This is a genomic window from Paenirhizobium daejeonense, from assembly GCF_014280875.1.
Taxonomy (GTDB): domain Bacteria; phylum Pseudomonadota; class Alphaproteobacteria; order Rhizobiales; family Rhizobiaceae; genus Allorhizobium; species Allorhizobium daejeonense.
On sequence record NZ_JACLAL010000004.1, the window covers coordinates 278,048 to 332,826 of the forward strand.

Annotated in this window: 58 protein-coding genes and 1 riboswitch (2 of these 59 running past the window's edge); of the genes, 34 read left to right on the top strand and 24 right to left on the bottom strand. The window is 61.2% G+C overall.

What is annotated here, in order from left to right; all coding sequences use genetic code 11:
• Both H4I99_RS11180 and dut read right to left on the bottom strand, forming a co-directional pair.
• On the bottom strand, positions 1-315 hold the 5' end (the start) of the coding sequence (locus H4I99_RS11180) for a GNAT family N-acetyltransferase (protein ID WP_244625033.1). Its footprint begins 570 nt before the window's first position; 315 of the gene's 885 nt are visible here — the first part of the coding sequence; the start codon lies at positions 313-315; the stop codon falls past the left edge of the window.
• Positions 316-347: 32 nt separating this feature from the next.
• Complete coding sequence (gene dut / locus H4I99_RS11185) at positions 348-821, bottom strand: dUTP diphosphatase (RefSeq protein ID WP_163903021.1); 474 nt, start codon at positions 819-821, stop codon at positions 348-350.
• Between the two features lie 92 nt (positions 822-913).
• On the opposite strand from dut, the gene H4I99_RS11190 reads away from it, so the two are divergent.
• Entirely contained in the window at positions 914-2,497 is a 1,584-nt protein-coding gene (locus H4I99_RS11190) for a peptide chain release factor 3 (protein WP_163903023.1), read from the top strand.
• 30 nt (positions 2,498-2,527) lie between these two features.
• On the opposite strand, the gene H4I99_RS11195 is transcribed toward H4I99_RS11190, so the two are convergent.
• Positions 2,528-3,202, bottom strand: a complete 675-nt coding sequence (locus H4I99_RS11195; protein WP_244625035.1) for an HAD-IA family hydrolase — start codon at positions 3,200-3,202, stop codon at positions 2,528-2,530.
• Positions 3,203-3,410: 208 nt separating this feature from the next.
• A riboswitch (TPP riboswitch) is annotated at positions 3,411-3,507 on the top strand.
• A 55-nt stretch (positions 3,508-3,562) separates the two neighbouring features.
• Here H4I99_RS11195 and thiM point away from each other — a divergent pair.
• Genes thiM through thiD form a run of 3 tightly spaced genes read left to right on the top strand, consistent with a single transcriptional unit; the run spans position 3,563 to position 5,825 of the window.
• The gene (thiM, locus tag H4I99_RS11200) at positions 3,563-4,366 is read left to right on the top strand and encodes a hydroxyethylthiazole kinase (RefSeq protein WP_163903025.1); all 804 of its coding nucleotides are present in this window, start codon (positions 3,563-3,565) and stop codon (positions 4,364-4,366) included.
• Positions 4,363-4,998: a thiamine phosphate synthase gene (gene thiE / locus H4I99_RS11205; RefSeq protein ID WP_163903027.1), complete on the top strand. Its 636-nt coding sequence runs from the start codon at positions 4,363-4,365 to the stop codon at positions 4,996-4,998. The genes thiM and thiE overlap by 4 nt, the downstream gene beginning before the upstream one ends.
• Positions 4,995-5,825: a bifunctional hydroxymethylpyrimidine kinase/phosphomethylpyrimidine kinase gene (thiD, locus tag H4I99_RS11210; protein WP_163903029.1), complete on the top strand. Its 831-nt coding sequence runs from the start codon at positions 4,995-4,997 to the stop codon at positions 5,823-5,825. Before thiE ends, thiD begins: the two co-directional genes overlap by 4 nt.
• Here thiD and H4I99_RS11215 read toward each other — a convergent pair.
• The 3 genes from H4I99_RS11215 to H4I99_RS11225 all read right to left on the bottom strand — a co-directional run bounded on the left by H4I99_RS11215 (position 5,800) and on the right by H4I99_RS11225 (position 7,991).
• Positions 5,800-6,330 (bottom strand): flavin reductase family protein, encoded by a 531-nt coding sequence (locus H4I99_RS11215; protein WP_163903031.1) that lies wholly within the window; start codon positions 6,328-6,330, stop codon positions 5,800-5,802. The two genes, thiD and H4I99_RS11215, sit on opposite strands and share 26 nt — an antisense overlap.
• The gene (locus H4I99_RS11220; RefSeq protein ID WP_163903032.1) at positions 6,327-6,938 is read right to left on the bottom strand and encodes a hypothetical protein; all 612 of its coding nucleotides are present in this window, start codon (positions 6,936-6,938) and stop codon (positions 6,327-6,329) included. The genes H4I99_RS11215 and H4I99_RS11220 overlap by 4 nt, the downstream gene beginning before the upstream one ends.
• 141 nt (positions 6,939-7,079) lie before the next feature.
• On the bottom strand, positions 7,080-7,991 hold the full coding sequence (locus tag H4I99_RS11225; RefSeq protein ID WP_163903034.1) for a pirin family protein: 912 nt from the start codon (positions 7,989-7,991) through the stop codon (positions 7,080-7,082).
• Positions 7,992-8,259: 268 nt separating this feature from the next.
• Here H4I99_RS11225 and H4I99_RS11230 point away from each other — a divergent pair, with 268 nt between their 5' ends.
• Positions 8,260-9,072: a class II glutamine amidotransferase gene (locus H4I99_RS11230; RefSeq protein WP_163903036.1), complete on the top strand. Its 813-nt coding sequence runs from the start codon at positions 8,260-8,262 to the stop codon at positions 9,070-9,072.
• Positions 9,073-9,085: 13 nt separating this feature from the next.
• Here H4I99_RS11230 and H4I99_RS11235 read toward each other — a convergent pair whose 3' ends face one another.
• The 4 genes from H4I99_RS11235 to ubiE all read right to left on the bottom strand — a co-directional run bounded on the left by H4I99_RS11235 (position 9,086) and on the right by ubiE (position 13,106).
• A complete protein-coding gene (locus H4I99_RS11235) occupies positions 9,086-9,460 on the bottom strand; it encodes an MmcQ/YjbR family DNA-binding protein (protein ID WP_163903038.1) in 375 nt (124 codons plus the stop codon).
• Positions 9,457-10,668, bottom strand: a complete 1,212-nt coding sequence (coaBC, locus tag H4I99_RS11240) for a bifunctional phosphopantothenoylcysteine decarboxylase/phosphopantothenate--cysteine ligase CoaBC (RefSeq protein ID WP_163903040.1) — start codon at positions 10,666-10,668, stop codon at positions 9,457-9,459. The genes H4I99_RS11235 and coaBC overlap by 4 nt, the downstream gene beginning before the upstream one ends.
• A gap of 81 nt (positions 10,669-10,749) precedes the next feature.
• Positions 10,750-12,324 (bottom strand): 2-polyprenylphenol 6-hydroxylase, encoded by a 1,575-nt coding sequence (gene ubiB, locus H4I99_RS11245; RefSeq protein ID WP_163903042.1) that lies wholly within the window; start codon positions 12,322-12,324, stop codon positions 10,750-10,752.
• A 5-nt stretch (positions 12,325-12,329) separates the two neighbouring features.
• The gene (ubiE, locus tag H4I99_RS11250; protein WP_163903044.1) at positions 12,330-13,106 is read right to left on the bottom strand and encodes a bifunctional demethylmenaquinone methyltransferase/2-methoxy-6-polyprenyl-1,4-benzoquinol methylase UbiE; all 777 of its coding nucleotides are present in this window, start codon (positions 13,104-13,106) and stop codon (positions 12,330-12,332) included.
• Between the two features lie 146 nt (positions 13,107-13,252).
• On the opposite strand from ubiE, the gene mutM reads away from it, so the two are divergent.
• The 5 genes from mutM to H4I99_RS11275 all read left to right on the top strand — a co-directional run bounded on the left by mutM (position 13,253) and on the right by H4I99_RS11275 (position 18,427).
• Entirely contained in the window at positions 13,253-14,143 is an 891-nt protein-coding gene (mutM, locus tag H4I99_RS11255) for a bifunctional DNA-formamidopyrimidine glycosylase/DNA-(apurinic or apyrimidinic site) lyase (protein WP_163903046.1), read from the top strand.
• Between the two features lie 22 nt (positions 14,144-14,165).
• On the top strand, positions 14,166-14,939 hold the full coding sequence (locus H4I99_RS11260; protein ID WP_163903048.1) for an enoyl-CoA hydratase: 774 nt from the start codon (positions 14,166-14,168) through the stop codon (positions 14,937-14,939).
• Positions 14,940-15,130: 191 nt separating this feature from the next.
• On the top strand, positions 15,131-15,397 hold the full coding sequence (rpsT, locus tag H4I99_RS11265) for a 30S ribosomal protein S20 (protein WP_099056353.1): 267 nt from the start codon (positions 15,131-15,133) through the stop codon (positions 15,395-15,397).
• 817 nt (positions 15,398-16,214) lie between these two features.
• The gene (gene dnaA / locus H4I99_RS11270; protein WP_163903050.1) at positions 16,215-17,777 is read left to right on the top strand and encodes a chromosomal replication initiator protein DnaA; all 1,563 of its coding nucleotides are present in this window, start codon (positions 16,215-16,217) and stop codon (positions 17,775-17,777) included.
• Between the two features lie 68 nt (positions 17,778-17,845).
• A complete protein-coding gene (locus H4I99_RS11275; RefSeq protein WP_163903053.1) occupies positions 17,846-18,427 on the top strand; it encodes a class I SAM-dependent methyltransferase in 582 nt (193 codons plus the stop codon).
• On the opposite strand, the gene gcvA is transcribed toward H4I99_RS11275, so the two are convergent.
• Positions 18,406-19,341: a transcriptional regulator GcvA gene (gene gcvA, locus H4I99_RS11280; protein ID WP_163903055.1), complete on the bottom strand. Its 936-nt coding sequence runs from the start codon at positions 19,339-19,341 to the stop codon at positions 18,406-18,408. The two genes, H4I99_RS11275 and gcvA, sit on opposite strands and share 22 nt — an antisense overlap.
• A 193-nt stretch (positions 19,342-19,534) precedes the next feature.
• On the opposite strand from gcvA, the gene H4I99_RS11285 reads away from it, so the two are divergent.
• Positions 19,535-20,452, top strand: coding sequence for a DMT family transporter (locus H4I99_RS11285; protein WP_163903057.1), 918 nt, complete (start codon positions 19,535-19,537; stop codon positions 20,450-20,452).
• A 42-nt stretch (positions 20,453-20,494) separates the two neighbouring features.
• Here H4I99_RS11285 and hemW read toward each other — a convergent pair whose 3' ends face one another.
• The 4 genes from hemW to rph are packed head-to-tail and all read right to left on the bottom strand — an operon-like array spanning position 20,495 to position 23,497.
• Positions 20,495-21,676, bottom strand: a complete 1,182-nt coding sequence (hemW, locus tag H4I99_RS11290; protein WP_163903059.1) for a radical SAM family heme chaperone HemW — start codon at positions 21,674-21,676, stop codon at positions 20,495-20,497.
• An 8-nt stretch (positions 21,677-21,684) separates the two neighbouring features.
• Complete coding sequence (gene rdgB / locus H4I99_RS11295) at positions 21,685-22,329, bottom strand: RdgB/HAM1 family non-canonical purine NTP pyrophosphatase (RefSeq protein ID WP_163903061.1); 645 nt, start codon at positions 22,327-22,329, stop codon at positions 21,685-21,687.
• Between the two features lie 11 nt (positions 22,330-22,340).
• Positions 22,341-22,760 (bottom strand): VOC family protein, encoded by a 420-nt coding sequence (locus tag H4I99_RS11300; RefSeq protein ID WP_186663292.1) that lies wholly within the window; start codon positions 22,758-22,760, stop codon positions 22,341-22,343.
• Positions 22,761-22,780: 20 nt separating this feature from the next.
• A complete protein-coding gene (gene rph / locus H4I99_RS11305) occupies positions 22,781-23,497 on the bottom strand; it encodes a ribonuclease PH (RefSeq protein WP_163903063.1) in 717 nt (238 codons plus the stop codon).
• 171 nt (positions 23,498-23,668) lie between these two features.
• On the opposite strand from rph, the gene hrcA reads away from it, so the two are divergent.
• Together hrcA and grpE are read left to right on the top strand one after the other, a co-directional pair.
• Positions 23,669-24,757 carry a heat-inducible transcriptional repressor HrcA gene (gene hrcA / locus H4I99_RS11310; RefSeq protein WP_163903065.1) on the top strand — a complete coding sequence of 363 codons (1,089 nt, stop codon included), beginning with the start codon at positions 23,669-23,671 and terminating at the stop codon, positions 24,755-24,757.
• A gap of 72 nt (positions 24,758-24,829) precedes the next feature.
• Positions 24,830-25,489, top strand: coding sequence for a nucleotide exchange factor GrpE (gene grpE, locus H4I99_RS11315; protein ID WP_425314381.1), 660 nt, complete (start codon positions 24,830-24,832; stop codon positions 25,487-25,489).
• Positions 25,490-25,556: 67 nt separating this feature from the next.
• Here the strand turns inward: grpE and ptsN are convergent, their stop codons facing one another.
• The 6 genes from ptsN to lptC form a co-directional block, all read right to left on the bottom strand.
• A complete protein-coding gene (gene ptsN / locus H4I99_RS11320; RefSeq protein WP_099056363.1) occupies positions 25,557-26,021 on the bottom strand; it encodes a PTS IIA-like nitrogen regulatory protein PtsN in 465 nt (154 codons plus the stop codon).
• Positions 26,022-26,094: 73 nt separating this feature from the next.
• A complete protein-coding gene (gene hpf / locus H4I99_RS11325; protein ID WP_099056364.1) occupies positions 26,095-26,679 on the bottom strand; it encodes a ribosome hibernation-promoting factor, HPF/YfiA family in 585 nt (194 codons plus the stop codon).
• Between the two features lie 238 nt (positions 26,680-26,917).
• A complete protein-coding gene (gene rpoN, locus H4I99_RS11330; RefSeq protein WP_163903068.1) occupies positions 26,918-28,471 on the bottom strand; it encodes an RNA polymerase factor sigma-54 in 1,554 nt (517 codons plus the stop codon).
• Between the two features lie 155 nt (positions 28,472-28,626).
• Positions 28,627-29,373: an LPS export ABC transporter ATP-binding protein gene (gene lptB / locus H4I99_RS11335; RefSeq protein ID WP_163906044.1), complete on the bottom strand. Its 747-nt coding sequence runs from the start codon at positions 29,371-29,373 to the stop codon at positions 28,627-28,629.
• Positions 29,374-29,461: 88 nt separating this feature from the next.
• A complete protein-coding gene (locus tag H4I99_RS11340) occupies positions 29,462-30,025 on the bottom strand; it encodes an LptA/OstA family protein (RefSeq protein ID WP_163906046.1) in 564 nt (187 codons plus the stop codon).
• Between the two features lie 14 nt (positions 30,026-30,039).
• Entirely contained in the window at positions 30,040-30,705 is a 666-nt protein-coding gene (gene lptC, locus H4I99_RS11345; RefSeq protein ID WP_163903070.1) for an LPS export ABC transporter periplasmic protein LptC, read from the bottom strand.
• Here lptC and H4I99_RS11350 point away from each other — a divergent pair.
• The 7 genes from H4I99_RS11350 to olsB all read left to right on the top strand — a co-directional run bounded on the left by H4I99_RS11350 (position 30,704) and on the right by olsB (position 35,409).
• The gene (locus H4I99_RS11350) at positions 30,704-30,952 is read left to right on the top strand and encodes a hypothetical protein (RefSeq protein ID WP_163903072.1); all 249 of its coding nucleotides are present in this window, start codon (positions 30,704-30,706) and stop codon (positions 30,950-30,952) included. The genes lptC and H4I99_RS11350 overlap by 2 nt on opposite strands.
• A gap of 80 nt (positions 30,953-31,032) precedes the next feature.
• Positions 31,033-31,335 carry an integration host factor subunit beta gene (locus H4I99_RS11355; RefSeq protein ID WP_099056368.1) on the top strand — a complete coding sequence of 101 codons (303 nt, stop codon included), beginning with the start codon at positions 31,033-31,035 and terminating at the stop codon, positions 31,333-31,335.
• Positions 31,336-31,429: 94 nt separating this feature from the next.
• On the top strand, positions 31,430-31,774 hold the full coding sequence (locus tag H4I99_RS11360; RefSeq protein WP_163903074.1) for a DUF1049 domain-containing protein: 345 nt from the start codon (positions 31,430-31,432) through the stop codon (positions 31,772-31,774).
• Positions 31,775-31,888: 114 nt separating this feature from the next.
• Entirely contained in the window at positions 31,889-33,037 is a 1,149-nt protein-coding gene (locus H4I99_RS11365) for a class I SAM-dependent methyltransferase (protein WP_163903075.1), read from the top strand.
• Positions 33,034-33,894 carry a TrmH family RNA methyltransferase gene (locus H4I99_RS11370; RefSeq protein ID WP_163903077.1) on the top strand — a complete coding sequence of 287 codons (861 nt, stop codon included), beginning with the start codon at positions 33,034-33,036 and terminating at the stop codon, positions 33,892-33,894. The genes H4I99_RS11365 and H4I99_RS11370 overlap by 4 nt, the downstream gene beginning before the upstream one ends.
• Positions 33,891-34,382, top strand: a complete 492-nt coding sequence (lspA, locus tag H4I99_RS11375; protein ID WP_163903079.1) for a signal peptidase II — start codon at positions 33,891-33,893, stop codon at positions 34,380-34,382. Before H4I99_RS11370 ends, lspA begins: the two co-directional genes overlap by 4 nt.
• Positions 34,383-34,530: 148 nt before the next feature.
• Positions 34,531-35,409: a l-ornithine N(alpha)-acyltransferase gene (gene olsB, locus H4I99_RS11380; protein WP_163903080.1), complete on the top strand. Its 879-nt coding sequence runs from the start codon at positions 34,531-34,533 to the stop codon at positions 35,407-35,409.
• 61 nt (positions 35,410-35,470) lie between these two features.
• Here olsB and H4I99_RS11385 read toward each other — a convergent pair whose 3' ends face one another.
• Positions 35,471-35,641 (bottom strand): hypothetical protein, encoded by a 171-nt coding sequence (locus H4I99_RS11385; protein WP_164490813.1) that lies wholly within the window; start codon positions 35,639-35,641, stop codon positions 35,471-35,473.
• A gap of 113 nt (positions 35,642-35,754) precedes the next feature.
• Between H4I99_RS11385 and H4I99_RS11390 the strand changes: the two genes are divergently transcribed.
• Entirely contained in the window at positions 35,755-36,699 is a 945-nt protein-coding gene (locus H4I99_RS11390; protein WP_163903082.1) for a LysR substrate-binding domain-containing protein, read from the top strand.
• On the opposite strand, the gene H4I99_RS11395 is transcribed toward H4I99_RS11390, so the two are convergent.
• Positions 36,696-38,978, bottom strand: a complete 2,283-nt coding sequence (locus H4I99_RS11395) for an NADP-dependent malic enzyme (RefSeq protein WP_163903084.1) — start codon at positions 38,976-38,978, stop codon at positions 36,696-36,698. The genes H4I99_RS11390 and H4I99_RS11395 overlap by 4 nt on opposite strands.
• Positions 38,979-39,092: 114 nt before the next feature.
• Here H4I99_RS11395 and mutS point away from each other — a divergent pair, with 114 nt between their 5' ends.
• From mutS to murJ, 3 genes are all read left to right on the top strand, one after another.
• Positions 39,093-41,828, top strand: coding sequence for a DNA mismatch repair protein MutS (mutS, locus tag H4I99_RS11400; protein WP_246225559.1), 2,736 nt, complete (start codon positions 39,093-39,095; stop codon positions 41,826-41,828).
• Between the two features lie 96 nt (positions 41,829-41,924).
• Positions 41,925-44,747: a [protein-PII] uridylyltransferase gene (locus H4I99_RS11405; protein ID WP_163903086.1), complete on the top strand. Its 2,823-nt coding sequence runs from the start codon at positions 41,925-41,927 to the stop codon at positions 44,745-44,747.
• A 1-nt stretch (position 44,748) separates the two neighbouring features.
• Complete coding sequence (gene murJ, locus H4I99_RS11410; RefSeq protein WP_163903088.1) at positions 44,749-46,338, top strand: murein biosynthesis integral membrane protein MurJ; 1,590 nt, start codon at positions 44,749-44,751, stop codon at positions 46,336-46,338.
• Position 46,339: 1 nt separating this feature from the next.
• On the opposite strand, the gene H4I99_RS11415 is transcribed toward murJ, so the two are convergent.
• The gene (locus H4I99_RS11415; protein ID WP_163903090.1) at positions 46,340-46,819 is read right to left on the bottom strand and encodes a peptidoglycan L,D-endopeptidase MepK; all 480 of its coding nucleotides are present in this window, start codon (positions 46,817-46,819) and stop codon (positions 46,340-46,342) included.
• Positions 46,820-47,034: 215 nt separating this feature from the next.
• Here H4I99_RS11415 and H4I99_RS11420 point away from each other — a divergent pair, with 215 nt between their 5' ends.
• From H4I99_RS11420 to H4I99_RS11465, 10 genes are all read left to right on the top strand, one after another.
• Positions 47,035-47,430 (top strand): VOC family protein, encoded by a 396-nt coding sequence (locus tag H4I99_RS11420; protein ID WP_163903091.1) that lies wholly within the window; start codon positions 47,035-47,037, stop codon positions 47,428-47,430.
• 102 nt (positions 47,431-47,532) lie between these two features.
• Positions 47,533-48,597, top strand: coding sequence for a tryptophan--tRNA ligase (gene trpS, locus H4I99_RS11425; RefSeq protein WP_163903093.1), 1,065 nt, complete (start codon positions 47,533-47,535; stop codon positions 48,595-48,597).
• Between the two features lie 84 nt (positions 48,598-48,681).
• The gene (locus H4I99_RS11430; protein ID WP_163903095.1) at positions 48,682-49,173 is read left to right on the top strand and encodes a universal stress protein; all 492 of its coding nucleotides are present in this window, start codon (positions 48,682-48,684) and stop codon (positions 49,171-49,173) included.
• 215 nt (positions 49,174-49,388) lie between these two features.
• Positions 49,389-49,952, top strand: coding sequence for a NifU family protein (locus tag H4I99_RS11435; protein ID WP_163903097.1), 564 nt, complete (start codon positions 49,389-49,391; stop codon positions 49,950-49,952).
• Positions 49,953-49,974: 22 nt separating this feature from the next.
• The gene (tsaB, locus tag H4I99_RS11440; protein WP_163903099.1) at positions 49,975-50,625 is read left to right on the top strand and encodes a tRNA (adenosine(37)-N6)-threonylcarbamoyltransferase complex dimerization subunit type 1 TsaB; all 651 of its coding nucleotides are present in this window, start codon (positions 49,975-49,977) and stop codon (positions 50,623-50,625) included.
• A gap of 19 nt (positions 50,626-50,644) precedes the next feature.
• Positions 50,645-51,142, top strand: coding sequence for a GNAT family N-acetyltransferase (locus tag H4I99_RS11445; RefSeq protein WP_163903101.1), 498 nt, complete (start codon positions 50,645-50,647; stop codon positions 51,140-51,142).
• 146 nt (positions 51,143-51,288) lie between these two features.
• Entirely contained in the window at positions 51,289-51,717 is a 429-nt protein-coding gene (locus tag H4I99_RS11450) for a Fur family transcriptional regulator (protein WP_099056385.1), read from the top strand.
• Between the two features lie 29 nt (positions 51,718-51,746).
• A complete protein-coding gene (gene olsA / locus H4I99_RS11455; RefSeq protein ID WP_163903103.1) occupies positions 51,747-52,550 on the top strand; it encodes a lyso-ornithine lipid O-acyltransferase in 804 nt (267 codons plus the stop codon).
• A 44-nt stretch (positions 52,551-52,594) separates the two neighbouring features.
• Complete coding sequence (gene miaB / locus H4I99_RS11460) at positions 52,595-54,001, top strand: tRNA (N6-isopentenyl adenosine(37)-C2)-methylthiotransferase MiaB (protein ID WP_163903105.1); 1,407 nt, start codon at positions 52,595-52,597, stop codon at positions 53,999-54,001.
• A 40-nt stretch (positions 54,002-54,041) separates the two neighbouring features.
• Positions 54,042-54,779: the 5' portion of a PhoH family protein gene (locus H4I99_RS11465; RefSeq protein ID WP_163903107.1), read on the top strand. The gene runs 318 nt beyond the window's last position; 738 of the gene's 1,056 nt are visible here — the first part of the coding sequence; its start codon is at positions 54,042-54,044; the stop codon falls past the right edge of the window.

A 54,779-nucleotide genomic window follows, 5' to 3' on the forward strand; every position in this document is an offset into this window, starting at 1 on the left:
CGTGATGCGAATAAGGTCCTGATAGAGGCCGCGGCCGCGATATTCGGGCCGCACTGCGCCGGATTGCCAGCCGGCGGCCTTGATGACGCGTCCGTCGATCATCAACGGCATGGAAAAGGCGCTGAGATTAGCGATGCAGCGTCCGTCGCCGTCGAAATAGGCCGAAGGAAAGCTGGTGCGGTCATGGCCACCCAAACCGTCGAGCGCACTTATATCGACATTGAAGATATCGATGAGCAGCGTCTTGATCGCCAACCATCCCGCCGGATCGTCGAAATAATCCTGACGAAAGAAGAGGCCCGACCGGTCAGACAATTTCCGGTCAGCAGGGCGCTTTTCAGACGGGTTCATGCCACGCCGGTGGAGCCGAAGCCGCCTGCGCCGCGATCGGTGGTGGAAGCCTCGGTCGTTTCCTGAACCCGCACCTGCGTCACCGGGGCGATGATCGTCTGGGCGATGCGCATGCCGCGGGTGATCTCGAAAGGCTCGTCGCCGAGGTTGATGAGCAGCACCTTCACCTCGCCGCGATAATCGCTGTCGATGGTGCCGGGCGTGTTGAGGCAGGTGATGCCGTTTTTGAAGGCAAGGCCGGAACGTGGCCGGATTTGCGCCTCGAACCCTTCCGGGATTTCCATGACGAAGCCGGTCGGAACTAGCGCGCGCTGTCCGGGCGCAAGCGTCATCGGCTGGTCGTCGGCAACGGCGGCTCTAAGGTCCATGCCGGCGGCGCCAGCGGTCTCGTAGGCGGGCAGCGGCAGATCCTGTCCATGCGGCAGGCGGACGAGCTTGAGGGTGGGGCGAATGTCGTTATGGATGTTCATGCGTCCATTAGTTTGCGCGCGAAAGCCTCAGGTCAATTGCATTGCCGGGCTTTAGTCGCTAGATACGCGGCAATTCCACAGGATTCACACTCATGGCTGAAACGCTCGCAGAGGCGGTATCCCGCCGCCGCACTTTCGCGATCATCGCGCATCCGGACGCCGGCAAGACCACGCTTACCGAAAAGCTGCTGCTGTTCGGCGGCGCGATCCAGCTCGCCGGTGAGGTCAAGGCCAAAAAGGATCGCATCCAGACCCGTTCGGACTGGATGAAGATCGAGCGCGAGCGCGGCATCTCGGTCGTCACCTCGGTGATGACCTTCGAATATGAAGGCAATGTCTTCAACATTCTCGATACGCCAGGTCACGAGGACTTCGCCGACGATACCTATCGCACGCTGACGGCCGTCGACGCGGCCGTCATGGTCATCGATGCCGCCAAGGGTATCGAGCCGCGGACGCTGAAGCTCTTCGAAGTCTGCCGCATGCGCGACATCCCGATTATCACCTTCATCAATAAGATGGACCGCGAAAGCCGCGATCCATTCGAGATTCTGGACGAGGTCGAGGAAAAGCTGGCGCTCGATACTGCGCCCATCACATGGCCGGTCGGCCGTTCCAAGACCTTCTGCGGCTCCTACAATCTTGCGGACAACACCTATCGCGGCTCCGACACGCAGGTCGAGCCGACGCCGGTCAATGGCCCGCAGGCGGTGGCGGATCATCTGCCGGAAAACGAGCGCCAGGTCTTCATCGACGAGCTGGAACTTGCCCGCGAGGCCTGCCGTCCCTTCGACCGCGAGGCTTTCCTCGAGGGGCACATGACCCCGGTCTTCTTTGGCTCGGCCCTGAAGAATTTCGGTGTTCGCGACCTCATCAACGCTCTCGGTGCATACGCGCCGCCGCCGCGCGACCAGGTGGCCGATATCCGCACCGTCCATGCGGCGGAAGACAAGATGACGGCCTTCGTCTTCAAGATCCAGGCCAACATGGACCCGAACCATCGCGACCGCATCGCCTTTGCCCGTATCTGCTCGGGCAAGCTGGAGCGCGGCATGAAAGCAAGGCTCGCACGCACCGGCAAGCAGCTCGGTCTCACCGCGCCGCAGTTCTTCTTCGCCTCCCAGCGCCAGCTTGCCGATACGGCCTATGCCGGCGACGTGGTCGGCATTCCCAACCACGGCACGCTGCGTATCGGTGACACGCTGACCGAGGGTGAACCGCTGGTATTCCAGGGTGTGCCGAACTTCTCGCCTGAAATCCTGCGCCGCGTGCGCCTGGAAGATGCGATGAAGGCGAAGAAGCTCAAGGAAGCCCTGCAGCAGATGGCGGAAGAGGGCGTTGTCCAGCTCTTCCAGCCGGAAGACGGTTCGCCCGCCATCGTCGGCGTCGTCGGCGCTCTGCAGCTCGACGTTCTGAAGGAACGTCTGTCTGCGGAATATGGCCTGCCTGTTTCCTTCGAAATGTCGCGCTTTTCGGTCTGCCGCTGGATTTCGGCCGAGCAGGTGGCCGATCTGGACAAGTTCATGTCGTCCCACCGCGGCGATATCTGCCGCGATCTCGACGGCGACCCGGTCTTCATGGCGCAGGACGGCTTCTCGCTGCGTTACGAATCCGAACGCTCTCCGGCCATCAAGATGGTCGCAATCAAGGAATATCACGTCGCCAAGGCGGCGTGATATCGGCTTCATCCGTTCTAACGGGGTTGGTCAGACTTCCCTGACGATCCGCATCTCGCCGGCCTTGTCGAGATGCACCGTCATGCCTTCATAGGATGAGATCGTCGGGTGGGACGTGTCCATCCTGTGGCTGTGGGTTGCGGTGACGACCATTACATCAGCCCCTGCGGCTTCAGCGGCCTTCACGCCTGCCGTCACATCCTCGAACACGAGGCAGCGAGACGACTGAACGTCGAGATTTCGCGCTGCGAGCAGATAGCCGGCTGGGTCCGGCTTGCCGATCTTCACATCCTCTGCGGTGATGATTCTTGGCGGCTGCGGCAGGCCGGCGGCCTCGATCCGCGCCCTTGCGAGCGCGACGGGCGCTGATGTCACGATGGCCCAGCGCGACGACGGCAGCGCGTTGAGAAAATCGACTGCGCCGGGAATTGGCAGAACACCCTCGACATCCTCGATCTCGCCGCGCTCGATTTCCAGCGCTTCCGCTTCGACATCGATGCCCGGCAGGCCAAGGCCTCGGATGGTGTCGATGCCGCGCTTGCCGTGCATCGTCGGCAGGAAGGCCTCGACATCGAGCCCCTGTCGTTCGGCCCACCGGCTCCAGACCCGCTCGGCCGCGGCAATGGAGTTGAGCAGCGTGCCGTCCATGTCGAAGAGGAAGCCGGCATAGCGCTTGTCGAAGATTGTCGTTCCGCTGGTGGTCAATTTCGGCTCCTCGAGGCAGGTGATCGCGATTGGCAAGGAGATAGCCGGTTTTGACTGAGGCGGCAAACGCCTGAGGTTCAAAACCGCGTGGGGGAGCGGGGCGTTCGTTTCCGTTCGACTTTCCAAAGCATGTCGCGCTGAACGCCTGTCCTGATTGAGTTTCATCCCCCGGGGTGACAGCCGGCGTTGCGCGGTCTATAACGGCATCGTTGAGAGACAGGGGCGCTCGTCGCAAGACGGGCTGAGACGTACCCTTCGAACCTGAACCAGATAATGCTGGCGGAGGGAGTCGCTCGGGACCGCTCACCCGTCTTCGTGACTCTCGCGTTCCCGCCGATTTGCCCCGCCTGAAAGGGGCAAATGAACGAGATCCAGTTTCCCGGAAACCTGCTGCGCGAAATGCGCGAGGCCGCACCACTGGTGCAATGCATCACCAATTACGTCGCGATGAACATTGCCGCCAATGTGCTTCTGGCCGCAGGCGCATCGCCTGCCATGGTCCATGCGGAAGAGGAGGCCGGCGAATTCGCGGGCTTTGCCGGCGCGCTCACCGTCAATATCGGCACAGCCTCGCCGCAATGGATTGCCGGCATGAAAGCCGCGATCGGCGGGGCGACGGCTGCCCGCCGGCCATGGGTGCTCGACCCGGTCGCCCATTTCGCAACCGCCTATCGCCGCAGGGCGACAGCCGAGCTTCTGGCGCTCGCCCCGACGGTGATCCGCGGCAACGCATCCGAAATCATCTCCCTTGCAGGCGGCACGAGCAGCGCGAAAGGCGTCGATAGCCGCGATCCGGTGGAGCTTGCCGAGGAAGCGGCGAATGAACTGGCGGAGCGTCAGGTATGCGTCGTCGCGGTTACCGGCGCAACCGACTTCGTCACCGATGGCCGCCATGCGGTCAGGCTCTCCGGCGGCTCAGTGCTGATGCCGAAGGTAACGGCGCTCGGTTGCTCGCTCACATGCCTTGTCGGCGCCTATGCCGCCATCCGTCCGGAAGATCCGCTTTCGGCAACCGTCGCAGCTCTCGCGCATTTTGCCGTGTCCGGCGAAAGGGCGGCTTCGGGATCGGATGGTCCGGGTTCCTTCGGCTGGCGTTTCCTTGACGCGCTTGCTGCTCTCACTCCCGAGGCTCTGGACGGTGAAGCGAGGATCGAACGGCTATGAAAAACGTCGATCTCTCCCTCTATCTTGTCCTCGACCCGGTTCTCTGCGAGCCGATCGGCATGGTGGAAACGGCACGGCTCGCCGTTGCCGGCGGCGCGACGCTGGTGCAACTGCGCGACAAGAAGGCAACGACGCACAAGATGATCGAGACCGGTCGAGCGCTGAAAGCCGCTCTCGCCGGCTCGGGCGTGCCGCTCATCGTCAACGACGATGTCGAGGCCGCGATTGCCATCGGCGCTGACGGTGTGCATGTCGGCCAGAACGACATGCCGGTCGCCGAGGTCCGCAGGCTGATCGGGCCGAACATGATCCTCGGCCTCTCCATCGGCAGCGTCGAACTTGCCAATGCGCTCGATCCGTCGGTCGTGGATCATGTCGGTGTCGGGCCGGTTTTCCCCACCTCGACCAAGCCCGGCCATCCCCCGGCGATCGGTTTCGAAGGACTTGCGGCAGTCACCGCGGCAAGCCCGGTGCCGGTCGTCGGTATCGGCGGGCTGAAACTTCAGCATGTCGTTGATACGCTTGCGACGGGTGCTGCCGGCCTTGCCGTCGTCTCTGCCATCTGCGGCCAGCCGGACCCGGCATCGGCGACCATGGAGCTCGCAGGGGCGATCCGGAGGGCGCGCCGATGATCCCCAACGTGCTGTCCATCGCCGGCTCCGATCCTTCGGGCGGAGCCGGCATTCAGGCCGATCTCAAGACCTTCTCGGCCCTCGGTGTCTACGGCATGGCCGCGCTGACGGCGCTGACGGCCCAGAACACCACGGGCGTCTCCGGCGTGCATGCCGTGCCGGCCGAATTCGTGGCCGACCAGATCCGCATGGTCTTTGCCGATGTGCGGGTCGATGCGGTGAAGATCGGCATGATTGCCAATGCCGGCATTGCCCGCGCGGTTGCCGGTGTGCTGGAGGATCATCCTGATGTGCCAGTGGTGCTCGATCCGGTGATGATCGCAAAGGGTGGGACGGCCCTTCTCGACGCATCGGCGGTCACCGCATTGACCGAATGCCTGCTGCCGCTGGCGACACTGCTGACGCCGAACCTGCCGGAGGCCGCGGCCTTGCTCGGCGTGGAAGAGGCTCTCGACCGGGCGACCATGGCGGAACAGGGCGCGGCTCTGGTCGCGCTCGGTCCCGCCGCCGTTCTGGTCAAGGGCGGGCATCTCGAAGGGCCTGAAAGCCCGGATGTTCTCGTCGCGAAAGAGGGGACGCACTGGTTCGAGGCGCCGCGTTTCTTGACGAAGAACACCCATGGCACCGGCTGCTCGCTGTCGAGCGCAGTCGCCGCCGGTCTTGCCAAAGGGCTGCCCCCGACAGACGCCATTGCCGCCGCGAAATCCTGGCTTGCTGGAGCAGTCGCGGCCTCGGGCGATCTTTCCGTCGGTTCCGGCCATGGGCCGGTACATCATTTTCATAGTCTCTGGCCGTCGAGCCCTACGGCATCTTCGAATCGAGCGTGATGTCCTCGCCATCGACGGCGAAGGTGCCGTAGCCCTTGTGGTGAATTGTTTTCGGTGAAGGTCTGGCTGGATCGTGCCAGGCCTTCACCACTTCCAAAACGAAGAGGTTGTAGCGTTCGACGAAATCCTGATCGACGACCTTGCATTCAAGATTGGCAAAGCACTCTGCGATCAATGGCGCGGAAACCTTCGCCGCCGGCAGCGGTGTCAATCCGATCTCGGCAAATTTGTCGATATCACGACCGGAGCAGTTGCCGGCCGCGACCACCTTTTCGGCGATCTCGACGGAGGGAATGGCGATCACGCATTCCTCCGTCTTCGCCAGCGCGATGAAGCTGTAATCGGCCCCGCTAACGATGCAGGCGATCCGCGGCGGGGTGAATTCCATCATCATGTGCCATGACATGGTCATGACATTGGCCTTGCCGTCATGGCGCGTTGTAAGCAGCACGACGGGGCCAGGTTCGATGAGCTGATAGGCTTTGGAAAGAGGAAAGTCCTTCATGATCTCACCTCGAAGTTTCCCTTGCCCCGCCGGTAACTTTCCATCCAGGCACGATAGGCTTCCGCATCGCCATATTCCAGGAAACTCTCGAACAGCGGGTGCGGATCTGCTGATCGGCGGGCATGCTTGATCGGACACCAGAAGCGTTCGGTGCGTCCGGCGATCTCACGTGCATAGGCGATCACGCCATTGGCATAACCGCAATAGATACAGTTCAGCTTTTCGATAGCGTTGAGATAGGCGAGATGCTGGCGGTCGATGATGACGTGATCGCGGCGTCGCACGAGATCGATGCCATAGACCCGGAAGCAGATGTGTTGGTAGATCGTGACGGATAGGTCAAGGAAGACGAGCGGCACGATCAGGGCATAGATGACGGGCGCAGTCAGCAGGTAGGCGATGCGCGCACCCGTAAGGTAGCGCCAGATGCCGGTGCGATAACGGGCCTGCCAATCGCGCATGTCCTCTTCAAATCTGACCTTGCCCTGTTCGAGCCGGTAGCGGAATTGCTGTCGTTGTACTTCGATGCGGCGGTCGAGCTCCGCCTCGAATTCCTCCTGCGCGCCCTTTAGTCTCTCCCGCAACTCGTTCAGAATGGAATCGGCCATGTCTGCCCCTGTCATACTTAGCTACGGCTTAGATGCTGTTGCTGGTAGACTAGGCTTTGTCCCTGGCGCTGTCGACAGTCGAAGATGCAGCAACGCCGGGCCTTGCCCGACGTTGGAGGTTGTCGTCTTGGAAGGCAGCCGTCAGTGGTCGGCCTTGATGAAGGTACCGTTTTGCAGCTCGCGCATGGCCTGCATCAGCTCTTCGCGCGTGTTCATCACGATCGGCCCATGCCACGCGACCGGCTCCTTGATCGGCTTGCCGGTCACGAGCAGGAAGCGGATGCCCTCATCGCCGGCCTGCACGGTCACTTCGTCGCCGGTGTCGAACACCACGAGCGTCCGGTTGCCCGAGAGATCGCGGATATTCAGCTCCTCTCCCTGATACTCCTTTTCGACCTTGACGCCGAAGGGCTTCGAAGCGTCGCGGAAGGTGCCGGACCCCGCGAAGATATAAGCGAAAGCCGAGCGATAGGTGTCGACAGGAATGCTCTTGCGCTTGCCCGGCGGCACGGAAATATCGAGATAGACCGGCTCCGCCGCGATCCCGTCGACCGGGCCGCTCTTGCCCCAGAAGTTGCCGGAGATCACCCGGACCGACGTGCCGTCGTCATCGACCACGACGGGGATATCCGCCGACTTGATGTCCTGATAGCGCGGCGCTGTCATCTTCAGCGACGAGGGCAGGTTGGCCCAGAGCTGGAAGCCGTGCATCTTGCCGGCGAAATCGCCCTTCGGCATTTCCTGGTGCATGATGCCGCTGCCGGCGGTCATCCATTGCAGGTCGCCTGCGCCGAGCAGGCCCTGATTGCCGAGGCTGTCGCCATGCTCGACGGTGCCGGCGAGCACATAGGTGATCGTCTCGATGCCGCGATGCGGATGCCAGGGGAAGCCGCGGATATAATCCGACGGGTTGTCGTTCCTGAAATCGTCCATCATCAGGAAGGGGTCGGTCATCGACGGATCGCCGAAACCGAAGACGCGGTGCAGCTTCACGCCGGCGCCTTCCATGGTGGGCATTGCGCGGCTCTCATGCTTGACGGGGCGAATGGACATTGTTCCTGCTCCTTTGGGGCGCGTTTCTCACTTGGCGACCAATATAGTCGAACCTTGGCCCCGCCGAAGGGGTGCGGCGGGAACGCAGTGTTCACAAAACGAAATGCCGCAGTGCAAAAAGTGATTGCCGGCACTGTTAGAATTCTGTCATCAATAATGCAGGTGTTTATACTTCGCTAACTATTCAGGCGAAAACTGGCGGGATCGATATGCCCGCCTTTTCGCAACGGCAACCGCTCTGGCCGGCGGTCCATGGAGTACAGGAAGAATGTGTCGCTGGGCAGCCTACCGCGGAGAAGCCATCTATCTCGAAGAGCTGGTCACCTCTCCCGCCCATTCCCTGATCGAACAGTCTCATTGCGCCACGCGCGCCAAGACGGCAACCAATGCCGATGGCTTCGGCCTTGCCTGGTATGGCGACCGGCCCGAGCCCGGCCGCTTTCGCGACGTGTTGCCTGCCTGGTCCGACTGCAACCTTAAGAGCCTCGCCCGCCAGATCCGTTCGCCGCTGTTCCTCGCCCATGTGCGGGCGGCGACCCATGGCGCCACTCGCCGAGACAACTGCCATCCCTTCGTCAACGGCAGCTGGACCTTCATGCATAACGGCCAGATCGATCATTTCGACCGGCTGCGGCGTCCGATGGAAACCATGCTCGACGACGAGCATTTCCATGCCCGTTCGGGGACCACCGATTCCGAGCTCCTGTTCCTGCTCGCCCTGCAATTTGGCCTGCGCGAGCGTCCGCTGGCGGCGGTGGCCGAAGCGGTGGGTTTCGTAGAGCAGATGAGCCTGCAACTTACAGACACGGCGAGGGTGCGCTTTACCGCGGCCTTCTCCGATGGCCGCACCCTTTATGCGGTGCGCTACGCCACCGACGCCCAGGCGCCTACACTCTATGCAGCGCCGATGGGCGGCAAGGGCGGTTACTGCCTCGTGTCCGAACCGCTGAACGACGAGACCGACACGTGGGTGGAAATCCCTGACGGCAGCGCCGTAATCCTGAGCGAGGACGGGTTGGATGCCGTGGCCTTCGAGCCCAGCCTGACGGCCGTCCCGGCCAGCGCACAGGCTGCCGAGTAAGGCCTGCTTCGCGTCAGGTGAGTGGAACAATGCCGAGTTCGGTACGCGCCTTTTTGGTCAGACCTGCCGCCACGAGGTCGTAGGATCGCTTCACATAGTGCTCGATTTCCTCGGGCTTCAGGGGCGATCCATCCGTGATTGAAACCCATTTCCGTTTGGCGAAATACGGCGCCTGATCGATCCCGTCGAGTGCGGTCAGGATTTCGAAGCTTTCTTCCGAACACTTGACCGTTATGCGGTTGTCGCCTTGGTTCAGTGCGATAAGGGCAAAAACCTTGTCACCCACTTTGGCAACGCGCGATTCCCATTGGTCGAGAAGGGTCACGCCCGGAAAACCGGAGACGAAAGCATCAAAGCCCGCAGATCCGAAAAGTTTCGTGGTCGTCATGCTCCGCCAAGCCTTTCCGCAATCAGGGCGGCCAGACGCTCGGCCACTTCCTCCTTGGCCAGATCCGGCCAGACATCGATGCCGGCCGCGGAAATGATCTTCACACTGTTGCGGGTGCCCCCCATGATACCCGTCTCAGTGGAAACGTCATTGGCGACGATCAGGTCGGCGCCTTTCTTCTCAAGCTTGATGCGGCCGTTTTGCTCGACATCCTGGGTCTCAGCCGCGAAGCCGACGACGACCTTCGGGCGTTTCTCGTGATGCCCGACGGTCTTCAGGATATCGGGGTTTTCGGTCAGTTGGAGAGGAGCAGGGCCTTCGCCCGGCTTCTTCTTGATCTTCTGGTCGGCCGATGTCGCTACACGCCAGTCCGCGACGGCGGCGACCATGACCGCGATATCGGCCGGCAAATGAGAAATCACCGCATCCCGCATCTCTTCCGCACGCTCGACATGAAGCGTGGTGACGCCGGCCGGATCGGGGATCGTGACGGGACCGGAAACCAGCGTGACCTCGGCGCCGAGCTTCGCCAAGGCGGCCGCGATCGCATGGCCCTGCCGTCCCGAGGAGCGGTTGGCAATGTAGCGCACCGGGTCGATAGGTTCATGCGTCGGACCCGAGGTCACGATGGCCTTCCGGCCGGCAAGAGGTTTGGGGCGTTCATCGAACTGGGTTTCGACAGCCGCGACGATGTCGAGCGGTTCGGCCATGCGACCAAGGCCGCTTTCGCCGCTTTCCGCCATTTCGCCAGCCATCGGGCCGATGAAGCCGATGCCATCGCCGCGAAGGGTCGCGACGTTGCGGCGCGTCGCGGCATTCGCCCACATCTTCGGGTTCATGGCCGGCGCCAGCAGGACCGGCCGGTCGGTTGCGAGCAGAACCGCGGAAGCAAGATCGTTGGCAAGCCCGTTCGCCATCTTCGCCATCAGGTCGGCGCTGGCGGGGGCGACGACGATCAGGTCGCAATCACGCGCCAGCCGGATGTGGCCGACATCCTGTTCATCTTCGCGGGAGAATAGATCGGTATAGACATGGCTTGCCGAAAGCGCGCCGACGGCGAGCGGCGTCACGAACTGTTGGGCCGCCTCCGTCATCACGGGCCGCACCGATGCTCCCCGCTCCCCAAGACGGCGGATCAGGTCGAGGCTTTTGTAGGCGGCAATGCCGCCGGAGATGACGAGAAGGATGCGTTTCCCGGTTAAGCTCATGAAATGCCTCGACTGCCGGCCGTGTTTCCGGCGAACCTAGATCATCGCCCGACGTTTTGGAAGCAGCGACGGCAGGCGTCGTCAACCGATCTGGATGGCGATGGCGACGAGCGCGATGGCGATGACCCAGAGCGCCAGCCGGCCGAGACGACTGTGGCGTGCTTCGGCCTTGCCGATGGCTTCGGCGGTTGCCGCATCGAAGCGCAGGCCGTTTTCGCTCATCTGCATGACTTCGCTGTGGAATTTCTCCGTCTTTGCGGCAATTTCCGGAAGAGCCTCGGCCAGCCGGAAGGCGGCCTTCATGCCGTCCTTGAGATCGGTCGCGATCCGCTTCGGGCCGAGATTGTCGCGGATCCAGCCCGAGACGACCGGATCGGAAGCCTTCCACATGTTGAACTGCGGATTGAGAATGCGCGATACGCCCTCGACCACCACCATGGTCTTTTGCAGCATGACGAGTTCGGGACGGGTCTCCATGTCGAAGAGCTCAGTCACCTCAAAGAGCAGCGTCAAAAGCTTGCCCATGGAAATGGTTTCGGCCGGCTGGCCGTGGATCGGCTCGCCGATGGCGCGGATCGCCTGCGCGAAGCTCGCCATGTCGTGATGGGAAGGTACGTAGCCGGCTTCGAAATGCACTTCCGCCACACGCATATAGTCGCGGGTGATGAAGCCGTAGAGGATTTCGGCGAGGAAGCGCCGTTCCTTCTTGCCCAGCCGGCCGGCGATGCCCATGTCGACCGCGACAATGGTGCCATCGGGCGCGACGAAGAGGTTGCCGGGATGCATGTCGGCATGGAAGAAGCCGTCCCTGAGCGTATGGCGCAGGAAGGACTGGATCAGCGTATCGGCCAGATGGTTGAGATCGTGCCCGGCGGCCTTCAGCGCCTCGACATCCGACATCTTGATGCCGTCGATCCATTCCATCGTCACGACGTCGCGGCCGGTGCGTTCCCAGTCGACTTCTGGTACGCGGAAGCCGGGATCGTTGCGGGTGTTTTCCGCAATCTCGGAAAGGGCCGCGGCTTCAAGCCTCAGGTCCATCTCGACCTTGGTCGTCTGCTCCAGCGTCTTCGTGACCTCGACGGGCCTCAGACGGCGCGTATGCGGCAGGAAGCGCTCCTGCAGATGGGCAACGAGGTACATGGCCTCGAGATCGGCGGCGAAACGCTTGCGTACGCCGGGTCGGATCACCTTGACTGCAACCTTCTTGCGGCCGTTCGGCGTCTCGATTTCGGCGGGATGCACCTGGGCGATGGATGCCGCCGCGATCGGTTCGTTAAAGGTGACGTAAAGATCGTCGACCGTCCGTCCGAGCGATTCCCGGATAGAGGTCCTGGCCTCTTGCGTTGGGAAGAAGGCCATGCGGTCCTGCAGGCCGGAAAGGTCTTCTGCGAAGTCCGCGCCGACCACGTCCGGTCTGGTCGCGAGGAACTGGCCGATCTTCACATAGGAGGGCCCAAGCCGCTCGACAGCGCGGGCCAGCCGGTCGGAGCGCTCTTCCTGCCTCGCCCGCTTGCGTGTGAGGAGGCCAGCCGCCGATTTGGCAACGCCCACCATCGCCGGAAGCCCGTCTGACGGAAGGGCGGATACCACGCCTTCCCTGACCAGCACCCAGCCCACCCGCGCGAGGCGGAAATATGCTCCGATGGTGCTCATGAAGATCAGATTTTCCAGCCGGAATGCAGCGCGGCGATGCCGCCGGTATAGTTGGTGAAGGTGACGCGCGAGAAGCCGGCCTTCGAAATCATCGCTGCGAAATCGCGCTGGTTGGGAAACTTGCGGATCGATTCCACCAGGTACTGGTAGGGCTCGGCATCGCCGGTGATCATCTGGCCGAAGCGCGGGATCGCCTTGAACGACCACTCTTCATAGACGCGGTCGAGAAGCGGCATGTCGACTTCGGAAAATTCCAGAACCAGCAGCCGGCCGCCGCGCTTGAGCACGCGATAGGCTTCCTTCAGCGCCACGTCGATATGGGGAACGTTGCGGATGCCGAAGGCGATCGTATAGGCGTCGAAGCTGTTGTCCTCGAAAGGCAGGCTTTCGGCATTCGCCTCGACGAAGGTCAGGTTCTCGGAGAGCCCCTTCTTGGCCGCCCGTTCGGCACCCACGCCGAGCATGGAGCCATTGATATCGAGCACCGTGACATGGGCAAGCCGGCCGGAGGCCTCGACGATGCGGAAGGCGATGTCGCCGGTGCCGCCGGCAACGTCCAGAGACCGGTAGGTCGGGTCTTTGCGCGGATTGACGGCAGCAACCATCGCATCTTTCCAGACCCGATGCAGGCCGGCGGACATCACGTCGTTCATGATGTCGTAGCGCTTGGCGACCTTGTGAAAGACTTCGTTGACCAGACCCTGCTTCTCGCCATCCGCGACCTCGCGGAAGCCGTAGGAGGTTTCCATGCCGCCTTCGGCGGACGTCCGGCTCTCGGCCATCAATTCACTCCATCTCGTTCTTGGTCGAAAAGACCATAGCGAAAACGCCCCGGGCGCGCTATCTCCGGGCCTGATATCGGCGGCGGAGCCATTGCGCTGGTCTATAGACCGTTAAGGCCGCCGTTCAAACAGAAAGATGGGTCTCAATGCCGGAATTGCCAGAGGTCGAAACGGTCAGGCGGGGATTGTCACCAACCATGGAAGGCGCCGTCATCCGCCAGCTGGAGCTGCGCCGTCCCGACCTGCGCTTTCCCCTGCCGCGGGAATTTGCCGCACGCCTTCAAGGTCGGCGGATCATTGCGCTGTCGCGCCGCGCCAAGTACCTCCTGATCGACCTCGACGACGGTGCGACCGTGATTGCCCACCTCGGCATGTCGGGTTCGTTCCGTATAGAGGCTGGAGAGGCAGGCGTTATGCCTGGAGATTTCCATCATCCGCGCTCCAAGAATGAGAAACACGATCACGTGATCTTTCATCTGGACGGGGCCGATGGAGGCTCCCGCGTCATATACAACGACCCACGCCGTTTCGGCTTCATGGACCTGACCACGCGCAACGAACTGGATATCTATCCGGCCTTTCGTGATCTCGGGCCGGAGCCGGTCGGAAACGAGCTTTCGGCCGATTATCTGGCCAGCCGTTTTGCCGGCAAGCAGCAGCCGTTGAAGAGCGCGCTCCTCGACCAGAAGGTGATAGCCGGCCTCGGCAATATATATGTCTGCGAGGCGCTGTGGCGGTCGCATCTTTCACCGGAACGCGCAGCCGCCACGCTGGTGACGCCCACGGGCCGGCCCAAGCAGCAATTGCTGGTGCTGACGGAGGCGATCCGCGCCGTCATCGCCGATGCCATCGCCGCGGGCGGTTCTTCGCTTCGCGATCATATCCAGACAGATGGAACCCTCGGCTATTTCCAGCACAGTTTCAGTGTCTATGATCGGGAGGGTTCATCCTGCCGGACGCCGGACTGCAGCGGTAACGTCGAGCGTATCACGCAGGCTGGACGGTCGAGCTTCTATTGCCGCATCTGCCAGAAATGAGGAAGCAAGGGAGAGAATGTCGATGAGTTACGAGACGATACTGCTGGAAACCCGCGGCCGGGTTGCGCTGATCACGCTCAACCGCCCGCAGGCGCTGAATGCGCTGAACTCGACCGTGATGAACGAACTGCGCCAGGCGCTGGCGGCGATCCAGGCCGACAAGGCCATCGGTGCCGTTGTGCTGACCGGCTCGGAAAAGGCCTTCGCCGCTGGCGCCGATATCAAGGAGATGCAGGGGCTCGATTTCGTCGATGCCTATCTCGGTGACTTCATCAGCGGCTGGGATGACATTGCGGGCTTCCGCAAGCCGTTGATCGCAGCCGTCTCCGGCTTTGCGCTCGGCGGTGGCTGCGAACTCGCCATGATGTGCGACTTTATCATCGCATCGAAGACGGCGAAGTTCGGCCAGCCGGAAATCACGCTGGGCGTTATTCCCGGCATGGGCGGCACCCAGCGTCTCACGCGGGCCATCGGCAAGGCCAAGGCCATGGATCTCTGCCTGACCGGCCGCATGATGGATGCGCATGAAGCCGAAGTCGCAGGGCTCGTTGCCCGCGTGGTGGAATATGAAAGGCTGGTAGAGGAGGCGGTCGCCGCCGCCGAGAAGATCGCAGGCTTTTCCCAGCCGGCCGTCCGCATGGCGAAGGAAGCCGTCAACCGGGCCTTCGAGCAGACGCTGGGCGAGGGATTGCGCTCCGAACGGCGTATGTTCCATTCCCTGTTCGCGACGGAAGACCAGAAGGAAGGCATGGCCGCTTTCGTCGAGAAGCGAAAGGCGGACTTCCAGAACCGCTGACGGATCGAGCGGGACGGCGATTTCGTTGAAATTGCGCGTTGACGGAACTCCGCTTTCCCGCTATATGCCCGCCCACGGTTGGAAAAGTCGCTGGCTTTTCCGAAATGAGCTCCCCAATAGCTGAATTGGCAGGTCGCAACGACCCGACGCGGCGTTGGAGGAGATAGGTTTGAATTCGAAGAGAGGCATCCATGGCCAATACAACTTCGGCGAAGAAGGCGACCCGCAAGATCGCTCGCCGCACTGCAGTCAACAAGGCTCGCCGCTCGCGGGTACGTGGTTTCATTCGCAAGGTTGAAGAAGCAATCGCCTCCGGCGATGCAACGCTCGCCAAGGACGCACTGAAGGCAGCCCAGCCGGAACTGCAGCGCGCAGCCACCAAGGGCGTGGTTCACGCCAACACCGCTTCGCGCAAGATCTCGCGTCTTGCCCAGCGCGTGAAGGCTCTGTCCGCCTAATTTCAGACGCAATTTTGACATTTTGAAAAAGCCTGGCTGAAAAGCCGGGCTTTTTCTGCTGTCCGGCTAACTATCTCCTCCGGTTGTATCGTTTGACGATTGCGTGTCACTGAGGTGACATAAAAAATCGTTTAATTTCAAAAGGTTATCGGAGGATCTTTGCGAGGAGAGCGCTTTACTTAAGGGCAGGCGGCCTCGCTTTCGAGTCAAGGACTTTTTATTTTCGCGGCGATTTTTTGTGGCGTAAGTTCGGCTTTTTCGGAATCCCGTTGATTCAAAAGCGATTCTTTTCCCGCGAAAATGTGACGCTCAAATCGAGGCCTGGGAGTCAATGCCCGGCGCTTAATTTTGCGTAAAATTCACTGTTGATCTTGGCTTTTGATCCTGCCTTAATGATCTCCAACAGGGTGCGCGGAGCCAGTCTCCTGAGCAGTCTTAGCCGGCAAAGCTGGCGGTCGAGACACTCACCGTTCCCTGGGCGGAATCACAGCATTCCGCTTTTTCAGACAGTGTCGATTTTACGCCGGGAGCCCATGGTTTCCGTGCCGGAGTAGTTTTGTCTTGTGAGCCGGTCGCTCAGGCCGGCGATAGTGCGAAGAAGGAGTATACGGCAGCCGCCGGGGTTCATGTCGAGGATGAACGGCCGGAGGCTGGTGGTGCACGGCGGATGACCCAGTGGCTGGGGTGGTCGTGCACGACAGTGGGGGCGCCGGATCCATCGCATGATGCGATGTGATCTGTGGCGCGGGGCTGAGGCAGTTGCCGGGCGCGTTACAAAGACGCCCGGCGCGAATGATAAGTTTTGGAAGGCGGCAAAATGCAAATGAATACTTTGACGGCCGGTGCGGTGGTAAACGGGGACCACGCACACACGGCGGTAGGCGCCGTGCGCTCTGAAGGAGCAGGAGAAAACACTGAAATGAAGCGTGATGTCCTGTTTGAGCGGTTCAGCCAGCGGCTGAAGGCTCAGGTTGGTCCGGACGTTTACGCGAGCTGGTTTGGTCGGCTTAAGCTTCATTCGGCGTCGAAGAGCGAAATTCGCCTTACGGTGCCGACTACGTTCCTGAAATCGTGGATCAACAATCGTTATCTCGATCTGATCACCAACATCTTCCAGCAGGAAGACCCGGCGATCCTGAAGGTCGAGATCCTTGTGCGCAGCGCAAGTCGTAACACGACGACGCGCAGCCCTGCTGTCGAAGATCGCGCCCCTGCCGTGGATGCTGCTCCGGCTGCACCTGCGCGCAAGTCTTCGGCCCAGCCTGTCGGCCAGATCGCTCCCGTTTCCGGCAATGCCGCCGCTGCACGCGTTGCGACGAATGGCCCGCTCTTCGGCTCTCCGCTCGATTCCCGCTATACCTTTGATGGCTTCATCGAAGGCGCTTCGAACCGTGTTGCCCTTGCCGCGGCAAAGACGATTGCCGAAGCCGGTGCCGGTGCCGTTCGCTTCAATCCGCTCTTCATTCACTCCTCCGTCGGCCTCGGCAAGACGCATCTCCTGCAGGCCATCGCCAATGCGGCGATCCAGAGTCCGCGTGCGCCTCGCGTGGTCTATCTGACGGCTGAATACTTCATGTGGCGTTTTGCCACCGCGATCCGTGACAACGATGCCCTGACCCTCAAGGACTCGCTCCGGGCGATCGACCTCCTGATCATCGACGACATGCAGTTCCTGCAGGGCAAGATGATCCAGCACGAGTTCTGCCATCTCCTGAACATGCTGCTCGACAGCGCCAAGCAGGTCGTCGTCGCCGCCGACCGTGCGCCTTGGGAGCTGGAATCGCTGGACCCTCGCGTCCGATCCCGCCTTCAGGGTGGTGTGGCAATCGAAATGGAAGCGCCTGACTACGATATGCGCTTCGAGATGCTGAAGACCCGACTGGAAGCTGCCAAGAAGGATGACTCGTCGCTCGACATTCCGCAGGAAATCCTGTCGCATGTCGCTCGCAACGTTGCGAGCAGCGGACGCGATCTTGAAGGTGCCTTCAATCAGCTGATCTTCCGTCGCTCCTTCGAGCCCAATCTCTCGGTGGAGCGTGTGGATGAACTATTGGCTCATCTGGTTGGCGCTTCCGAACAGAAGCGCGTCCGTATTGAAGATATCCAGCGTATCGTCGCGCGCCATTACAATGTCTCGCGTCAGGAGCTTGTCTCCAACCGCCGTACCCGCGTCATCGTCAAGCCGCGCCAGATCGCCATGTATCTGTCGAAGACCCTGACCCCGCGTTCCTTCCCGGAAATCGGCCGACGCTTTGGCGGTCGTGACCACACCACCGTGCTCCATGCCGTTCGCAAGATCGAGGAGTTGGTTTCCGAGGACACCAAGCTCAGCCACGAGATCGAACTTCTCAAGCGGCTGATCAACGAGAACAATGCCTGATGAGACTGGGCCGGTAGCGATACCGGCCTTTTCTTTTGTCAGCATGAAGCCTTCAAATGAGTCCCTCGATGAACAGGCCAATTCCCTTCTATGATGAAAACGCCGAGACCTATGCCGGCCGGTCGCGAAACTTGCCGACCGAACGTCTTGAGGTATTCGCCAGGCAGGTTACGGCGGGTGGCGCGATCCTTGAGCTTGGCTGTGGAGCCGGTGAGGATAGCGAGTGGCTGGCCGCAAGAGGTTTCGTGGTCACCCCGACGGACGGTTCGTCCGGCATGGCTGCGGAAGCCGAAAAACGGCTCGGCCGCCCGGTCCGTGTCATGCGTTTCGATGAGCTTGATGAGGTAAATGTCTATGACGGCGTGTGGGCCTGCGCCTGCCTGCTGCATGTACCCCGAGCCGGTCTTTCCGATGTGCTGGCGCGCATCCGTCGCGCGCTAAGGTCAGGTGGGGTCTTCTACGCGAGCTACAAGGCAGGCGAAACGGAAGGATCCGACCGTTTCGGGCGACATTACAATCGTCCCTCGTCGGAATGGCTTTCCAATGCCTATCGCGATGCTGGCTGGCCGGAGCCTTCAATCGAACGTGTCATGGGCGGCGGTTATGACGGCGAGCCGACCGAGTGGCTTCATGTGACCGCGATCGCGTGAGGAGAGCCGGTTCCGGCAAGATCCTCAGACTTGCTGCTTTCCTCGACCAGCCATTGACGGACGGCTGCCACGGCTGATCGCTCCAGCGCGAGTGACGGATAGACCAGATAGTAGGCGAAACGACTGCGGATCGCGGTACTGAAGGGGCTGACGAGCCGCCCTTGTTTGAGATCATGTTCGACAAAACCTCGACGCAGCAGGGCAAAGCCGAGGCCGGCCCGCGCCGCTTCCAGCGCACCGTTGCTGTCGGGGGCGATCACCGGCCCCTTGCGCCAGTCGATATCCGTAGCACCGGCGGCTTCGAGCCACAGCCTCCAATCGTTGCGATCGACATCATGGATCAGCATCTGCGGCTTCAATCGTGATGGCGCGGTTTCCGGGCCGAGAGTGGCGGCAAGTGTCGGCGAGCAGACAGCAATCAGGTCGTCGGCGATCAGCCTTTCGCTCGCAAGTCCCGGATAGGCACCAAGCCCATGCCGCACGGCGAGATCGACGCCGTCCTTCTGGAAATCCACGAGCCGTCCCGTCGTGCCGATCCGAAGATCGATATCCGGAAACGCCGTCTGGAATTCCTCCAGGCGTGGCATCAGCCATTGGATCGCAAAGCCCGTGGTGCAGCTCAACGTCACGACGTCAGGCTGAAGTTTCCGTCTGATCGCACCGGTCGCCTCGCGCATCAGCCGAAAGGCTATCCTCAGTGTCGAGAAGTAATCGGCACCCGCCTCAGTCAGCGAAAGCCGCCGCGGATGCCGTTCGAAGAGCGCAAGACCGAGCGTCGTTTCTAGCTCCCGCACCTGCAGGCTAACGGCGCCCGGCGTCACATGCAGTTCTTCCGCGGCAAGTGTCATGCTCAGATGGCGCGCCGCAGCTTCGAACGCGCGAAGGCCGGAAAGGGAGGGAAGCGTTTCGTTCATGATTTAGAAAAACTCGTTCATAGGTCGAGATCGTCTCGTTTGTCATCGGGATAATGAAGAAATAACAGATCTATATAGGCTTAATAATGGCCGTTGGAAAAGTTATTACGATTAAAAATCGACATGGGGAAGACGGGGAAGTCCGGGACGGATTTCGATCTGACCCGGACTTCGGCCTTGAGGGAGATGTGGAATGGCACAGAAGGAAATGGCGAAAAGCGAATGGCTGATGCTTGGGGCGCTGTCGCTGCTGTGGGGCGGTTCCTTCCTCTTCAACGGTATTCTGGTGAAGGCCTGGCCCCCCGTCACCATCGTCACGGCGCGTGTCGGTCTCGCCGCGATCGCTCTCTGGATCATCGTGCGCCTTGCCGGCATCGCTGTACCAAGAAGCCGGGAAGCCTGGCTCGCCTTTCTCGGCATGGGCATCCTCAACAATGTCATTCCCTTCACCCTGATCGTCTGGGGCCAGACCCATATCGCCAGCGGCCTTGCGGCGATCCTCAATGCTACGACGCCGCTGTTTGGCGTTCTGGTGGCGCATGTCCTCACGCCGGACGAAAAGCTGACGGCCAACAAGGTCGCCGGTCTGCTGATCGGCATTGGTGGTGTCGCGGTGATGATGGGGCCGTCCCTGCTGGGGCATGTCGGTAATGACGTGTGGGGCGAGCTTGCGGTTCTCGGCGCAGCCTTGAGTTATGCCTTCGCAGGCGTGTTCGGCCGCAGGTTCAAGCGCATGGGCATGCCGCCGCTGTTGCCGGCAGCGGGGCAGGTGACGATGTCGGCGTTCCTGTTGCTGCCCGTCGCCCTCATCGTCGACAGGCCATTCAGTCTGCCTGCCCCCGGTGCCGAAGCCATCTCCGCCCTGCTCGGGCTTGCGCTTCTGTCGACGGCCTTTGCCTATGTCCTGTTTTTCCGCATACTCGCAACGGCGGGCGTGACGAACCTGATGCTGGTGACGATCTTGATCCCGCCGAGCGCGGTGGTGCTGAGCGCCATCGTGCTGGGCGAACAGCTCGAGCTTCGCCATGGGCTGGGCATGGTGCTGATTGCCTTGGGCCTGGTGGCGATCGACGGACGCCTCTGGCGCCGTTTCGTTGCCCGTGGAGCCTGAGCCGCTCAATTGGCAGTGATCGCTACGGTCGCCCTAAACGCGTTAGCAGGCGAGATCGGCCACCACCGCATCCAGCACCAGCATGCCGGACGGCGTGCAGCGCAGGCGCGAATTGCCGAGGCGCTCTATGAAACCGTGTTCCAGTAAAAACTGTTCCTTGGCCGGATCGGGATCGCGGCCGGAAAGCTGCTGCCAGCGTGCAAGGTCGACGCCTTCGCGCAGCCTGAGGCCCATCAGCAGCAGTTCGTCCGCCTGTTCGTCAAGGTCGAGGATTTCCTGATCCACCATGCCGTGGCCACGTTCCTTCACTGCAGCCAGCCAGGCTTCCGGGACGCGTTCGGTGGCGGTGGCGATCTTGTCGCGCCCGCGCGTCAGCCGCCCATGGGCGCCGGGGCCGATGCCCGCATAGTCACCGTAGCGCCAGTAGGTGAGGTTATGGCGGCTCTCAGCGCCCGGTCGCGCATGATTGGAGACCTCGTAGGCCGGCAGGCCCTCACGCGCGGTGATTTCCTGTGTTGCCTCATAGAGAACGGCGGATTGCTCCTCATCCAATGTTATGAGCTTGCCGGCCTTGTGCAGGCCGTAGAAGGCGGTGCCTTCCTCGATGGTCAACTGATAGAGCGAGAGATGATCGACGGCATAGGAGATTGCCTCGCGCAACTCCTTTTCCCATGCCTCCACGGTCTGGTTTGGTCGCGCATAGATCAGGTCGAACGACATGCGTGGAAAGATCTCGCGGGCGAGCCGGATAGCCTTCAGCGCATCCGCAACGTCGTGCAGTCGTCCGAGGAACTTCAGGTCGGGATCGTTGAGCGCCTGCACCCCGAGCGAGACACGGTTGACGCCCGCTGACCGATAACCGCGGAACCGCGTCGCCTCCACGCTGGAGGGGTTGGCCTCCATGGTGATCTCGATGCCATCGGGAACATGCCAGTGACGCGCGATACCGTTCAAGATCGCATCCACCGTCTCAGGCGCCATCAGCGATGGCGTGCCGCCGCCGAGGAAGATGCTGGTGACCGTCTTTGGGCCGCTGAGACGGCGCATTTCCTGCATTTCGCGCAGGAAGGCGGAAACGAAACGCGGCTGGTCGACCGGCTGGTGGCGGACGTGGCTGTTGAAATCGCAATAGGGACATTTGGCCGCGCAGAACGGCCAATGCACGTAGACGCCAAAGCCCGGTTCACCGGTATCGGGAAGAAGGAGCGGCGTCGCTTCGGCCATCTGCGGAATCAAGCCTCCAGGCAGGTTTCGACGAAGAGCTTGAAGGCGCGTGCGCGGTGCGACAGCGCTTCCGCATCGCCGGGCTTCCAGCCGTGTTTTTCCTGGGCGGTCATTTCGCCGAAGGTGGTGTCATGGCCCTCCGGCTGGAACACCGGATCGTAGCCGAAGCCGGCAGTGCCGCGCGGCGGCCAGACAATCGAGCCTTCGACCTCGCCGCGGAAGAATTCCGTATGTCCGTCCGGCCAGGCGAGGCAGAGCACGCTGACGAAACGGCCGGTGCGTTGTTCGGGACGTGTTGCCCCTTTCTCTACAAGAGCCTTCTCGACCTTCTCCATCGCCATGGCGAAGTCGCGGCTGCCGTCCTCACGCTCGGCCCAATTGGCCGTATAGACGCCTGGCGCGCCGTCCAGCGCGTCGATCACCAGACCGGAATCGTCGGAAAGTGCAGGCATGCCGGCTGCCCTGGCCGAGGCCAGCGCCTTGATGGCGGCGTTTTCCTCGAAGGTCGTGCCGGTTTCATCCGGTTCCTCGAACTTCAGCTCAGCCGCCGACTTGGCGGAAAAACCGAAAGGACCGATCAGGTCGGCGATCTCGGCAATCTTGCCCGCATTGTGGCTGGCGACGACGATGGTGCGGGTGTCGAGCTTGCGCATTTACAAAAATCCTATTCGATATCCCAGAGCCGAGGTTCGGCGCATTCGAGACTGTTGCCCGCCGGATCGCGGAAGTAGATCGAGCGGGCGCCGTTGGGCCAGCGGAAATCCGCTTCGATTGCGGTTCCTGCGGTAACAAGGCGATCCGCGACACGGTCGAGGTTTTCGCCCGACACGCGGAAACAGGCATGTCCCGGACCGGTGGTTCCATGGTTCGGAACCGGCAAGGCTCCCGCGGCGACCGGCTTTATCGTTTCCGCGGGGTTGAAGATCAGCAGGATCCCCTTGCCGCAGCGGTAGAAGATGTGACGGTCGCCCTGCCGCTTGATCTTTTCAAGCCCGAGAACGTCTCCATAGAAGGCCTCGGCGGCATCGAGGTCAGACGCATAGAGAGCGGTCTCGAGAATGCCTTCCAGTGCGTCGCTCACCATCTTCTCCGTGGAGGCGATCCTCAGAGGATCGCCTGCTTCTGCAGGTTGACCAGTTCGCCGATGCCGTTGCGGGCAAGTCGCATCAGTGTCAGGAATTCCTCCTCCGAGAACGGAACGCCCTCGGCCGTGCCCTGAACCTCGACGATGGCACCGGTGCCGGTCATGACGAAATTCGCGTCGGTCTCGGCAGACGAGTCTTCCAGATAGTCGAGGTCGATGACCGGCTGGTTGGCGAAGATGCCGCAGGAGATGGCTGCGACGTGATCCTTCAGGACCTTCTCCACCTTCACCATGTTGCGGGCTTCCATCCACTTCAGGCAGTCGTAAAGGGCAATCCATGCGCCGGTGATCGAGGCTGTGCGAGTGCCGCCATCGGCTTGTATCACATCGCAGTCGATGGTGATCTGGCGTTCGCCGAGCGCCCCAAGATCGACGATGGCGCGCAGAGAGCGGCCGATAAGCCGCTGGATTTCCTGTGTGCGGCCGCCCTGCTTGCCGGATGCGGCTTCGCGCTTCATGCGATCGCCGGTCGCGCGCGGCAGCATGCCGTATTCCGCGGTGACCCAGCCCTTGCCGCTGTTGCGCAACCACGGCGGCGTCTTTTCTTCAAGACTGGCTGTGCAGAGCACATGGGTGTCACCGAATTTGACGAGGCAGGAGCCTTCCGCATGCTTGGAAAAATTGCGCTCGAACGAGACCTTGCGCATTTGGTCGGTTTTTCTGCCTGATGGCCGCATTGCATTCTCCTTGGATGCCCAAAGGCCTTCTAAGGTCCGCGCTTACGATTTGCAAAGAAAAAGCATGAAAGCCCTGGCGTGTCCGGAATTGTCCCATTTTTCCGGTTTGTGATTGGGCGTTGAGTGGCTATATTTCGTCCCGATGACAGACACACAGATTTCGCGCGGCTGATGACACCAACGACGACACCGTTCAAGGACGTGACGGCGTCACTGGATGATCGCTCCAGGGAGGTCTTCCGCCGCATCGTGGAAAGCTATCTGGAATCGGGCGACCCGCTCGGCTCCCGTAATCTGTCTCGCCTTTTGCCCATGTCGCTTTCCCCTGCATCCGTTCGCAACGTGATGAGCGATCTGGAAGATCTCGGCCTCATCTATGCCCCCCATGTCAGTGCCGGCCGCCTGCCAACCCAGCTTGGCCTTCGGTTCTTCGTCGATGCCTTCATGCAGGTCGGCGATCTCTCGGCGGAAGAGCGTGGCAGCATCGAGCGCCAGATCCGCCCGCCGGGCCCGGACCAGCCGATGGAAAACCTGCTGACGGAAGCGAGCCTCATGCTCTCGGGGCTTTCGCGTGGCGCTGGCCTCGTGATCGCGGCCAAGAGCGATCCCGTTCTCAAGCATGTGGAGTTCATTCGGCTGGAGCCGACCAAGGCACTTGCCGTGCTGGTCGGCGAGCATAACCAGATCGAAAACCGCATCATCGACCTGCCGGCGGGTATTACCGCCTCGCAGCTCACCGAGGCGGCGAACTTTCTTAACGCCAATCTTGCCGGCCAGACGCTTGTCGAATTGCGCAACCAGATTGAAAAGCTCAAGCAACAGGTGGCGGGCGAACTCGACGTCCTGTCCCAGGACCTCGTCGAACGGGGCCTTGCCGTCTGGTCTGGCGGCAGAGATGAGGAGAAGCCGACGCGGCTCATCGTGCGCGGGCGGGCAAACCTTCTGGAAGGGCTGGCGGGTACGGATGATATCGACCGCCTGCGGCTGCTTTTCGATGACCTCGAGCGCAAGGAAAGTCTGGTCGAGATCCTCAACCTCGCCGAGAGCGGCTCCGGTGTCCGGATTTTCATCGGTTCCGAAAACAAGCTGTTTTCGCTCTCCGGCTCGTCGCTGATCGTGGCTCCCTACCGGGATGGGGAGGATCGCATCGTCGGCGCCGTTGGCGTCATCGGGCCGACCCGGCTCAACTATTCCCGCATCGTGCCGATGGTGGACTATACCGCGCAGCTGATGGCGCGGCTTTCTCGTTCTGGGCGCTGACTTAACGACGCATGTCGGTCCGATCTCCGGCTTGTTGGACTGCAAGTCTTGATTTTTCCACGGCAAACCCTGATATCGGGCACGAATTCGAAAACAGTTCGAAACGCAAATCACTCGGAGGACGTCATGACCGACGACACCAAGAAGAATGAAACCGACACGACGGCAGCCGAAGACCAGGCCCCGGAAGCCGCGACTGAAGCGGAAGCTGCGATCGATCCCTTGGAAGCCCTGAAGGCGGAAAATTCCGAGCTTCGCGACCGCTTCCTGCGCCTTGCCGCCGAAATGGACAACCTGCGCCGCCGCACCGAACGCGACGTGAAGGATGCGAAGTCCTATGCGGTGACCAGCTTTGCGCGCGACATGCTTGCCGTTTCCGACAACCTGCGCCGCGCGCTCGACACCATTCCGGAAGAAGCTCGCGCGGCTGCGGATGCCGGGCTTGCTGCCCTTGTCGAAGGCGTTGAGATGACCGAGCGTGGCATGCTTGCGACGCTCGAGCGTCACGGCGTTCGCAAGATCGAGGCCGAAGGCCAGAAGTTCGACCCGAACTTCCATCAGGCGATGTTCGAAATCCCCAATCCCGAAGTGCCGAACAACACGGTCGTGCAGGTCGTTCAGGCCGGCTATGCGATCGGAGACCGGGTTCTGCGTCCGGCCATGGTCGGCGTTGCCAAGGGCGGCCCGAAGGCTGACGCGGCGGCCGAGCAGGCGGCCGAAAAGAACGGCTGAAAACAAAATTTCCGGATGTCATGAAAGCGCCCGAAAGGGCGCTTTTTTTATGCATCGGGATGACAGGTCAGGCGGCTGTAGATGCCTGTTCCTCATTGAGGAAAGCGTAGATGGCAGAAGCCGAATCCGTTGCGCGCAGCTTGGCGACGAGATCCTGGTCGCGGAGAACGCGGGCGATGCGCGAGAGCGCCTTGAGATGGTCCGCGCCGGCGCCTTCGGGCGCTAGCAGCAGAAACACGAGATCGACCGGTTGGTCATCGAGTGCTTCGAAATCGACGGGTGTTTCAAGCCGTGCGAACACGCCTGTGATGGCGGTAATGTTGTTCAGCTTGCCATGCGGAATGGCGATGCCGTTGCCGACGCCGGTCGATCCCAGACGTTCCCGCTGCAGGATGACGTCGAAGATCTCGCGTTCCGGGATGTCGGTGAGCTTGGAGGCTTTGGCCGCAAGTTCCTGAAGCAACTGCTTCTTGGAGTTCACCCTGAGGGCGGGAACGACCGCATCTTGTTGCAGCAAATCTGCCAAGGCCATTTCATAATCCTTCGTGTCGCCGAGACAAGAATGGGACAAGCGGCGGCGTTGGCCGCCGCTTGCACAGTGCTTATCAGGCTTTGATATTGGCGGAGTCGATCCAGCCGATATTGCCGTCGTTGCGGCGGTAAACGATGTTGAGTTCGTCCTTGCCCGGGCTGCGGAACAGCAGAACCGGTTCATCGGTCATGTCGAGTGCCATAACGGCGGATGCGACTGTCATCGTGCGGAGCTTCTTGGTGCTTTCCGCCACGATGGTGGGTGCATAGTCCTCCGGCACTTCATCATGCTCTTCGGACAGGGCGTCCATGACGGTATAGGGCACCTCGATGGCAGATGCGGCTCCACCGACGGGATGGTGATCCTTGAGCTTACGCTTGTATCGGCGCAGGCGCTTTTCGATGCGTTCTGCGGCGACGTCGAAGGCGATTTGCGGATCGTTGGCCGAGCCGGTCGCGTGGAGGTTTGCGCCGGCGTCCAGATGAACCGCGCAATCCGCTACGAACTGCGCCGCAGCCGCAGAGGACTTGGTTACGGTGATCTGGCCGGAATACCCTCCGTCGAAGTACTTCGTGACCGCTTCTCCGATCCGCTCTCCGATCCGCTGACGGAAGGAGTCGCCGATTTCCATATGTTTGCCGGATACACGCACACTCATGGAGTTTCCCTTCATACTTATAGTTGGTTTGCAGGCGTCAGTTTACGCCAAGCGACGCACGCATCCAAGCTCTTCAAGCGGTATTGTCGGTCTCTATCCCGTGTGCCGGGCCTCTTGTCGGGGGTAAGATTGAGTGATTATGAACCCGTATCGATCGGGGCGGGCTTCTAGCCGCGCCTCTGGCAAAAGTCAACAGTCTCTTAATGTTGCATCAACTTATGGAGGTGTCCATGCACCTTTAGATTGCCGTCGCCTTCGCCATGGCCCGTTTTTCACGGCGCCTCTGGACGGAGGATGGGATGTTCATGGCCTCGCGATACTTTGCCACAGTCCGGCGAGCGAGATCGACACCACCCGATTTGAGGCTCAGCACGATATCGTCATCGGAAAGAACAGCTTCGGGGCTCTCCTGGGCGATCATCATCCTGATGCGGTGACGGACGGCCTCGGCCGAATGGCTGTCACCGCCTTCGGCCGAACCTATTGATACGCTGAAGAAATATTTGAGTTCGAACAGGCCGCGCGGCGTCAGCATGTACTTGTTCGAGGTCACCCGGCTGACGGTCGACTCGTGCATCTTGATCGCGTCGGCGACGGTCTTGAGGTTCAGCGGACGCAAGTGATCGACGCCGTGCTGCAGGAAGGCGTCCTGCTGGCGCACGATCTCGCTTGCCACCTTCATGATGGTTCTTGCCCGCTGGTCGAGACTGCGGGTCAGCCAGCTGGCATTCTGCATGCATTCCGAAAGAAATGCCTGGTCGGCGTCCGTGGTGGCGCCGTTGTTGCCGACTTCCGTCGCATAGTTCTGGTTGACCAGCACCCGGGGCAGGGCGTCGGCATTGAGTTCGACATGCCAGCCGGCATCGGCTGCCGGACGCACGACGATGTCGGGGATCACTGTTTCGAGAGAACCGCCTTCGAAGCCGCTACCCGGCTTGGGATGCAGCTTGCGGATTTCTGCCAGCATGTCGATGAGGTCTTCCTCATCGACGCCGCAGAGCTTTTTCAGCAAGTTGAAGTCGCGCTTGGCCAGAAGCTCGAGATTGTCGACCAGAGCCGCCATCGCGGGGTCAAGCCGGTCGCGTTGCCTCAACTGGATCGCAAGACATTCGCTGAGGGAGCGAGCGAACACGCCGGGCGGATCGAGCGTCTGCAGCACTTCCAGCACGGCCTCGATATCCGCGAGTTCGTTGCCGAGGCGTGTCGCGATCTCATCGAGATCGGCCCTCAGGTAGCCGGCTTCATCGAGATGGTCGAGAAGGGCGGCCGCAATCAGTCTGTCGCCCGCATTGACGAGTGCGAAGGGAATTTGCTGGTTCAGATGGTCGCGTAAGCTTACCTGTCCGGCCACAAAGTCATCGAGGTCGTAGGCCTCACCGCTTTCGCCGGTGCTGCCCGGCATCGATTTCCACTGCCCCAGCAGCTCGGGTGCATCGGCGCGGGTGGCGGAGGCCTCGTCAGAAAGTGCGGAGTCGAAATTTGAATCGAGGCGCTCGTTCAGGCTGTTTGCCTGCCCCGGCTCATACCAGTCGCTGGAGAGAGCGAATGCCGACTCGTCGTCCACTTTTGCCGTCTCTACATTCGCCTCCGGCTCGCCGCCGGACGAGGAGTTCGCGCCCAAATCTGCGTCATCTGACGCTAATTCGAGCAGCGGGTTTTTTTCGACTTCCTGGGAAATGAACTGGATGAGTTCGATATGCGTCATCTGCAGCAACTGAATGGATTGCATCAGTTGCGGAGTCATGACGAGCGATTGGCTCTGGCGCAGGAAAAGATTGGCTGACAAAGCCATGGCGGACGCGAAACTCCCCTACAATCCCTCCGGATTCCCCGCGCCGCAGGCCGCGGCGGTCGGGGAATTTCCAACTGGCCCAAAAATTGCTTTTTTATCGGGTTTGGTCAAGCCGAACTATGGTTGGCAGGAGAATTTCTTGACGGCTGAGCCTATCAGAGGCTGAACTTGTCGCCAAGGTAGAGACGGCGAACGTCCGGATTGTTGACGATGTCGTTGGCGCGACCGTGGGTCAAGACCTCGCCGGCATGGATGATATAGGCACGATCGATCAGGCCAAGCGTTTCACGGACATTGTGGTCGGTGATCAGCACGCCGATACCACGGGCTGTCAGGTGGCGAACGAGATTCTGGATGTCCGACACCGAAATCGGGTCGACGCCGGCGAAGGGCTCGTCGAGCAGCATGAAGGTCGGATCGGTCGCGAGCGCCCGGGCGATTTCAAGGCGGCGGCGTTCACCGCCCGATAGTGCAACGGCGGCCGATTTGCGCAGCTTCTCGATGTGAAACTCCGCAAGTAGTTCGTCGAGCTTGGCTTCGCGCTTCTTGCGGTCCTTTTCGTGCACCTCGAGAACGGCACGGATGTTGTCCTCCACAGAAAGCCCGCGAAAGATCGAGGCCTCCTGCGGCAGATAACCCACGCCGAGGCGCGCGCGACGGTACATCGGCATCCCGGAGACGTCGTTGCCGTTGATCGCAATGGTTCCGACGTCGACGGGCACGAGTCCCGTGATCATGTAGAAACAGGTGGTCTTGCCGGCGCCGTTGGGGCCGAGCAGACCAACGGCCTCGCCGCGCCGCACGACGAGCGAAACGCCGTTGACGACCCGTCGATTGTTATAGGTCTTCGTCAGACCGTGGGCGATCAGCGTGCCTTCGTAGCGTGTCTTGTCTCGACGCATTTCTGCGTCGAACTGCGACTGCGACTGTTCTGCGCGACCGTTGCCGAGCAAGCCTGAAAGAGCGGGAATTTTCACGTCCGGGCCGATACTATTGCTTTTTCTGGGATTTCGGGTCGAGCTGGATCTGAACGCGCCCGCCACAAGCATCCAGTTTGGCTTCTCCGGAATTCATCTGTACCGTCAGCTTACAGCCGACGAAGACGTTCTGGCCCTCGGACAGCACGACCCGGTCGCCCTCGAGGGTGAAGACCTGGCTATCCATGTCGAAATGCCCGCGGTCGGCGGTTGCCTGCTGCGTGCCCGAAGACAGGAAGACCTTGTCCGTCACATCGATGTTCTCGATGTCGGCGTTGCCGCTTGTCACGCTGGTGCCTTCCCCGCGGTACTTGACCGTCATGTTGCCGGACTGCAGCGTGGTCGTGCCCTGCACCACCTTAACGTTACCCGAAAACAGGGCCGTCTTGTCCTGTTCCCGGATTTCGAGCTGGTCGCTTTCGATCTGGATCGGTTGATCGTTGGAGAGCTTCAGCCCGTCCATCTTGCTCTTGGTCGCCTGGGCGAACGCGCCTGTCGGCGCGGCAAGCGGAATGAGGCCCGTCGCGACAAGCAGGCCAGCCAGGGTGAGCGTTTTGTAAATACTGCAGCAATGCATGACTGGTCCGGCTCTCATTTGTCCGTCTTGTGAATAGTGGAGGGATCGAGGTTTACCCGAACACCTCCTGAAAAACTGATAACGCGTCCCTTATCCGTTATCTTGAGCGCCTGCGCAACAATTGCCGCTTCATTCGCCTTGATGGTCACCTGATCGGTGGTCTCCATCGAACCACCCTTGATATTGAGGTGGGCGGAATTGAAGCTTGCCTCGAGCCCGGAGCTGAGCTTGATGGTGAATGGCTTGTCCATATCAAGCAGGTCGGACGAGCGGTCGAATATGCCGCTCAGCGCCTTCACCATGGCAACCGTGTTTTCGTTCAAGGGAACAGCGGCAGCAATGGTTTCCAGCGCGATGATGTTCGGGTTCTTGATATCCTGAAGCGCCCGTTCGGCGCGCATGGAGTAATTGATACCATCCGAATTACGGCCAGCGATCGCCGGCTTTTCCATCACGACCTTGCCATTTTCGATTTTGGCCGATTCGATTTTCAGCTCTTCCGGCAGGTAGGCGCGGATGACCGATACGCCGACGAAGGCAAGCGAGATCACGAAAGCTGAAACCGGCAGGAGCACTTTCAGGCGACGCACGCGTGCCGAATGGCCCAATGCCGCACGATAGGCAGCGTCTTCCGGCTGGCGGCCGGCTGGCGTCGCGTTATCGTCGGTGCGTTTCAGCATGAGTGAAGCCTGTTCGGTAGGGTTGCCGGAGGCGCTGTCGCATAATCCGGGATCTTTTACATTATCGCATATGCTTGCCAATATGGAAATTCCGGCTGGAGATACAAGCTCGTCCCCTGTGACGCAAGACTTCGCCGATACGGAGGCGTGTTTCGTTCTAGTGGAAGGCAAGATCGTGGCGAGGTTGATTATCCGCGACGATTGTGATGTCTTAGCACGGCTTTGCGGCGGCGTCTGGCTGCGCTAAGTTGTTCCTTGACGGTCCTTTTTTGGTTTGGCACCCTTGGAGCGTTCGTATTTTTCAAGAAGGTTTTCGAGGGGGCAGGCGTGATCAAGTCGGAACTGGTGCAGATAGTCGCAGCGCGTAATCCGCATCTCTATCATCGCGATGTCGAAAACATCGTCAACGCCGTGCTCGACGAGATCACCGACGCGCTTGCGTCCGGTAACCGCGTGGAACTGCGCGGGTTCGGCGCATTCTCCGTCAAGAATCGCCCCTCCCGGTCCGGCAGGAACCCGCGCACCGGCGAAACCGTCTTTGTCGAGGAGAAGTGGGTTCCCTTCTTCAAGACCGGCAAGGAATTGCGAGAACGCCTCAACCCCGGCATGGCCGACGAGGGTGATGACTGAATGCCGGCGGGGCCGGTAGCCCTGAAACGGGGCTCGCCCGTCTGGTCGCAAATGGTAATGTGAGCTGAGGCGGTCACCCCGCCGGGAGTCTTCGATGGTCAGGAAAATCGTCGGTCTGGTTATCTTGGTTCCGCTTGCAGTAGTGCTTATCGTCCTGTCCGTGGCCAACAGGGAGATGGTGCGGCTCGCGCTCAACCCTTTTCAGCCTGATGATCAGATGTTGTCGGTGTCCGCGCCGTTCTTCGTCTTTATATTCTCTGCGGTGATCCTGGGTCTGTTGCTCGGTTCGGCCGTCACCTGGCTTTCCCAGGGCAAATATCGCAAACGTGCACGCAACGAAGCCCGTTCGGCCGTGCGCTGGCAGGCTGAAGCCGACCGGCACAAGACACGCGCCGAGGAAATCGCCGGCAGCACCCTTCCGCGGATTCAGGCCAAGTAGGCTTGCGATTGGTCGCTCCCTTGCGGCCGTTCGCAACGAAAGCGCTTTCGCACGGCTTCCCGGAGTGCTATGGCCCGGCGCTTGAGTTCGGGCAAAAGATACAAGATGTAGGATATGGGCGTGAAGAACAGGGACCGCCGACCGACGCGCAGTGGACCGGGCGGCTCTACTTCCGGCCCCACCCGGTCGGGTTCGCGTAACGGCAAGGATGCCGCAAAGGCTTCTACCGGCAAGGGACGGGACGAACGGCCTCGCGTTACTGACAAACGCCCCCCGCGGGCAGAAGCCGAGGCCACTGCGGCCAAGGTGGCGGTTGAGCCGGCGCGTGCGCTGATCGTTCGCACCGGCGAACGCCCCGCCGAGCGTGTCCCGCTGATCCTCGAATCTCCCGGCGCCGGCGACTTCCACCTGATCGACAGTGGCGAAGGCCTGAAGCTTGAACAGTACGGCCCCTACCGTATCGTTCGCCCCGAGGCGCAGGCGCTCTGGCCCAAGGCGCTGCCGGCGCATGTGTGGGAACGGGCGGATGCCATTTTCACCGGGGATACCGATGAAGACGGCATGGGCCGCTGGCGCTTCCCCCGTGAGGCGCTGGGCGAAACCTGGCCGTTGTCTCTGCTCGGCATCGATTTCCTTGGACGCTTCACCTCCTTCCGTCATGTCGGCGTGTTCCCCGAGCAGATCGCCCACTGGACATGGATGAAGGAGCAGGTCGAACAGGCTGGACGACCGCTCAAGGTGCTGAACCTGTTCGGCTATACCGGCGTTGCTTCTCTGGTTGCCGCATCAGCAGGCGCCGAGGTTACGCATGTCGATGCCTCGAAGAAGGCGATCGGCTGGGCGCGCGAAAATCAGGCGCTGAGCCGTCTGGATAAGGCGCCGATTCGCTGGATCTGCGAGGACGCGATGAAATTCATCCAGCGGGAAGAACGTCGCGGCAGCCGTTATGACATCATCCTGACCGACCCGCCGAAATTCGGCCGGGGTCCCAATGGCGAGGTGTGGCAGCTTTTCGATCACCTGCCGCTGATGCTCGACATCTGCCGGGAACTGCTGTCGCCGAAGGCGGTCGGATTGGTGCTGACGGCCTATTCGATCCGTGCGAGCTTCTACTCGATCCATGAACTGATGCGCGAAACCATGCGCGGCAAGCGCGGCATCGTCGAATCCGGCGAACTGGTGATCCGCGAAGCCGGTCTTGACGGCAAGACGCCGGGCAGGGCGCTTTCCACCTCACTTTTCAGCCGCTGGGTGCCGAAATGAACGACGATTTCAGGAACGAAGGCGCAAGGCGTGTTGGCCAGGTGAAGGAGATCACCAGCCTTGCCAACCCGATCGTCAAGGATATCAAGGCGCTTGCGCTCAAGAAGGCGCGCGACGAAACGAAGACCTTCATGGCCGAAGGCCTGAAGCTCGTGATCGACGCGCTCGAACTCGGCTGGACGATCCGTACGCTGGTCTATTCCAAGGCCGCCAAGGGCAAGCCGTTGGTCGAGAAGGTTGCCGCCCGCACGGTTGCTTCGGGCGGTCTGGTGCTGGAGGTCTCCGAAAAGGTCATGTCATCGATCACTCGGCGCGACAATCCCCAGATGGTAGCGGGCATTTTCGACCAGCGCTGGAAAGCCCTGAAGGATGTGAAGCCGGTCGGTAGCGAAACCTGGGTTGCTCTCGATCGGGTGCGCGATCCCGGCAATCTCGGAACCATTATCCGCACGGCCGATGCCGCTGGCGCTTCTGGCGTCATGCTGGTCGGCGATTGCACCGATCCGTTTTCGCTGGAAACGGTGCGGGCGACGATGGGTTCGCTCTTCGCTGTTCCGTTGGTGCGGGCGAGCGCCGCGGATTTCCTGAAATGGAAGGGCACATGCGGCGCGCGCCTCGTCGCGACCCATCTCGCCGGTTCCGTCGACTATCGCACCATCGATTATCGCAGCAAGCCGGTGATCCTCATGATGGGCAACGAGCAGTCGGGCCTGCCGGAGGACCTGGCGGGTGCGGCGGACGCTCTGGCGCGCATACCGCAGACCGGGCGCGCAGACTCGCTCAATCTGGCCGTTGCGACCGGCGTCATGCTGTTCGAGGTACGCCGCCATCTCCTCACCCTCGACGGAAGCCGATGACGACATTTCTGGAAAGACTGACACGGCCGTTCCCGGCCTTCGTGCTGATCGTACTGATGCTGATCTTCGACCAGGCGATCAAATACGCGGTGGAACTCTATCTGCCACTGAACGAGGCCGTGCATGTCGTGCCGATGCTGGCGCTTTATCGCACCTATAATCTCGGTGTTGCCTTCTCCATGCTGTCGGACACGAGCGGCTGGTTCATCGTCACCCTCAGGCTCACTATCGTGATCTTCGTGCTGTGGCTATGGCATCGCACGGGTCGTGAACATCATCTGGCGCATCTGGGTTTCGCGCTGATTATCGCCGGTGCGCTCGGTAATTTGATCGATCGCTTTCTTTACGGTCATGTTATTGATTATATACTCTTCTACACACAGACGTGGTCTTTCGCGGTTTTCAACCTTGCAGACAGCCTGATCACCATCGGTGCCGGGTTTATTCTGCTGGATGAGGTGTTGGCCCACAGACGTTCGAAAGAGTAGGTTTCGTCGGTGCCGCAAATGGGATACGAAGTGGCGGTGTCGAGATGTGTTTTTGACGAATAGACGCCCGAGTTGTGTGACGATTCCTGTCACTTTCCTGTCGTACAGCCGTGGTTTATGACCGCAAGCTTAACCTGGACGAGTCGCGATGAGCATTGAACTTCTGGACCGAAAGTCCCTGCTTGACGGCGGCTCCGCTTCCGCTGCTCCTGGCCAGTCCGTATCCGAGGGCCTTTACGGCCGCATCGGCTCGCTGGAGACGCGCCTCGCCCGCAATGAGCGCGAGATCGACGCCGCCCAGGCCGTGCGTTACAGGGTGTTCGTCGAGGAAATGAAGGCTCAGGTTGCTCCGGAGGCGGCCCGACTCCAGCGTGATATCGATTCCTGGGATGCCGTCTGCGATCACCTTCTGGTGGTCGATCGCGCGATCGAGGGTGATCCGGAAGACCAGATCGTCGGCACTTATCGCCTGCTGCGCCATGACGTTGCGATGGTGCATGGCGGCTTCTATTCGGACTCGGAATTCGCGATCAGCGAACTGGTTTCCCGTCATCCTGAAAAGCGTTTCATGGAGCTCGGTCGCTCCTGTGTGCTGCCTGCATATCGCACCAAGCGCACGGTCGAACTGCTCTGGCAGGGCTGCTGGGCCTATGCGCTGCAGCACCGTGCGGACGCCATGTTCGGCTGTGGTTCTTTCCCGGGGGTTCACCCGGAAGAGCATGCGCTCGCCTTGTCCTTCCTGCACCACAATACCGGTGTTCGCGGCGAATGGACGGTTTCGGCAAAGCCCGAGCTTTACCGTGAGATGGACCTGATGCCCGTCGAGGCTATCAATGCACGTAAGGCACTGTCTGCCATGCCGCCGCTGATCAAGGGCTATCTGCGCCTCGGCGCGATGGTCGGCAACGGCGCGGTCGTGGATCACGCCTTCAACACCACCGATGTGTTGATCGTACTTCCGATCGCCAGCATTTCCGGCCGCTATGTGAACTACTACGGCGCTGACGCTGGCCGTTTCTCGAGCTGACGGCCTTTCGCCCGCTGGATCCCCCTCCGGGAAATAGCCGCGGGCGAATCCTGTTCACCAATCATTCCGGCGGGATCGCACGAGGATCGAACGGCAGGTCTGCCCTACGGCGCTCGTCCATGGCTGCAATCTGCGGATGGCTGAGCGGGTCGCGGATCCCCTCCGCACAGAATTCCGATCTCTGTTCCGAACTGCGGAAGAGGTTGAGGAAATTCAAGAATATCTTGAGCATACTTTGGCCTCCCATTCCCGGCGGATGCTAAAAAATGCGAGATTTCAGCGGTATAATCCCGGATGCAGGCTCCATCCATTGATGTATTCCGCAGAGGTATGTAGATTTTCTACATGCGCAACCTGAATGTGATCACCCTGAATGGCTTGCGGGCGGTGGAGGCGGTCGCCCGCCTCGGCTCGTTGCAGGCTGCCGCAGATGAACTCGGCGTCACCATCGGCGCCGTCAGCCAGCAGGTCATCAAGTGCGAGACACAACTGGGGCGAACCCTTTTCGCAAGGGAGCCGCGCGGTCTCGTGGTGCTGCCGGGCGGGCGCGATTTCGTGGCGCGCCTGACAGAAGCGTTCGGCGGAATTTCCCGCGCAGTGGAAATAGTGCGCCACGAGCGCGATGACGTCCTGACGATCTCGGTCGCACCCGTCTTTGCCGCGCGATGGCTCGTGTTCAGGCTGGGCCGCTTTGCCGAGCGTCATCCGGATATCCGCATCCGGCTCGACGCGACCGACCGTCTCGCCGATCCGAATGTCGGTGATGTCGATCTCTGTATTCGGGTTGGAAGGGGACGCTGGCCGGGCGTGCGGGCCGACCTTCTTTTGCAGCAGCGCGTCTTTCCCGTCTGTACGCCGGCGCTCGCTGCCGGTCTTGCTTCGCCCGCGGATCTTCTTGATATGCCGTGGGTCGTGGATGCACGCGCTCTGTTTTCACGCGATGTCTGGCTTGAATGTGCGGGATTGCCCGTCGGTCGGGTGACGGGGCGGCATGTGTTCAACGAGGCGTCGCTCTGTCTTGATGCGGTGATCGCAGGCCAGGGCGTCATGCTGGCATGGCAGACGCTTGCATCCCATGCGATCCAGAGTGGACAGCTTGTCGTGCCCTTCGGACCCTTCGCCGCAACCGGCGACGGACATTATCTGGTCACGGCCGAAAACGCGCCCCACGATCCGAAGGTTGAGGCCTTCGGGGCTTGGTTGCGCGAGGCGCTGGCTGCGGACATGGCGGCTCTCGAAGGTTTCGTCCGGTCGACGGGTATCGATCCGGACGAAAGCGCCAAGGCTTAGAGAGCGTTATAGGCCGCCATCATTGCCATGTTGACGATGTCGGTGTCCTTGGCGCCCATCTGGGTGATCTGGACGGATTTTTCGAGACCCACCAGAAGCGGCCCGATCACGGTGGAACCACCGAGTTCCTGCAGCATCTTGGTGGAAATCGCCGCGGAGTGGATCGCCGGCATGACGAGCACGTTGGCCGTGCCCGAGAGACGGCAGAACGGATACTGCTCCATGCGGTGGGCGTTGAGCGCGACATCGGCGCCCATTTCCCCGTCATATTCGAAATCGACCTTGCGCTTGTCGAGGATCTTGACCGCCTCGCGCAGCCGTTCCGAGCGCTCGCCGGTCGGGTGGCCAAAGGTCGAGTAGGCCAGAAGCGCGACGCGCGGCTCATAGCCGAAGCGATGCGCGACGTGGGCGGCTTCCTCGGCGATATCGGCAAGCTCTTCCGCCGTCGGCATGTCGTGTACGGCGGTATCGGCCACCAGCACGGTGCGTCCACGCGTCAATGCCAGCGAAACGCCGATCACGCGGTGGCCGGGCTGCGGATCGATGCAACGGCGGACGTCCTCCAGTGCGGTCGAATAATTGCGGGTGGTGCCGGTAACCATGGCATCGGCATCGCCCAGCGCCACCATGCAGGCGGCGAAGTGGTTACGATCCGTATTGATGAGACGCTGGCAGTCGCGATGCAGGTAGCCTTTGCGCTGCAGGCGGGAGTAGAGATATTCGGTATAGGCCTCGACGCGCCTAGAGACGCGGGCGTTGACCAGTTCGATGCCGGGCCGGTCGAGATCGATGCCGGCGCGTTCGGCGGTCGCTCTCAGCGGTTCGTCGCGGCCGAGCAGGATGGCGGTGCCGAGCCCCTGGTTGGCAAAGGCGATGGCAGCACGCATCACCTGCTCTTCCTCGCCTTCGGCGAAGACCACGCGCTTCGGATTTTCACGAACACGCTCGTAGAGCTGCTGGGTGGTCGCGGCGATCGGGTCCTTGCGGGCGGAAAGTTCGCGCGCATAGGCATCGAGATCGCTGATTTCCTTGCGTGCCACACCGGTTTCCATCGCAGCACGGGCAACAGCCACCGGGATGGAGGAGATGAGGCGCGGATCGAAGGGGACCGGAATGATATACTGCGCGCCGAAACGTGGACGCTGGCCCTGATAGGCTGCGGCAACGTCATCCGGCACGTCCTCGCGGGCAAGTGCCGCAAGCGCCCGGACGGCCGCAATCTTCATGGCGTCGTTGATCGAGGATGCGCGCACGTCGAGTGCGCCGCGGAAGATGTAGGGGAAGCCGAGCACATTGTTGACCTGGTTCGGATAGTCCGAACGCCCGGTCGCCATGATGGCGTCCTTGCGGATTTCTGCGACTTCCTCCGGCGTGATTTCCGGATCCGGATTGGCCATCGCGAAGATGATCGGGTTCGGCGCCATCGAGCGGATCATGTCGGCCGAGAACGCACCCTTCTGGGAAAGGCCGAGCACGACGTCGGCGCCTTCCATGGCTTCCTTCAGCGTACGGCGGTCCGTTTTGACGGCGTGGGCCGATTTCCACTGGTTCATGCCCTCGGTGCGGCCTTGGTAGATCACGCCCTTGGTGTCGCAGAGAATGACATTTTCGGGATTGAATCCCATGGCCTTGATGAGCTCGATGCAGGCGATCGCAGCTGCGCCCGCACCGTTGCAGACGAGCTTTGTCGTCTTGAAATCGCGGCCGGTCAGTTCCAGTGCGTTGATGAGGCCGGCGGCGGCGATGATCGCGGTGCCGTGCTGGTCGTCATGGAAAACCGGGATGTCCATCAGTTCGCGCAGGCGCTGCTCGATGATGAAGCAGTCGGGCGCCTTGATGTCCTCGAGGTTGATGCCGCCGAAGGAGGGGCCTAGATAGCGCACGCAGTTGATGAACTCCTCGACATCCTGGGTATCGACCTCAAGGTCGATGGAATCGACGTCGGCAAAGCGCTTGAACAGGACGGACTTGCCTTCCATCACCGGCTTCGAGGCGAGCGCGCCGAGATTGCCGAGGCCAAGGATCGCCGTACCATTGGAAATAACGGCCACCATGTTGCCACGGGTGGTGTAATCATAGGCGGTGGCGGGATCGGCGGCGATGGCCTTGACCGGTACTGCGACACCAGGGGAATAGGCGAGCGACAGGTCGCGCTGCGTAGCCATCGCCTTCGTCGGCGTGATCTCCAGCTTGCCCGGACGTCCCTGTGCGTGGAAATCCAGCGCTTCCTGTTCTGTAACGGAGGTCTTGACGGCCTTCCCGTGATCCTTGTTCGGCATGTTCCCTCTAACCTTGTTGTGGGCAGCCATACGTGCGGCCGTCCTTGGTGGTTGTTTTTGCTCGGCTTAGGTCGTTAGTGTTGCCCGACATCTTTTTCAAGAAAACTTTGGCCCGTGACGATCAATACTGCGCCCGCAAACGAAGTCTTCAATGCCGCCGAGCTTGCCTCAGAGGAAAGTCGCGCCTCCGCGACTCCGATGATGGAGCAATATATCGAGATCAAGGCGGCCAACCCGGATAGCCTGCTGTTCTACCGGATGGGGGATTTCTACGAACTGTTTTTCGAGGACGCCGTGGAGGCATCCCGCGCGCTCGGTATCACGCTTACCAAGCGCGGCCAGCATCTGGGTCACGACATCCCCATGTGCGGGGTACCGGTTCATGCCGCCGATGATTACCTGCAGAAGCTGATCGCGCGCGGTTTCCGTGTCGCAGTCTGCGAACAGGTCGAAGACCCGGCGGAAGCCAAGAAGCGCGGTTCGAAATCCGTCGTGCGTCGTGATGTCGTCCGTCTCGTGACGCCCGGCACGCTGACCGAAGAAAAGCTTCTATCGCCGTCGGAAACGAATTACCTGATGGCGCTCGCCCGCATCCGAGGCGGCTCGACACCGCTTTTGGCGCTCGCCTGGATCGATATCTCGACCGGCATCTTCCGATTGGCGGAAACGGATGAGGGCCGTCTTCTTGCCGACATCCTGCGGATCGAGCCGCGCGAGCTGATCGTGCCTGATACGCTTTTCCATGATCCTGAACTGAAGCCGGCCTTCGATGTTCTCGGGCGCGTGGTCGTGCCGCAGCCGGGTGTCCTGTTCGACAGCGCCACGGCCGAAAACCGCCTTGCCCGTTATTTCGGCGTGGGCACGCTTGATGGCTTCGGTTCCTTCAGTCGTGCCGAGATTGCCGCGGCTGCCGCGGCCGTTGCCTATGTCGAGAAGACCCAGATTTCCGAACGTCCAGCGCTCGGACTGCCCGAGCGGCAAAGCGCGTCTTCGACGCTTTTCATCGACCCGGCGACGCGCGCCAATCTGGAACTGGTCAAGACGCTTTCAGGGGATCGCAACGGCTCGCTCCTGAAGGCAATCGACCGCACAGTGACTGGCGGTGGCGCCCGCCTGCTGGCCGAGCGGCTGATGTCGCCGCTCACCGAACCCGCCGCCATTTCCGCACGTCAGGATTCCATCGCCTTCATGCTGAGCGAATCCGCACTGTGCGAACAACTGCATGACGCCCTGAAAAGGGTGCCGGACATGCCGCGCGCACTGTCGCGGCTGGCGCTCGATCGCGGCGGTCCGCGCGACCTCGGCGCGATCCTCTATGGTCTTGCCTCGGCCCGGGAGGTTGGCGAACGGCTGGCCGGAATGCTTCTGCCGGATGAACTGGCGGCTGCCGTTGAAGATCTCGCCGCACTTCCGGTGTCCGTCGGTGAGCTTCTTGCATCCATGCTGGCGGACGACCTGCCGCTTCTGAAGCGTGACGGCGGTTTTCTGAGGGAAGGGGCTATCCCCGAACTCGACGAGATCAGGGCGTTGAGAGACCAGTCGCGGCGCGTCATCGCAGGTCTGCAGCTTCAATATGCCGAGGAGACTGGCATCAAGTCGCTGAAGATCAAGCATAACAATGTGCTTGGATATTTCATCGAGGTCACCGCTGGCAATGCCGGCGCGATGACGGAAGGCGAGGCCGCCAAGGCCCGCTTCATCCATCGCCAGACGATGGCCAGCGCCATGCGCTTCACCACGACAGAGCTTGCCGATCTGGAAAGCCGCATTGCCAATGCCGCCGGGCAGGCGCTCACCATCGAGCTTGAAGCCTTCGACCGCATGCTGGCGGCGGTCGTTGCCGCAGCCGAGCCGATCAAGGCGGCGGCCCGTGCGCTCGCCATCATCGATGTCGCGGCAGGTCTTGCAACGCTCGCGGAGGAGCAGGGCTATTGCCGCCCGCTGGTCGATGACAGCCGCATGTTTGCGATTGTCGCCGGCCGCCATCCGGTGGTCGAACAGGCGCTGCGCCGTCAGGCGGCAAGTCCCTTCATCGCTAATGACTGCAACCTTTCGCCCGATGGATCGGATGATACCGGCGCAATCTGGCTGCTGACCGGCCCGAATATGGGCGGTAAGTCGACCTTTCTGCGCCAGAACGCGCTGATCGCCATCATGGCCCAGATGGGTTCCTTCGTGCCGGCGGGATCGGCCCATATCGGCATCGTTGACCGGCTGTTTTCCCGCGTCGGCGCATCCGACGATCTTGCGCGCGGACGTTCGACCTTCATGGTCGAGATGGTCGAGACGGCGGCGATTCTCAATCAGGCAACCGACCGCTCGCTGGTCATTCTCGATGAAATTGGCCGAGGTACGGCGACTTTCGATGGCTTGTCCATCGCCTGGGCCGCCGTCGAGCATCTGCATGAGGCGAACCGCTGCCGGTCGCTTTTCGCCACCCATTTCCATGAGCTGACGGTGCTGTCGGAAAAGCTTTCGAGGCTTTCCAACGTCACCATGCGGGTCAAGGAATGGGACGGCGACGTGATCTTCCTGCATGAGGTAGGTCCCGGTGCGGCCGACCGCTCCTACGGTATCCAGGTCGCGCGTCTCGCAGGTCTGCCGGCCTCGGTTGTTGCCCGTGCGCGTGATGTTTTGACACGTCTTGAGGATGCCGACCGCAAGAACCCGGCAAGTTCGCTGATCGACGATCTGCCGCTGTTCCAGGTCGCCGTGCGCCGTGAGGAAGCGCCGAAATCCGGCCCGTCGAAGGTGGAAGAGGCGTTGAAAACGCTGGATCTCGACGACATGACGCCGCGGCAGGCGCTTGATGCGCTTTATGATCTCAAGAAACAACTTGGCAAGTCTTGAGCGCTAATATGCTTGTCCGGTGCGCCGCAAAGGCGCTATAGCGCCTCCCGTCGCCGCCTTGAAAAAGCCGGCAAGCCACGAAAGCCTGCAGCAATAATGGCCAAGCCCGAATACGAACATGCGGATCTGATCGACATCGCCTCGCTCAAGGCAGAGTGCGATACCATTGCCCGAACCCACGCCGGAAACCTTCTGGAGACGCGCGCCGCTCTCTTGCCGGTGCTGCGCAAGGCGAGCAATGACGGCCGCGAAAAGGCCCGTGAACTTTTGTTCAAGGACGGAAGCGGCCTGAGCTGCGCCCGGCGCATTTCCGATATTCAGGATCAGATCATCTCGGTGATCTTCGAGATCGCCATCATTCATCTCTATCCGGATAATGCCGATGGCATCGGTGTTGCCGCGGTCGGCGGTTATGGACGCGGTACGCTGGCGCCGGGTTCCGATATCGACCTCCTTTTTCTCATGCCGCAGAAGCTCTCCGGCACCATGCACAAGGCGGTCGAATTCGTACTCTACCTGCTGTGGGATATGGGCTTCAAGGTCGGTCACGCCACCCGCAGCGTTGAGGAATGTATCCGCCTCTCCAAGGGCGACATGACGATCCGCACGGCGATCCTCGAGACCCGCTTCATCTGCGGCAAGGAAGAGCTCGTCGACGAATTGCATCGCCGTTTCGATCAGGAAGTGACAAACAATACGGCCCCTGAATTTATCGCAGCGAAGCTTGCCGAGCGGGACGAACGTCACCGCAAGGCTGGCGACAGCCGCTATTTGGTTGAGCCGAACGTCAAGGAAGGCAAGGGCGGCCTGCGCGACCTACAGACCCTCTTCTGGATCGCCAAGTACAAGTATCATGTCCGTGATTCCGGCGATCTCGTGCGCCTCGGCGTGCTTTCGCGTCAGGAGTGGCGCCTCTTCCAGAAGGCGGATGACTTCCTCTGGGCGGTGCGCTGCCACATGCATTATCTCACCGGCAAGCCGGAAGAGCGCCTCTATTTCGATATCCAGCCCGAGATTGCCCGCAACCTCGGCTATCAGCCTCGCCCAGGTCTTTCGGCGGTCGAGCGCTTCATGAAGCACTACTTCCTGATAGCCAAGGACGTCGGCGATTTGACCCGCATTTTCGCCGCAACGCTCGAGGAGCAGCAGGCCAAGGCCGCGCCGGGCATCACGGCTGCCATCGGCCGCTTCGCCCACCGGCCGCGTAAGATCGCCGGCACGGTCGACTTCCTCGACGACCGCGGCCGTATCGCGCTCGCCAAGCCGGATGTTTTCAAGCGCGATCCGATCGCCATCATGCGGCTCTTCCATGTCGCGGATCTCAACGGCCTGGAGTTTCACCCCGACGCCCTGAAGGCGGTTACGCGGTCTCTTTCGCTGATCGACCATGATTTCCGCGAAAGCGAGGAGGCGAACCGCCTTTTCCTTGATGTGCTGACCTCCCGTCGCGATCCGGGCTTCATCCTGCGCCGCATGAACGAGGCTGGCGTTCTCGGTCGCTTCATTCCGGAATTCGGCAAGATCGTCTCGATGATGCAGTTCAATATGTATCATCACTACACCGTCGACGAGCACCTGATCCGCACGGTCGAGGTTCTGTCCGAGATCGACAAGGGCAAGGCCGAGGAGCTTCATCCGCTGGCCGCCAAGGTGATGCCGGCCATCGAGGAACGGCAGGCGCTCTACGTCGCTGTCCTGCTTCACGACGTCGCCAAGGGCCGGCAGGAGGATCACTCGATCGCTGGCGCGAGGGTTGCGCGTAAGCTTTGCCCGCGCTTCGGCCTGAACCCCAAGCAGACGGAACTCGTCGCCTGGCTTATCGAGCAGCATCTCCTGATGTCCATGGTCGCCCAGACCCGCGATCTGCACGACCGCAAGACGATCACCGACTTCGCCGAGAAGATCCAGTCACTGGACCGGCTGAACATGATGCTGGTGCTGACCGTGTGCGATATCCGCGCCGTTGGCCCCGGTGTCTGGAACGGCTGGAAGGGCCAGCTTCTGCGCACTCTCTATTATGAAACAGAGTTGCTTCTGTCCGGCGGCTTCTCTCAGGTTCCCCGCAAGGAACGCGCCCGCCACGCGGCGGAACAGCTTGCCCATGCGCTCGGCGACTGGAGTCAGAAGGATCAGAAGCGCTACACCAAACTGCATTACGAACCCTATCTCCTGTCGGTTGCCCTGGAGGATCAGGTGCGCCACGCGCACTTCATTCGTCAGGCCGACAAGGCGGGGCAGGCGCTTGCAACCATGGTGCGCACGGATTCCTTCCATGCGATCACCGAGATCACCGTTCTGGCGCCTGACCATCCGCGTCTGCTGTCGGTTATCGCGGGCGCTTGCGCGGCGGCAGGTGCCAACATTGCGGACGCGCAGATCTTCACCACGTCAGATGGGCGTGCGCTCGATACCATCATGGTCAACCGCGAATTCCCCATAGACGAGGATGAGATGCGCCGCGCCGCGACCATCAGCAAGATGATCGAGGACGTGCTCTCCGGCAAGAAGCGCCTGCCGGAAGTGATTGCCACCCGCAGCAAGGGCAAGAAGAAGAACAAGACCTTCCCTGTGCAGCCGCATGTGACCATTGCCAATACGCTCTCCAACAAGTTCACCGTTGTCGAAGTCGAATGCCTTGACCGCATCGGTCTTCTGGCGGAGATCACGGCCGGGCTGGCTGACCTGTCGCTCGACATTCACTCGGCGCGCATCACAACCTTTGGTGAAAAGGTCATCGATACCTTCTATGTCACCGATCTGGTGGGCCAGAAGGTGACCAACGAGAACAGGCAGGCAAGCATTGCCAACAGGCTGAAGGCCGTTATGGCCGAGCACGCAGAGGAGCCGCGCGAGCGCGCCACCGTTGCTGTTGCACCCCTTGCCCAACCGCAACCGCTGCCGAAGAAGGCCCGGGCCTGACATGAGCCTCGTCAAGAAATTCATGACCGTCGGCGGCGCCACGCTCGGCAGCCGCGTCTTCGGGTTCGCCCGTGAAACACTGATGGCGGCGGCCCTCGGCACCGGGCCGATGGCAGACGTTTTCTACGCCGCCTTCCGCTTTCCGAACCTCTTTCGCCGGCTCTTTGCCGAAGGCGCTTTCAACGCCGCCTTCGTGCCTCTCTTCGCCAAGGAGATCGAGGCTAACGGCGTGGACGGTGCAAAACGCTTCTCCGAAGAGGTTTTCGGCGTTCTTTTCTCCGTACTGATGCTGATCACCATCGTCATGGAACTCGCCATGCCGGTTCTGGTGTCGTGGATCATCGCGCCGGGCTTCGTCGGTGACGACGCCAAGTTCTCGCTCACCGTGCGCCTCGCCGCGGTGATGTTCCCCTACCTGATGTGTATGTCGCTGACGGCGATGCTGAGCGGCATGCTGAACTCGCTGCACCATTTCTTCGCGGCCGCGGTCGCACCGGTCTTCCTGAACGTGATGATGATCAGCGCGCTGTTCTGGGCTCTCTACACGGGATCCGATCCGGAAGTGACGGCCTGGTATCTCTCGTGGTCGGTGCTTGGCGCGGGCATTCTTCAGCTTGCCGTCGTATATGCTGGCGTGCGTCATGCCGGTATGAGCATTGCCTTCAAGTTTCCGCGCTTCACACCCAATGTGAAGCGCCTGTTGATTCTGGCCGTTCCCGCAGCCGTCACCGGCGGGATTACCCAGATCAACCAGATGATCGGGCAGGCGATCGCATCGGGCAAGGAGGGCGCCATCGCAGCGTTGCAATATGCCGATCGCATCTACCAGCTACCGCTCGGCGTGGTCGGCGTGGCCGTCGGCGTCGTTCTCCTTCCTGAACTCGCGCGGGCGCTGAAGGCCGGCTTTATGAAGGAAGCCGCCAACACCCAGAACCGCTCCATCGAATTCGTGCTGTTCCTGACGCTACCGGCCGCCGCCGCACTCTGGGTGCTCTCCGACGAGATCATCCGCGTGCTCTATGAACGCGGCGCCTTTTCCGAGCAGAACACCTCCGTCGTCGCCGGCATCCTTGCCATATACGGTCTCGGCCTGCCGGGGTTCGTCCTGATCAAGGCCCTCCAGCCCGGCTTCTATGCGCGCGAGGACACGCGTACGCCGATGCGGTTCACCGGCATTTCCGTGGTCATCAATACGGCTCTCGCGGTTAGCCTTTTCCCTCTGATCGCGGAACGCGGTATTGCGGTTGCCGAAGCCGCAGCCGGCTGGACGAACACACTGCTGCTAGGTGCAACACTCTACCGGCGCGGCCATCTCGAATGGGAGTGGCCGCTCGTCGGGCGCGCGCTGAGGCTCGTGGCGGCCGCCGCCGTCATGTCGGGTGTGCTGGTCTATCTCCTGCACCTCTGGGCTGCCTGGTTCACTCCGCAGTCACCACTTTTGACGCAGGTCACTGCTCTCGGCGGCCTGATTGCCGTTGCCATGGTTGTCTATTTTGGTGTCGCCTTTGCCATCGGCGGAGCAAATCTCGGCATGTTGCGCCGTAACCTCAAGCGAAAGCCGAGCGAGGCCGCGCACCCCCCAGAGGCCTGAGTCACGGCTTCCTTCGCGGCTTGAAGTTGGCGAGGCTGCCCTTGCCGCCGCCCCTACCACAGTGCGCCCAGCGGCGCTTGGGCCCTATGTCGACATGCACGAGGCCATTGCAGTATCGGCCGATGCCGCCGATACCGGGAGCGCCGGCCGCGGCCGCGAGAATTTGCCTTTCGGAAACGCCGGGTATCCGGAAATCCGCGGCATAGCACCGCGTGTGCTGCGAGCGGCCGGAATGGGGCCGGTGCCCGGAGGTAATCACCAGTCGCCGCCCGGTCTGTCTGGCGATGTGTGCGAGAATGATCCTGAGACCTAACGGAAAACAACTGGCCCGCACGCCGATCCGCTGCAGCGTGTAGGCGGCTGTGTAGTCGTGTTGTTTCAGTGTGGCAGTGCGGTTTTTCCGGGTTTCCCCGGCATTGACGTCGACTTGTGTCGTGAGCGTCATAAGGCAGGCAAGCATGACGCGAATGGCCGTGTGCATGGCATCCCCCTGAAAATGGCGCCCGTGAGCGGGAGCTGATTTCGGAGGCGGCAATTTCATTTCAGATTAAGGAGAAAATGTGGAATGCAATACCATTAATTAGGATTAACTATTTCTTGTATCACGATATGTCAAATGTTTGCCCGGATTGGTTCCTGCAGTTGATGGGAGGCTAGTGATAATGCATGGTTCGGCCTCCCGTTGTGGAGGTTCCTATGTCTCGCCAGTCTGTCTTTCTCGTTACCATCGTTGTCGACGATTATGATCGCGCCAAGGCATTCTATTGCGGTTGTCTGGGGTTCGAGTGCCTTGAGGACAAGGATCTGCCGGACGCCAAGCGGTGGGTCGTGGTGAAGCCAGGGAGAGGCGAGGGTGCGGCCCTGTTACTGGCGCAGGCGGACGGTGAGGCCGAGCTTGCCGTGATCGGCAACCAGACCGGCGGACGTGTTGGTTTCTTCCTGAAGACGGACGATTTTGCCCGCGATCACGCAGCCTTTGTCGCCGCGGGTGTGACCTTTCTTGAAGCGCCGCGATACGAGCCCTACGGTACGGTCGCCGTTTTCCGGGATCTTTACGGAAACCGCTGGGATCTCATAGAGCACGCGGCTTGACTGCGGCGAACGAGCCCCTTGATTGCTGGCCCACGGCGGTGCATAAGCCCACCGTATTTCGATCGATAGATCGGGCCCTCCACCAGCCTGTTGAGGACAATCATGGGTGAGTTCAAGCCGCTGGTTTTCTCCGGCGTTCAGCCGACCGGCAACCTTCATCTCGGTAATTATCTCGGCGCCATCAGAAAGTTCGTGGCCCTGCAGGAAAAAAACGACTGCATCTATTGTGTCGTCGACCTGCACGCACTGACCGCGCAGCTCGTTCACGAAGACATGGCCAGCCAGATCCGTTCGATCACAGCGGCCTTCCTGGCGAGCGGCATCGATCCGAAGAGCCATATCGTCTTCAACCAGTCGGCTGTGCCGCAGCATGCGGAACTCGCCTGGATTTTCAATTGCGTCGCCCGTATCGGCTGGATGAACCGCATGACGCAGTTCAAGGACAAGGCCGGCAAGGACCGCGAGCAGGCCTCGCTCGGTCTTTACGCCTATCCGAGCCTGATGGCAGCGGACATCCTGGTTTACCGCGCTACCCACGTTCCGGTGGGCGAGGACCAGAAGCAGCACCTTGAGCTGACCCGCGATATCGCCATGAAGTTCAATCTCGACTTCATGGAGCATATTCGCCGTGCCGGCCAGGGCATCGACATCACCGTCGGTGACGAGCCCGTGCATGCCTATTTCCCGATGGTGGAGCCGTTGATCGATGGCCCTGCGCCGCGCGTCATGAGCCTCAAGGACGGCACCAAGAAGATGTCGAAGTCGGATCCGTCCGACCTCTCTCGCATCAACCTGATGGACGATGCCGAGACGATCTCGAAAAAGATTCGCAAGGCAAAGACCGATCCCGACGCGCTTCCGAGCGAGAGCGAGGGACTGAAGGGCCGCCCGGAAGCCGACAACCTCGTCGGAATCTTTGCGGCGCTGGCCGACAAGTCGAAGGAAGACGTGCTGAAGGACTTCGGCGGCCAGCAGTTCTCGGTCTTCAAGCCGGCTCTGGTGGAGCTTGCGGTGGATGTTCTGTCACCGATCAGCGCCGAGATGCGTAAGCTCATGGCCGATCCCGCCCACATCGACAGCATCCTGCGCGACGGCGGCGAACGGGCGCGGGCACGGGCCGAGAAAACCATGAACGAAGTCCGCGACATTATCGGTTTCGTGAAGTAAAGTCCCGACGAGTCACGCGGCCGTTCGACCGGAGCCGGCCACGGACAGGGCGAGAGATAAACTGATCCGGCGGCGGGGTCCCGTATGGTTTCAACACGGCTTTCACGCCTTGATGGTCACCGCCGCAAGTTCATGGCGGTGATCGACAATACGCCGGAATGCTCACGTGCTGTGCACTATGCCGGGCGCCGTGCGAAGAATTCCAACGGCGGCCTCGTGCTAATCTACGTCATTCCGGAAGGGGACTTCCAGCAATGGCTCGGCGTCGAGGAGATCATGCGGGCTGAGGCGCGCGAGGAGGCAGAGGCCATCATGGCGAAGGCGGCCCAGACCGTGCGTGAGACGATCGGTATCGAGCCCGAGATCGTCATTCGCGAGGGCAGCGCCGCGACGCAGATCAACGCCCTTATTGAGGAGGACCGGGATATCGCAATTCTCGTTCTCGCTGCCGGTTCGACCAAGGAAGGTCCCGGCCCGCTTGTCTCGATGATTGCGGGCCGCGGGGCCGCGTTCCCCATTCCGGTGACGGTTTTGCCGGATTCACTGACCGACGAGGAAATCGATGCACTTTGCTAGGACCATCATCCGTTCGGAGTGAAGCGAAGATCGATACGATTATGGTTCAAAAAGGAAAACGCGGGAGCGCCGATCGGATTCAGTCATACCGAAACGTGCTCCAGCAAGGATAGCAATCGTCAAATCTCACTTGAAGCGGCCTCCCATCGGGCCTATCTTCTTTTGAAGAATTCTAATTTTGTTGGCGACGAATGACAGGTCGCCCGGAGGTTCAGATGTTCATCCAGACGGAATCTACGCCGAACCCGGCAACCCTGAAGTTCCTGCCGGGCAAGGTGGTGATGGAAAGCGGCACCGCCGAGTTCCGCGATGCCGCAAGTGCCGCGGTTTCTCCGCTCGCCGGCCGGCTCTTCGACATCCCCGGTGTCACAGGCGTTTTCTTCGGCTACGATTTCGTGACCGTTACCAAGGATGGCCCGGAATGGCCGCACCTGAAGCCCGCAATCCTCGGCACGATCATGGAACACTTCATGAGCGGCGCGAAGGTCATGGGATCCGCTGCCGCCTCCGACGAAGCCGATGCCGATGGCGAATTCTTCGAGGCCGGTGACGAGAACATCGTCGCCACCATCAAGGAACTCCTCGAAACGCGTGTCCGCCCCGCCGTTGCCCAGGATGGCGGCGACATCACCTTCCGAGGTTTCAAGGACGGCAAGGTCTATCTCAACATGAAGGGCGCCTGCTCGGGTTGCCCGTCCTCGACCGCCACGCTGAAGCATGGCGTGCAGAACCTGCTCAGGCATTTTGTGCCGGAAGTGCAGGAAGTCGAGGCGGTCTGATACGGACCGGCAGGGGGAGGGGATGATCGTTCTGGCGATCGATACGGCGGGCGTGGATTGCTCCGCCGCGATCTATGACAGCAGCAAGGACAAGCTCCTGGGTGCCGCGACCGAAACCCTCGGCCGTGGTCACGCGGAGCATCTGATGCGCATGATCGACGAGGCGCTCGGACAGGCTTCGCTCTCTCTTGACGACGTCGAGCGTATCGCGGTCACGATCGGCCCGGGTTCTTTCACCGGTATCCGTGTGGGTGTCGCCACCGCGCGCGGTCTTGCGCTGGCGCTCGGTGTCGAGGCTGTCGGCGTTTCGACGCTTTCGGTATTGGCGAATGCGGCGAACGCAGCTGACGCGCCTGTGCTCGCCGCCATGGATGCCAAGCGCGAGGAAATCTATCTTCAGCCGTTTTCGGCCACGGGCACCGCGCTCGGCGAACCGCGCATCGAAAACCTCTCCGGCTTTGCTGCCCTCGTTCAGGACGAAGCCTATCGTGTCGTGGGTTCGGCGGAAGCCCTGCTTGCCGATCCTCAGGCCGTGACGCCACCGGATCACTTCCCGATCGGGATCGTGGCTCGCCTCGGTGCGGAGGGCGAAGCGACAAGCCCGCCGAAACCGCTCTATCTGCGTGGCCCCGATGCCAAGCCGCAGGCAGGGTTTGCGGTTGCCAGAACATGAAATACCAAGGCATCAGATAATGCGCGATACCTACTTTTCCCGTCAGCCCGAATTCGAAATCGTCCCGATGACCGCGGAGCATTGTGCCGAGGTGGCCGAGCTCCATACGCTGCGCTTTGCGCGGCCGTGGAATGACGGTGAATTCCTGAGCCTGCTTCTGCAGCCGAGTTCCTTCGGCTTCGTCATGCGGCAGACCAATACGCTGATCTTTAGGGCGCCGCTTGCCGGTTTCGTGCTGGCCCGCGAGGTTGCGGGGGAAGCCGAAATCCTGACGATTGCCGTGAGTGAAAAATGCGCCCGCTTCGGTCTCGGATGGAGGCTGATGCAGGCGGCGATGCGCGAGGCGAGAAGCCGGGGCGGTGAAACCATGTTCCTGGAAGTCGATGACGGCAATGCGCCGGCCCTTGGCCTTTACCGGAAGCTCGGCTTCGAGAAGGCGGGAGAACGCCCGGCATATTATGCGGATGAAAATGGGCGGCGGTCGTCGGCGCTTGTCATGCGGCGCGATCTTCGCTAGTTCGGTTTCACTGTCCGAAGCGTGCCGCGCAAATCTGCGCATCGCTTTTGCGACGACGACACCGTAACAACAAGAATCTGAAGCGCGGGAGCTGATCCGAAAAGATCGCGACGCGCGTCAGCCTTATCTGAAGAGATGCCGGGGCCATGACCGATACTCCGAAATCGTTGGAAGCGTTGTGCGCCGAGCGAGGCATGCGCATGACCGAGCAGCGCCGCGTCATTGCGCGCATTCTGGAAGAATCGGAAGATCATCCCGATGTCGAGGAACTCTATCGGCGCTCGGTAAAGATCGACAGCCGCATTTCCATCTCGACGGTTTACCGCACGGTGAAGCTCTTCGAAGATGCCGGCATCATCGAGCGTCACGATTTTCGCGATGGCCGCTCGCGCTATGAAACGGTTCCGGAGGAGCATCACGATCATCTGATTGACCTCAAGAACGGCGATGTCATCGAGTTTCATTCGCCCGAAATCGAGGCCCTGCAGGAACGTATCGCTCGCGAACACGGCTTCAAGCTCGTCGGCCATCGTCTGGAACTCTATGGTGTTCCGATCGGCAAGGATGAAGGCTGAGCGATGACCTCTCTTCCGGAGGCTGCGGCTTGATCAACTGGGTGCGTATTGTCGTCAACATGACCATTCTGGCGATCGTGACGATCGTCCTTGCGCCCATTCAGGTTCTGGCTCTTTTCTTTGACTGGAAGCTGCGTCGGCGTCTGCCGAGGCTTTGGCATCGCGTCGCCTGTCGCATGCTGGGCATCCGCGTCCATGTTCACGGTGCGATCGATCGCCGCCGTCCCCTGATGCTCGCCGCCAACCACGCGTCGTGGAAGGACATTCTGGTTCTCGGCTCGCTGGCCGATGTTGTCTTCATTGCCAAGACCGAGGTGGCTTCCTGGCCGGTCTTCGGTCTTCTGGCAAAGCTGCAGAAGAGCATTTTCGTGGTCCGCGAGGAGCGGCGTCGCACCGGCGATCAGGTGAACGAGATTGCCTCCCGGATGGCGGATGGCGAGATCGTCGTGCTCTTCCCGGAAGGCACGACCTCCGATGGTAATCGCGTGCTCGAGGTCAAGACGTCGCTCTTCGGTGCGGCATCCGTTGCCCTGCCGCTCGCTCCGCAAGGGGTGGTGCATGTCCAGCCTGTGGCGATCGCCTATACCCGTGTTCATGGCCTGCCGATGGGACGCTATCATCGCCCGATTGCCGGCTGGCCGGGTGATATAACACTCCTGCCGCATCTTATGGGCATATTGAAAGCCGGTGCTCTCGATGTGGATGTGAGCTTCGGCGAGACCTATGATTACGCCGAAGGCAGCAACCGCAAGCATCTCGCGGCTTTCGTGGAAAGTCGCATGCGCAGGATGCTGCTTGGGCACTTGCGTGGGCGTCCTGTAAGCGACCTGTGATTTTTTCGGTTTAATCGTCGCGCAAAAACCACTAAATAGCCGGCATGACCCAGGACATCGCCATTTCTTCAGCATCCGACCTGCCGGCCGCCGGATCAACCACAGCATCGCGCAAGGTCTTCATCAAGACCTACGGCTGTCAGATGAACGTCTACGATTCCGGCCGCATGACCGATGCGCTGGCAGCCGAAGGCTATGTCGCGACCGAGGAGATGGAAGAGGCCGACCTCGTCCTGCTCAACACCTGTCATATCAGGGAGAAGGCGGCCGAGAAGGTCTATTCCGCGCTTGGTCGCCTGCGCGAGACAAAGAAGGCGCGTGCTGCCGAAGGCCGCGAGTTCATGATCGGCGTTGCCGGTTGCGTTGCTCAGGCCGAAGGCGAGGAAATCTCCCGCCGCGAACCGGCCGTCGATGTCGTGATCGGCCCGCAGACCTATCATCGCCTGCCGCAGGCTCTCAAACGTGCCCGCACCGGCGAGCGCGTGGTCGATACCGAATATGCGCTGGAAGACAAGTTCGAGCACCTTCCCGATCCGAAGAAGGCAAAGGCCGGCCCGCGTAACGTCACCGCATTCCTGACCGTGCAGGAAGGCTGCGACAAGTTCTGCACCTTCTGCGTCGTTCCCTATACGCGTGGCTCCGAGGTTTCCCGGCCGCTCGCGCAGATCGTTGGAGAGGCGGAAAAGCTCGTTGCAACCGGCGTGCGCGAACTCACCCTGCTGGGCCAGAACGTCAATGCCTGGCATGGCGTCGATGCCGCCGGACAGGAACTCGGCCTTGGCGATCTCCTTTACCGGCTGGCGGAAATTCCCGGCCTTGCTCGCCTGCGCTACACCACCAGCCATCCCCGCGACATGGACGACCGGCTGATCGAGGCGCACCGCGATCTAAGGATGCTGATGCCCTATCTGCATCTGCCGGTGCAATCCGGCTCCGACCGTATCCTGAAAGCGATGAACCGTCGCCACAAGGCTGCCGAATACATTGCCCTGATCGAGCGCATCCGTGCCGCCCGCCCCGACATCGCGCTATCAGGCGACTTCATCGTCGGCTTCCCCGGGGAAACGGACGAGGACTTCGAGGCGACCCTCGAACTCGTCCGTAAGATAGGTTATGCACAGGCTTATTCGTTCAAGTATTCGACCCGCCCGGGCACACCCGGCGCCGATCTGCCGGATCAGGTTCCCGAGGACGTAAAGACCGAAAGGCTTGCCCGGCTTCAGGAATTGCTGCTTCAGCAGCAGCATGAATTCGCCCGCTCCTTGATTGGCGAAACAATCGACCTACTTCTGGAGAAGCCGGGACGGTTGCCGGGACAGCTGATCGGACGCTCTCCATGGTTGCAGTCTGTGAATGTTGATGCAAAGTCATCGCAAATCGGTGACATTATAAATGTACGAATCACCGCAGCCGGCCCAAACAGCTTGTTTGCCGAGGTGGCAGAGAGTTAGAGTGAGGGCCTGATACCTGATCCAACAGGAGCCTTATCGCTTGAACGCACAAGAAGTGATTTCTTCACCTTCGCGCAACACCCGAACCGCTGCGACCGACGCCAATCACTTCATCTTGACGTTCGAGAACAATCGCTTCGCCAGCGAACTGTTCGGTCAATTCGATCAGCACCTGAAGTTGCTGGAGCAGCGTCTTCAAATCGACGCGCGAGCGCGCGGAAACTCCGTATCCATCTCGGGTGATCTGGTCGCCACCAATCAGGCGCGCAGGGCGCTCGATTTCCTTTATGCCCGGCTTCAGAGCGGCGGCACGGTGGAAATCTCCGATGTGGAGGGGGCCATCCGCATGGCAGTTGCCGCCGATGATCAGCTGTCTCTGCCGACGATGGAGCGCAAGGCCAAGCTGACGATGGCGCAGATCTCCACGCGCAAGAAGACGATCGCTGCTCGTACGCCGACGCAGGATGCCTACATGCGGGCGCTGGAACGCTCCGAACTGGTCTTCGGCGTCGGTCCGGCCGGTACCGGCAAGACCTATCTGGCCGTTGCGCATGCCGCCCAACTTCTGGAGCGCGGTCTGGTCGATCGCATCGTGCTGTCCCGCCCGGCTGTTGAAGCCGGTGAACGTCTTGGCTTCCTGCCCGGCGACATGAAGGAAAAGGTCGATCCGTATCTGCGGCCGCTCTATGATGCCCTCTACGACATGATCCCGGGCGACAAGGTGGAACGCGCAATCACCGCCGGCGTCATCGAAATCGCGCCGCTGGCCTTCATGCGT

Excerpts from the sequence above, each read along its gene's own strand:
- H4I99_RS11405 (WP_163903086.1), top strand. The coding sequence starts at position 41,925 with ATGGCCAAGCCCGAATACGAACATGCGGATCTGATCGACATCGCCTCG.
- H4I99_RS11360 (WP_163903074.1), top strand. The coding sequence starts at position 31,430 with ATGGTCAGGAAAATCGTCGGTCTGGTTATCTTGGTTCCGCTTGCAGTA.
- lptB (WP_163906044.1), bottom strand. The coding sequence starts at position 29,373 with ATGCGTCGAGACAAGACACGCTACGAAGGCACGCTGATCGCCCACGGT.
- gcvA (WP_163903055.1), bottom strand. The coding sequence starts at position 19,341 with ATGAACGAAACGCTTCCCTCCCTTTCCGGCCTTCGCGCGTTCGAAGCT.
- H4I99_RS11235 (WP_163903038.1), bottom strand. The coding sequence starts at position 9,460 with ATGACGACCACGAAACTTTTCGGATCTGCGGGCTTTGATGCTTTCGTC.
- hrcA (WP_163903065.1), top strand. The coding sequence starts at position 23,669 with ATGACACCAACGACGACACCGTTCAAGGACGTGACGGCGTCACTGGAT.
- murJ (WP_163903088.1), top strand. The coding sequence starts at position 44,749 with ATGAGCCTCGTCAAGAAATTCATGACCGTCGGCGGCGCCACGCTCGGC.
- dut (WP_163903021.1), bottom strand. The coding sequence starts at position 821 with ATGAACATCCATAACGACATTCGCCCCACCCTCAAGCTCGTCCGCCTG.
- H4I99_RS11450 (WP_099056385.1), top strand. The coding sequence starts at position 51,289 with ATGACCGATACTCCGAAATCGTTGGAAGCGTTGTGCGCCGAGCGAGGC.
- ubiB (WP_163903042.1), bottom strand. The coding sequence starts at position 12,324 with ATGAGCACCATCGGAGCATATTTCCGCCTCGCGCGGGTGGGCTGGGTG.
- miaB (WP_163903105.1), top strand. The coding sequence starts at position 52,595 with ATGACCCAGGACATCGCCATTTCTTCAGCATCCGACCTGCCGGCCGCC.
- H4I99_RS11220 (WP_163903032.1), bottom strand. The coding sequence starts at position 6,938 with ATGGCCGATTCCATTCTGAACGAGTTGCGGGAGAGACTAAAGGGCGCG.
- hemW (WP_163903059.1), bottom strand. The coding sequence starts at position 21,676 with ATGGCCGAAGCGACGCCGCTCCTTCTTCCCGATACCGGTGAACCGGGC.
- lptC (WP_163903070.1), bottom strand. The coding sequence starts at position 30,705 with ATGCTGAAACGCACCGACGATAACGCGACGCCAGCCGGCCGCCAGCCG.
- H4I99_RS11285 (WP_163903057.1), top strand. The coding sequence starts at position 19,535 with ATGGCACAGAAGGAAATGGCGAAAAGCGAATGGCTGATGCTTGGGGCG.
- H4I99_RS11395 (WP_163903084.1), bottom strand. The coding sequence starts at position 38,978 with ATGCCGAACAAGGATCACGGGAAGGCCGTCAAGACCTCCGTTACAGAA.
- ubiE (WP_163903044.1), bottom strand. The coding sequence starts at position 13,106 with ATGGCCGAGAGCCGGACGTCCGCCGAAGGCGGCATGGAAACCTCCTAC.
- H4I99_RS11350 (WP_163903072.1), top strand. The coding sequence starts at position 30,704 with ATGAGTGAAGCCTGTTCGGTAGGGTTGCCGGAGGCGCTGTCGCATAAT.
- ptsN (WP_099056363.1), bottom strand. The coding sequence starts at position 26,021 with ATGGCCTTGGCAGATTTGCTGCAACAAGATGCGGTCGTTCCCGCCCTC.
- H4I99_RS11390 (WP_163903082.1), top strand. The coding sequence starts at position 35,755 with ATGCGCAACCTGAATGTGATCACCCTGAATGGCTTGCGGGCGGTGGAG.
- thiM (WP_163903025.1), top strand. The coding sequence starts at position 3,563 with ATGAACGAGATCCAGTTTCCCGGAAACCTGCTGCGCGAAATGCGCGAG.
- lspA (WP_163903079.1), top strand. The coding sequence starts at position 33,891 with ATGACGACATTTCTGGAAAGACTGACACGGCCGTTCCCGGCCTTCGTG.
- H4I99_RS11365 (WP_163903075.1), top strand. The coding sequence starts at position 31,889 with ATGGGCGTGAAGAACAGGGACCGCCGACCGACGCGCAGTGGACCGGGC.
- H4I99_RS11225 (WP_163903034.1), bottom strand. The coding sequence starts at position 7,991 with ATGTCCATTCGCCCCGTCAAGCATGAGAGCCGCGCAATGCCCACCATG.
- thiE (WP_163903027.1), top strand. The coding sequence starts at position 4,363 with ATGAAAAACGTCGATCTCTCCCTCTATCTTGTCCTCGACCCGGTTCTC.
- H4I99_RS11435 (WP_163903097.1), top strand. The coding sequence starts at position 49,389 with ATGTTCATCCAGACGGAATCTACGCCGAACCCGGCAACCCTGAAGTTC.
- H4I99_RS11340 (WP_163906046.1), bottom strand. The coding sequence starts at position 30,025 with ATGCATTGCTGCAGTATTTACAAAACGCTCACCCTGGCTGGCCTGCTT.
- olsB (WP_163903080.1), top strand. The coding sequence starts at position 34,531 with ATGAGCATTGAACTTCTGGACCGAAAGTCCCTGCTTGACGGCGGCTCC.
- mutM (WP_163903046.1), top strand. The coding sequence starts at position 13,253 with ATGCCGGAATTGCCAGAGGTCGAAACGGTCAGGCGGGGATTGTCACCA.
- H4I99_RS11370 (WP_163903077.1), top strand. The coding sequence starts at position 33,034 with ATGAACGACGATTTCAGGAACGAAGGCGCAAGGCGTGTTGGCCAGGTG.
- tsaB (WP_163903099.1), top strand. The coding sequence starts at position 49,975 with ATGATCGTTCTGGCGATCGATACGGCGGGCGTGGATTGCTCCGCCGCG.
- H4I99_RS11230 (WP_163903036.1), top strand. The coding sequence starts at position 8,260 with ATGTGTCGCTGGGCAGCCTACCGCGGAGAAGCCATCTATCTCGAAGAG.
- trpS (WP_163903093.1), top strand. The coding sequence starts at position 47,533 with ATGGGTGAGTTCAAGCCGCTGGTTTTCTCCGGCGTTCAGCCGACCGGC.
- H4I99_RS11430 (WP_163903095.1), top strand. The coding sequence starts at position 48,682 with ATGGTTTCAACACGGCTTTCACGCCTTGATGGTCACCGCCGCAAGTTC.
- H4I99_RS11190 (WP_163903023.1), top strand. The coding sequence starts at position 914 with ATGGCTGAAACGCTCGCAGAGGCGGTATCCCGCCGCCGCACTTTCGCG.
- H4I99_RS11385 (WP_164490813.1), bottom strand. The coding sequence starts at position 35,641 with ATGCTCAAGATATTCTTGAATTTCCTCAACCTCTTCCGCAGTTCGGAA.
- rpoN (WP_163903068.1), bottom strand. The coding sequence starts at position 28,471 with ATGGCTTTGTCAGCCAATCTTTTCCTGCGCCAGAGCCAATCGCTCGTC.
- H4I99_RS11420 (WP_163903091.1), top strand. The coding sequence starts at position 47,035 with ATGTCTCGCCAGTCTGTCTTTCTCGTTACCATCGTTGTCGACGATTAT.
- coaBC (WP_163903040.1), bottom strand. The coding sequence starts at position 10,668 with ATGAGCTTAACCGGGAAACGCATCCTTCTCGTCATCTCCGGCGGCATT.
- rph (WP_163903063.1), bottom strand. The coding sequence starts at position 23,497 with ATGCGGCCATCAGGCAGAAAAACCGACCAAATGCGCAAGGTCTCGTTC.
- thiD (WP_163903029.1), top strand. The coding sequence starts at position 4,995 with ATGATCCCCAACGTGCTGTCCATCGCCGGCTCCGATCCTTCGGGCGGA.
- H4I99_RS11300 (WP_186663292.1), bottom strand. The coding sequence starts at position 22,760 with ATGGTGAGCGACGCACTGGAAGGCATTCTCGAGACCGCTCTCTATGCG.
- H4I99_RS11275 (WP_163903053.1), top strand. The coding sequence starts at position 17,846 with ATGAACAGGCCAATTCCCTTCTATGATGAAAACGCCGAGACCTATGCC.
- rdgB (WP_163903061.1), bottom strand. The coding sequence starts at position 22,329 with ATGCGCAAGCTCGACACCCGCACCATCGTCGTCGCCAGCCACAATGCG.
- H4I99_RS11445 (WP_163903101.1), top strand. The coding sequence starts at position 50,645 with ATGCGCGATACCTACTTTTCCCGTCAGCCCGAATTCGAAATCGTCCCG.
- H4I99_RS11260 (WP_163903048.1), top strand. The coding sequence starts at position 14,166 with ATGAGTTACGAGACGATACTGCTGGAAACCCGCGGCCGGGTTGCGCTG.
- rpsT (WP_099056353.1), top strand. The coding sequence starts at position 15,131 with ATGGCCAATACAACTTCGGCGAAGAAGGCGACCCGCAAGATCGCTCGC.
- hpf (WP_099056364.1), bottom strand. The coding sequence starts at position 26,679 with ATGAGTGTGCGTGTATCCGGCAAACATATGGAAATCGGCGACTCCTTC.
- H4I99_RS11215 (WP_163903031.1), bottom strand. The coding sequence starts at position 6,330 with ATGAAGGACTTTCCTCTTTCCAAAGCCTATCAGCTCATCGAACCTGGC.
- H4I99_RS11415 (WP_163903090.1), bottom strand. The coding sequence starts at position 46,819 with ATGCACACGGCCATTCGCGTCATGCTTGCCTGCCTTATGACGCTCACG.
- dnaA (WP_163903050.1), top strand. The coding sequence starts at position 16,215 with ATGCAAATGAATACTTTGACGGCCGGTGCGGTGGTAAACGGGGACCAC.